The sequence below is a fragment of the Levilactobacillus suantsaiihabitans genome (assembly GCF_004745505.1).
Lineage (GTDB): Bacteria > Bacillota > Bacilli > Lactobacillales > Lactobacillaceae > Levilactobacillus > Levilactobacillus suantsaiihabitans.
This window is the reverse complement of record NZ_RKLX01000010.1, coordinates 1-57,671: the sequence shown is the minus strand read 5'-3', so window position 1 is coordinate 57,671 and position 57,671 is coordinate 1. Positions and strand designations below refer to the sequence as shown.

Sequence of the window (57,671 nt, the reverse complement as noted above, 5' to 3'; positions counted from 1 at the left end):
TCGGTTGAAGGGTACCGGTATTACGTTGACCATTTGGTAAAACCCGATCCGCTACGACCCAATGATATTGACGTGATTCAATCCTCGTTAGGCGGCGATTTCCACAAGATTGACGAAATTATTTCGCAATCGGCCACGATTTTGTCTAACCTGACGAGTTACACCGCGTTTACGTTGAAGCCGGAATTAAAGGATAGTCGGCTCAGTGGGTTCCGGTTGGTCCCACTCGGTAAGCGGCAAGTGATGGCCATCCTCGTCACCGATAGTGGTGATGTGGAGAACCAGACCTTTGACGTGAGTGAGTCCGTTACCGGCGATCAATTAGAGGCCGTCGTTCGGCTGATCAATGATCAGTTGGTCGGGTTGACGCTACCAGAAGTGGTTCAAAAGCTGCAGGCGGACATTCCGATGAAGATTGCCAACTACCTGCAGAGTCCGGAAGGTTTTCTGGATATTTTCGGCGACGTTTTGACGCGAGCCGCCCAAGAGCGGTTTTACGTTGGTGGTCGCTTGAATCTATTGAACTTCTCGCAGGATAGCGATGTTGATTCACTGAAGTCGCTGTATTCATTGATCGACAAGACCGATGATATCGCCAACGTCTTGGGGCAACCGCGGGACAACATTTCCGTGCAAATCGGTAATGAAATGACCAACGATGCCTTGAGAAACTTCAGCCTGATCACCGCCACCTACGACGTGAACCAGCATGGTAAGGGTATGATCGCCATTTTAGGGCCGACCCGCATGCCGTATTCACGGATGTTGGGAATTGTCGGTGCGTTTCGTGAAGAGCTCGCGAAGAAACTGTTAGATTACTATCGGTTCTACGACGAGTAAAGAAAGGGAGGTTTTTTATCGTGGCTGACAAGCAACAACCATCCACTGATGATGAAACTGCGGCAAAGGCCGCCACTACAAAGCAAGACCCAGACAAGACTGAGCAAGCCACACCGGCGGACGCAAAGCCCGCTGACAAGCCCAAGCCAACGGTCACGGCAGAGGCTTTAGCTGCCGTTCAAAAGAAGGCTGACGACTTTGAGGACAAGTACCTGCGTGCCGAAGCGGAAGTGCAAAACATGCAGACCCGTTACCAAAAAGAACAGGCCGCGCTCATCAAGTACGATGGTCAGCAACTCGCTAAGGATGTGCTCCCCGTGATCGATAACCTGGAGCGGGCCTTAGCGGTCGATGCGACTGACGAGACCAGTAAGCAGATCAAAAAGGGTGTGCAGATGACCTACGATCACATGGAAGACGCGTTGAAGCGTAATCACGTGACGGAGATTGCTGCGCTGGGTCAGAAGTTTGACCCAACCTTGCACCAAGCGGTTCAGTCGGTTCCCGTTTCTGACGGCCAAACGGCTGAAACGGTGGTCAACGTGCTCCAAAAGGGCTACCAACTCAAGGACCGGGTTCTCCGGCCTGCCATGGTTGTCGTGGCGCAATAAATTTATAAATAAAAAACTAAAAAAAGAGGGAATTTTTGATGGCAAGTAACAAGATTATCGGGATTGACTTAGGGACGACCAACTCAGCCGTTGCCGTTCTTGAAGGCAGTACGCCAAAGATTATTGCGAACAAGGAAGGTGCCCGGACGACACCATCCGTTGTTGCGTTTAAAGACGGTGAAACCCAGGTCGGTGAAGTGGCCAAGCGCCAAGCAATCACCAACCCAAACACGATTTCATCCATCAAGAGTCACATGGGTGAAGCTGGCTTCAAGGAAACCATCGATGGCAAGGATTACACGCCAGAACAAGTTTCCGCAATGATCTTGCAACACTTGAAGTCGTTTGCTGAAGACTACATTGGTGACACGGTCGACAAAGCCGTCATCACGGTGCCAGCTTACTTCAACGATGCCCAACGGCAAGCTACTAAGGATGCTGGGAAGATTGCCGGCTTGAACGTTGAACGGATCATCAACGAACCAACGGCCGCAGCCTTGGCTTATGGCTTGGACAAGCAAGACAAAGATGAAAAAGTCATGGTCTATGACCTGGGTGGTGGGACTTTTGATGTCTCCATCCTGGACTTAGGTGACGGGGTCTTCGACGTGCTGTCAACTAACGGGGATACCCATTTAGGTGGGGATGACTTTGACCAAAAGATCATGGACTGGCTGATTGCCGGATTCAAGGATGAAAACGGCGTTGACTTGTCCAAGGACAAGATGGCCGTTCAACGGTTAAAGGACGCTGCTGAAAAGGCTAAGAAGGACCTCTCTGGGGTTACCGAAGCACAAATCAGCTTGCCATTTATTTCTGCCGGCGACAATGGCCCACTGCACTTGGAAAAGAGCTTGACGCGGGCGAAGTTCAACGAATTGACGGCTGACCTGGTTGAAAAGACCCGGATCCCCGTTGAAAATGCGTTGAAGGATGCTGACTTACAAGCTAGCGACGTTGACGTTGTTATCTTAAACGGTGGGTCAACGCGGATTCCAGCCGTGCAAGAAGCCGTTCAAAAGTGGACTGGTAAGGAACCTAACCACTCCATCAACCCTGATGAAGCCGTTGCCTTAGGTGCCGCCGTTCAAGGTGGGGTCATCACCGGTGACGTCAAGGACGTTGTCTTACTGGATGTGACGCCATTGTCCTTAGGGATCGAAACCATGGGTGGGGTCTTCACCAAGCTGATCGACCGCAACACCACGATTCCTACCAGCAAGTCGCAAGTCTTCTCAACCGCTGCGGATAACCAACCAGCCGTTGATATCCACGTCTTACAAGGTGAACGGCCAATGGCTGCTGACAACAAGACGTTGGGTAACTTCCAACTCGCTGATATTCCAGCCGCACCTCGTGGGGTTCCTCAAATCCAAGTAACGTTTGATATCGATAAGAACGGTATCGTTAACGTTTCTGCTAAGGACATGGGCACCAACAAGGAACAAAAGATCACCATCAAGAGTTCCGACGGCCTGTCCGATGAAGAAGTCGACAAGATGATGAAGGAAGCTAAGGAAAACGAAGCTGCCGACAAGAAGCGTAAGGAAGAAGTCGACACCAAGAACGAAGTCGACCAATTACTCTTCCAGACCGACAAGACGTTGAAAGACGTTAAGGGGAAGGTCTCTGACGACGAAATCAAGAAGGCCGAAGATGCACGTGACGCCCTGAAGAAGGCCCAAGAAGCCAACAACCTGGACGACATGAAGAGCAAGAAGGATGACTTGAACAAGATCATCCAAGACCTCTCTGTCAAGTTGTATCAACAAGCCCAACAAGCGCAACAAGCTCAGGGCGGTGCTGATGGTGCTGCTGGCCAAGCTAGCGGCGACGCTAAGAGCGATGGCAAAGACGGCGACACCGTTGATGGGGACTTCCACGAAGTTCACGACGACGATAACAAGTAATTGCCCCGTTTCACTTTAAGAGAGTGTAGACAAGAAGTCAGAGTCCCTGGGGCTTTGGCTTTTTGTTTCGAGTATGCTATTCTTACTAGTAGCGAAAAATATCGGGTTTGATTGGGAGGAAAAAGATGGCGGAAACGGACTTATATGGCGTACTAGGCGTCGCAAAAGATGCCAGTCAAGCAGAAATCAAAAAGGCCTATCGGAAATTATCAAAGAAGTATCACCCAGACTTAAACAAGGCACCGGACGCGGCGGAGAAATTCAAGGCCGTGCAGGACGCCTACGATGTGTTGGGCGATGAACAGAAACGGGCCAACTATGACCAGTATGGTTCCGCAGACGGTGCTCAAGGCGGCTTCGGTGGCTTTGGCGGCGGTCAACAGGGCGGTTTCGGCGGCTTTGGTGGCGGCGGTGGCTTCGACGACATCTTCAACCAATTCTTTGGTGGCGGTGGCGGTCAACGCAACCCCAACGCTCCTCGGCCAGGTCGGGATCTTCAGTACCAGATGGACTTGAAGTTTGAAGAGGCCATCTTTGGGAAGAAGACCAAGATCAAGTACAACCGCGAGGCCCAATGCCACACCTGTGGCGGTAATGGCGCCAAGCCAGGGACGTCACCAGTTACCTGTCACCAGTGTGGCGGGTCAGGTTACGTGACGACTGAAACCAACACGCCTTTGGGCCGGATGCGCAGCCAACAACCGTGCCCGGTTTGCCACGGTACGGGTCAAGAGATCAAGGAAAAGTGCCCAACTTGTGGCGGTTCTGGTCACGAAGAAGAACGGCATGAAGTGGAAGTCACTATCCCAGCTGGGGTCGATGACGGCCAACAAATGCGGTTGCAGGGTCAAGGTGAAGCTGGCCAAAATGGCGGTGGCTACGGCGATCTGTTCATTATCTTCCAAGTAGAACCGAGTCGTGACTTCCGCCGCGATGGCACCGAGATCTACTTTGATCAAGACCTGTCCTTCATTCAGGCTACTTTGGGTGACGACGTGACGGTCAAGACGGTCCACGGGGATGTCAAGTTGAAGATCCCTGCCGGCACGCAGAGTGGGACGACCTTCCGCTTAAAGGGCAAGGGGGCGCCACGCTTACGTGGGAATGGCAACGGTGACGAACATGTCACGGTCAAGGTCTTGACGCCCAAGAACCTGAACAAGGGTCAACGTGATGCCTTACGAGACTTTGCGAAAGCCAGTGGTGAAACGGTTACTGGCAGTGGCAAAGGAAACTTATTTAACAAAATGCGCGATAAATTCAACGAAAATTAATCGTGTGATAAAAACGTGTATATAGTTGATATATCAGGGTTGCTGAAGGTTTTCAGCAACCCTTTTTTGGACCCAAAAGGACCATTTTGCCAGGTAAATGAAAAGAAAGAATTAAGGTTGAGTGAGGTTGTTTGCAATCCGGATTTGGCAATGATATTCTCAAAACATAAGGAGCGTGGTTGGGACCACGAACTCCGCTCTTAGCTGAGTCGATTCGTCGGGGAAGTTGCTGGCTTAGTTAAGGGGATGTACGGACGTCGACTTTGGGGGCGAATCGGTCGACAAACTTTGGGGGTGAATTTCATGAGAGCAAAGTGGCTGGCGATTTGGCATCAGCCAGTGGTCGCGTTTATTGGCTGGACCTTATTCTACTTTGTAATTTTGATGGCATTAGTTTATTTATATGGATATAGTGGCTTGAATAGTTCGACATTTATTTACAACGAGTTCTAGTTGCGGGGGCAACGAACTTATGAATCAGTCGGAGAGACAATCTTTGGGGGGACAGAGTATGATTAGAGACATGATTACGGCCATGGATCACTGGGCGCTCCAAGACCCGGAACGGTTAGCTTACGATGATCTGGGGCACACGAACACTTACGGGGATTTAAAGCAGCGTTCAGACGCGTTAGCAGCGCATTTGGATAAAATGAATTTACCCGCTCACGCACCGATCATGGTGTATGGCGGCCAAACCTTTAACATGATGGCGACGTTCTTAGGGATCGTGAAGAGTGGCCACGCGTACGTGCCCATCGACACGCATTCACCGGTGGAACGGCTCACCACGATCAATGACATTGCTCAGCCGGCCGCCGCAATTGCAGTGAACGACCTGCCGACGACGCTAGGCGCCACGCCGGTCATTGACGCCGAGACACTGAACACGATTTTTGACCAACACGTCGATTATCAGGTAACGCATCCGGTAAGCGGCGACGACACGTATTACATCATCTTCACGTCCGGTACGACCGGAAAGCCCAAGGGGGTCCAGATTTCGCACACCAACCTCCTGAGCTACGTCAACTGGATGTTGAGCGATGATTTCAAATTACCACAGACACCCCGGACGCTCTCTCAGGCGCCATACTCGTTTGACCTCTCCGTGATGGACTGGGGACCGACGTTGGCCAGTGGGGGCACGCTGGTGGCCTTGCCGAAGCAGGTCACGGATAACTTCAAGGATCTGTTTGCAACGTTACCGACCTTACAGCTGAACGTCTGGGTTTCCACGCCGTCCTTCGTGGACATTTGCCTGATGGAACCGACCTTTGACGCGAGTCATTATCCGAACCTGAGTCGTTTCCTCTTCTGTGGGGAAGAATTGACCCACGCGACGGCGGCGACCCTGCATCAACGGTTCCCACAAGCGCGCATTTTTAACACCTACGGGCCCACGGAGACCACGGTGGCGGTCACGCAAGTCGAGATTACCGAACGGGTGCTGGCAGATTATCCGCGCTTGCCGATCGGCTATGTCAAGGATGACACGCACATCACAGTGGTGGACGAGCACCTACATCCGCTACCGGCGGGGACGGAAGGCGAACTGCTGATCAGTGGGCCGTCGATGTCCAAGGGCTACCTGAACAATCCGGACAAGACGAAAAAAGCCTTCATCAAGATGGCGGGCCAGACCGTTTACCGTTCCGGAGACTTAGGGGTGCAACTGGATAACGGCCTGATCATGTATCGGGGCCGAACGGATTTTCAGATCAAATTGCACGGGTATCGCATCGAGCTGGAAGAAGTCAATCATTACCTGTCACAAGAAGATCACATTCAGGTCGGGGTCGCGGTGCCACGCTATGACCGCAATCACAAGGTGAGTCAGTTAATCGCCTGGATTGTGCCGGCAACACATGACTTCGCCAGTGAATTAGACTTGACCAAGGCGATCAAGGAGAATTTACAGGGTGGCGACATGATGTCCTACATGATTCCACAGCGATTCGTTTACAAGGAAAGCCTACCGATGACCCCCAACGGCAAGGTTGATATCAAGTCTATCATTGCCGAGGTCAATCACTAATGTTGTCATTTGAACCGTACGGCAACCCAACGTATTTCGCCTTGTTGGGCGTGGCGTTACTGCCACTGATGATTGGTCTTCTGTACGGCAAACGGTCACGCCTGTACGAAACGTTGATCTCAATCTTCTTTCTGGTCTTAACCTTTGGTGGTCCGAAATGGGCCCAAGGGGTGGCCTTGATCATCTACATTTTGTACGAAGTGGCGTTGACCTGGGGGTATGCCGTTTATCGGAAGCACCAAAATTCGGGACCAATCTTTTATCTAATGGTGATCTTGGCCATCGCCCCGTTAGCCATCGTCAAGGTGACTCCGGCCGTGGAAAATGGCCAGGCGTCGCTGATTGGGTTTCTGGGGATCAGTTACCTGACGTTCCGGGCCGTTCAGACCATGATGGAAACGCGGGATGGCACGCTGAAGGATTATCAAGTCATGACCTTCCTGCAGTTCATGCTGTTCTTCCCGACCATCTCGTCCGGGCCTATCGACCGCTATCGGCGTTTTGAAGCTGATTACCGTTCGGTGCCGGACCGTGAGACCTATCTGGGGATGGTGCAAAAGGGGATCCGCTACATCTTTGTAGGGTTCTTGTACAAGTTTATCTTAGCGTACTACTTTGGCACGATGCTGATGCCCAAGCTACAGCTCATGGCGATGCATGCCCGCGGCGGGTTCTTGGATCTGTCCTGGCCGGTACTGGGCTACATGTACGCGTACAGCGCCGATTTGTTCTTTGACTTTGCTGGGTACTCGTTGTTCGCCGTGGGGACGTCTTATATCATGGGCATCGCCACGCCAATGAACTTCAAGCAACCGTGGCGCTCACCGAACATCAAGGACTTCTGGAATCGTTGGCACATTACTTTGTCCTTTTGGTTCCGGGACTTCATCTACATGCGGTTGGTCTTTTGGTTCATGAAACACCGCATCTTCAAGAAGCCGACCACTACGGCTAACGTCACTTATATCATCAACATGTTAGTCATGGGGTTCTGGCACGGGGTCACGTGGTACTACATCACGTACGGCTTGTTCCACGGGTGCGCCTTGGTCATCAATGACACTTGGCTGCGCTACAAGAAAAAGCACCGTGCCAGCGTACCACACAACGGCTTTACGCAAGTGTTTGCCATCTTCTTGACGGCAAACATGGTCTGCTTCAGCTTCCTGATCTTCTCAGGACTGCTGGATAAATTATGGTTTCACTAATTAAGAATAGGGTTTTCAATTTCATTTAGGGGGAAATTATCATGGATATCAAACAAACTGTATTGGACATTTTAAACGACTTAACGGGGAGCGACGTTAGCGGCGCTATGGACGACAATCTGTTCGACAGCGGCCTGATGGATTCAATGGGGTCTGTCCAACTGTTATTACAACTGCAAAGCCAGTTAGGGGTCAACGTGCCTGTTTCCGAATTTGAGCGGTCAGAGTGGGACACGCCCAACAAGATCGTTGCGAAAGTCGAAAGCCTGGCCTAGCCAATGGCAAAGCGTTTACTACGGATCTTTGGTCCGTTAATACTCGCGGCAATTCTGGTTTTTGCGGTGCTGGCCATGCCGGTGACCCTGGGCTTTAGCCACGTGAGCGCGGCTCGAGAACGGAAAGCTGCCGTCTCCTTATCACCCAACGTCTTACGGGGCAAGCACATGAAAGAAGAAGCGCTCAAGGACGGGTACGTCCCGTTCTTTGGGTCTTCCGAATGGTCGCGAATCGATCCCATGCATCCGTCTGTGCTGGCGCAAAAGTACCGGCGTTCGTATCGGCCATTTCTCTTGGGGGCCCGGGGATCGCAATCATTGACGCAGTACTTTGTGATGCAAAACATTCAAAGTGAGCTGCGCAATAAAAAAGCGGTCTTCGTCATTTCACCCCAATGGTTCGTGAAGGACGGGACGCGCAAGGATGCGTTTGGCTTTTACTACTCGCAATTGCAAACGGCAGAGTGGTTGACTCACTTCCGTCACGACGCAATCGACCAGTATGCGGCCAAACGGCTGTTACAGATGCCAGTCGCCAAGTCCGATCACTTCATTTACGCCGCCTTACAACGGGTGGCCAAGGGTGAAAAATTGACGGACTTCCAGCGCTTCTATCTGCAGACGCGCAAGAACATGTTGACGCAAGAAGACCAGTTCTTCTCCGGCATCGACTTACCATCGCAAAACCTGAACCGAGTGAACCAGCAAGCCAAGCAGTTACCCACTCATTATTCCTACTCGGCACTGGATGCACTGGGCGGTCGGTTAGGTAAGGCCGCCACGAGTGATAACCGATTCCACATTAGCGATAAGTTCTATCATCAAGGATTGCAAAAGGAACTGAAGACCGGTAAGCTCAAGAACTTCCAAAAGGACTTGTCCTACACGAAATCTCCAGAGTTCGCCGACTTTCAGTTGTGCCTGGACCAATTTGCCCGGCTGAATACCAATGTACTGTTCATCATTCCGCCAATCAATGGCAAATGGCAGAAGTACACGGGCTTATCAGCCACGATGCTCAAACAGTTTGACCGCAAGATCCATTACCAATTACAGTCACAAGGGTTCAACAACATTGTGGACCTCAGCAACAAGGGCAACGTGCCGTACTTCATGACCGACACGATCCACTTGGGCTGGCGCGGCTGGTTGGCCGTCGATCAACGGGTCAATCCGTTCTTAAGCAAGCACCAAAAGCAGCCACATTACACCATCAGTGATAAATTCTATTCCACCAAGTGGCAGAACCTATCACCGACTGATTTGACGCAATACGAAGCAGAAACGAAATAGCGTCACGAAGCAGGCATTCTCATAGGAGGGGCCTGCTTTTAGTTTGTGCTTCACCCAGATGGTTGGTATAATTGTCAAGAATGGCGTTTAAGAAAGTAGGAAATCAACATGGATCTTGAGAAATTAAAAAACCATCAAAAATACATTCGGAACTTTTCCATCGTGGCCCACATCGACCACGGAAAGTCCACGATTGCGGACCGTATCTTAGAACTGACCGATACGATCTCCAAACGCGACATGCAAGATCAAGTGTTGGATAACATGGACCTTGAGCGTGAACGCGGCATTACCATTAAATTAAACGCGGTTGAATTGACGTATCACGCCAAGGACGGCCACGACTATGAATTTCACCTGATCGATACGCCCGGGCACGTCGACTTCTCCTATGAGGTCTCACGGAGCCTGGCTGCCTGTGAGGGGGCCATCTTGGTCGTCGATGCGGCACAAGGGGTCGAAGCGCAAACGCTGGCCAACGTTTATTTGGCGTTGGATGATGACCTAGAGATTGTGCCGGTCGTCAATAAGATTGACTTGCCCGCCGCGGACCCGGATAAGGTTAAAAAAGAAATTGAAGACGTGATCGGCCTAGATGCGTCCGATGCCGTCTTAGCCAGTGCCAAGCAGGGCATTGGGATTCCCGAACTGCTGGAACAGATCGTCCACAAGGTGCCCGCCCCAACCGGTCAATTGGATGCGCCGTTGAAGGCCTTGGTCTTTGACTCCGTTTACGATGATTACCGTGGGGTCGTACTGAGCGTGCGGCTGTTTGAAGGTACCGTTCAACCGGGCGATAAGATTCGTCTGATGAACAGCGGGAGTGAATACGAAGTCACCGAGGTTGGGGTCAACTCACCCAAGCCAATTTCGCGAGACTACCTGATTGCCGGTGACGTGGGTTACATCACGGCCAGCATCAAGGACATCACGGACACCCGGGTCGGGGATACCGTGACCAATGCGGAAGACCCCGCCGAAAAGGCCTTGCCGGGTTACCGGGAAATGAGTCCCATGGTCTACGCCGGGCTGTATCCCACGGACAATGCCAAGCTGAACGATTTGCGCGAAGCCTTGGAAAAGTTGAAGTTAAACGATGCGGCGTTGGAATTTGAACCCGAAGCCTCGCAGGCCTTGGGATTTGGGTTCCGCTGTGGCTTCTTGGGGATGTTGCACATGGATGTCATCCAGGAACGGTTGGAACGGGAATTTAACCTGGATCTAATCACTACGGCGCCATCGGTTACGTACCACGCGTACTTGACCGATGGGGGGATGACAGAGGTCGAAAACCCTGCAGAAATGCCAGAAGCCTCAGCCATCAAACGGATCGAAGAACCCATCGTGAAGGCGACCATCATGGCGCCTAACGAGTACGTGGGCGCGGTCATGGAACTGTGCCAACACCGCCGGGGACAATTCCTGACGATGGAATATCTGGATGATTACCGGGTCAACATCATCTATAACATGCCGCTGTCAGAAATCATCTTTGACTTCTTTGACAAATTAAAATCCAGCACGCGCGGTTACGCATCACTGGATTACGAACGCAGTGGCTACCAAGAAGCCGACCTGGTCAAGATCGATATTCTCTTGAACGGTGACAAGGTCGATGCTCTGAGCTTTATCGCGCACCGCATCTTCGCCGCTCAACGGGGTCGTGAGATTGCCTCACGGCTGAAGGGCATCATCCCCCGGCAAAACTTCGAAATCCCTGTCCAAGCTGCGATCGGCGCCAAGATCATTGCCAGAACCACGATCAAGGCCTACCGCAAGGACGTGACCGCCAAACTCTACGGGGGTGACCGTACCCGGCGGATGAAGCTGTTAGAGAAGCAAAAAGTCGGCAAGAAACGGATGAAGGCTGTTGGGAAGGTGGATATCCCGCAAGAGGCGTTCATGGCCGTTTTGAAGACTGACGAGGATGAAACCAAGTAATAAACACTGATATAGCATCATTTGCACCATTCGTTAGGTTGTCATTCGATGCCTAGTGGGTGGTGCTTTTTGGGTATTGCCCCATTTAGAGGACAAGCGGGACCATGGCCGCCGCTACTATGACGATTCCCCGAAGGCGTGATTGAGATAACTTGAGATTTTGTTGATACGCTTCTTACCGTAATCACTGAGCGGAAAATGAAGTGACTTAACAGCGGAGCCAATTTCTTGTGCAATGCGTATTTAATGTGTATAATATCGGCAATAGGTAAAGAGGTGGGGCGTATGCCCATGAAGCCGCGACAGATGATTAAGCTACTAAAAGAAATGGGTTCGTTGAAAAATCGCAAAACGGTTCATCACATTTGAAGCTCTACAATCCTCAAAGCAACGTGACGGTGATGGTGCCAATTCATGCGAAAGAATTGGGCAAAGGGCTGGAACGGGCGATTCTACGGGAAGCCAACGTTGAGAGACCATCGTGAAAAGGAGACCGATGATATGAAAAAAGACAGGGTCATTTATCCAGCGATTTTTAGTCAAGATGGGGATTATATTTTTGTGCGGGTTCCTGATCTTCCGGGGGGATTTACCCAGGGCAATGATGCGCTGGACGCTGTAACCATGGCGGAGGATTTGATTGGTAACTTGCTGGAAGACCAAACGGCATATCCCAAGCCGTCTAATCCCAAAGATATTGCCCTAAAAGACGGTGAATCCCTGGTCTACATTTCCGTGGATTTAGCAGAATTTCGCCTCAAGTACTCCCGGACGGTGCGCAAGAATGTGACAATTCCTGAATACCTGAACGTGATGGCTAAGGAACGGAAGATCAACGTCTCTCAGGTTTTGACGGAAGCGTTACGTGCAAAATTGGAAGTGTAGTTTCAGGTGATGGTTCATGAATTGGCTGTACGACAAAGGATACTGAACAAAATGGCAAGCGAGATGACCATCAGCTCCTGCTGTCGGTGAGTGCCACGTGTATTTGGCGGGGCTCCCGTTTGTTTAGAAACCGACCTATCCAGCCAAGTCCCAGCGCGTGCGCTCAGCGCTGCCAGATGGTACGCTACTAGTATCTTTATAACTGCTGGCACGTGCTGTTGAAGGGGGCGGACCCAATGACGAAAGGATTGGCGTTTCAGTTTCATAACGGACCGATTGGTTTCTTGGATCACCTATCGCAAGTAATTGATGACCTGGACGATACGGATATTGAATTATTGGAGCATATTTGCAACTGGTCGTGGACCAACGACTGCGTGATTCCAGCCGGGGAGCTGGCGATGTCACCGCAAGAAGTGGCACTGCGACTGAATAAATTAGAGGACTTGGAATTGATTGATTTGGGTGTCCGGGTACAGGCCTAATGAAAAGGACCAGGGTGGCGTTGTTATCGTCATCCTGGTCCTTTATGTCAATAAGCCAGCGTTACCGCTGACCGTGAGATGCTTAATTAATTATCCGCCAACCTATTCGCGTTCTGCATCTTCTGCGAGCTCCAACCAGATGGTCAACGGTGAGGGGATGTAGTCCGGCCACTTTTCCATCTTGGTGGCGCAACGGTCGAGCAGGTGGCTCTTGCCATCCGTGGCGAGGTCTTCGAAAACTGTGAGCGCCTGGACGTTGTCTTCCAAGTCGACCTTGAGTGTCGAAGCGCTGTGCCGCCATTCCTCCACCAAGTCCTGATAAATGACGATGCGGCGGGCCTGCAGAATCGTGTAGTCGACACCCTCCACGTGTAGTTGCTTCGTGAATAAATCGTATTCATCAAAGACTGCTGTTTGCGCCCGTTGCCAATCCGTTTCCGTAAATTCCTGTTGTTCTTTCATCTTCGTCGACCTCTAGATTCACTAAAAATAAGTTACGTTTAAAACTTTTAGAATTCCCGTGCTATCTTAAGAAAATCGTATCTCTAAATAGTATAGCATTTTCAGCCCAAATGGGTAGCCTCATTTTACGACGTGACGGGGCATTAGCTATGAAAAACCGCCTGTGGCCTCAGGGCCGCAGGCGGTTTTTCATGATTAGTGACCGGCTATTTTTCCCAGCCGCACAACGTGTAATGATGGTGCTTGGCCCATTTCTTGGTCACGTGCTTGAGCTTGCCGGCGTGGTTCAGTCCGCGGCAGGTCTTACTGTAGTGGTAGCGGTGACCGTGGTTCGGGGCAATCCAAACCTTCGTGGCCTTGGCTTGGGCAGTGGGAATGGGGGTGGTCAGTGGTTCAACGACGCCGCCCAACGTAAAGGTGACGGCAATGATGGCAACTGCTTGGCGCAGGTGTTTCATGGTGAAAGGCCTCCTCAAAGGGTGTCCTCAGCTTTTAGCGTCTTCAGGATTGGACCAAGTCTAGCTGGCGTGACTGTAGCCGGTGGCGTAGTCAATGGTGTAACCGGGTTCGACGTTAAAAATATAAACGTTGAAATGCACCGCGTTCGACCCCAACGACTGTGCCCGCATGTGCACGCCGCGGGCGACGAGTTCGTTGCCGCGAAAGACTGGCGTGACGGTGTAGCGGACGTAATGGGACTTGCTGGCGTGCAGGTAGGTGGCGATGTCCATTTCGTTATGTAACATCAGTGGATTGTTCAAGGTGCGCGTCCCGGTCATCAAATTTTTCGGATTGTTATTTTGGCCGGTAAATTGGTAACCGATGAGATGGCTGCGGTTGTAGAGCCACCCGTGATGTGTCCGCTTATTGTGCCAACCGGTGGGGTCGACGGTAAGAGCTTCCCGCTGGGCGGTCGGCATTAAGGACTGGTTCAACAGTGCCGCGGCGCCCGTGACGCGATTTAAACGGTCCAGGGCGTGATAGGTCTGCCAAGCCCCGTGGGCCTTAGACAATTGTTTAGCTGAGAAGCCGGGGTCGTTGTGATTCAGGGTGATTTCTTGTTGGCCCGCGTAAGTCCGGTTAGCCAACTTAGGCTGAGACGGGGTCTGTTTTGCGGTAGGCGTCTTGGCCCGTTGCTTAAGCTTGGCTCGTTTATGCGCTAGGCTCTGCTGGTCACTGGCCAATTTGGCAGCCGTCGCGGAATTTTGGCGTTCTAATCGGCGGGCCTTTTGCTGGGGTCGGTGGTCGTAAACGACCTTGGTGCTGGTCTGTTTGGCGGTCGCACTGGTGTCATTGCGTGCGCAACCACTTAAGCCAACGACCCCGAGACTGAGTAAGGTAAGGGTACTGATCAGTAATTTTTTCATCTTAACGGAGCGCCTTTCTGTAGCCGGCGGCCTTGGCCTGAGCTTCCGTCTGGAAGTAAACGGCATTGCTACTGTTCATGTGGTAGCCGGCCTGACCGGAAACGTGATAGATTTTAGAGTTCTTATTGCCAATGATTTTGCCGGCGCGTCCGGTCGTGACGTCCCCCTTAGCCGTGGTGTGGCTGCTGGCCGTGTGCTGGGTGCGACTGACCTGCGTGGCACTGCTGGTCTGGGCGTGACTGGCCTGGCGTTGACTGGCCGCCGCTGCCTTAGCGGCTTGCTTGGCAGCGGACTGACTGCTAGCGTGTTGGCTGCTGGCCAGTCGACTGCTGCTAGCTGCTAGTGAGCTGGATTGGGCGGCGAGCTGGTCGCTACTGGCGGCCTGCTGGCTGACCAGGACTGCCAAGCGACGCGATTCGGCGCGGGCCTTGGCCAGTCGCTGGGTGCCGACGCGCACCGTTTTGGTCTTAACCGTGTTGGTAGGTTGGCTGGCGGCCAATCCGCCGACGCTCCCCAGTAACGCTAAGCCTACCAACACGCTGCCCAAGAGGCGGCGACGTCGGGGCCCCTTGAAGGCCCAGTAGGCGGCACCGCCCCATAAGGCGAGCCATAGAATTGCAAAAAGCATGAGTTGATCTTCCTCCCCGTGATTTGCCACTTTAGTCATCATGATTGTTTCCTTAAATGGTGTGGGTCCATCACTAATTCTATGAGAAGGTCCGCGGTGTCGCAACCCTTAAAGTTAAAATTTTTGAAAGATTCAGTCAGTTCACGAAAAAATGGCAGTTTAAGCCGTACGCCCACTGGGACAAAAAACGCTGGCTTACCCACAATCGTGGGGAAACCAGCGTTAACGTCGTTTTTATCTGAGGGTTGACAGACGAGAATCAGCTAGAATTGTGGCCTCATGGCCGAAACGTGCGCCAACAGGCAGCTGGTTCCGCTTAACGGTGCTAGACAAATCATCCAGGTCCGGGATTATCCGCCTAGCACCGTTAATGCTCGCCAGTTAACCGCCTGTTTAGGCGGCTGAACCCATAATTAGCGAACTCTCAGCTACGGTAGTGCGTGTTAGTAACAGTTGCCTTAACCCCAGGTGGTAACTATAGTGACGACTGGCCTATCATTAACACAGTATTGCTGATAGCCGTCAACCTTGCCGGAGGCAGCCAGGGTGGAGCCAGCGAACCGGAAGCCCGCTTCTCAGGCTGGAGGTGTTCCCCAGAGCAGGCGGAACCCTGGCTGACGCAGGCGCCTGGTTTCACCAATTTTAGGTGTCAGAATACCGTTATTACGGCAATTAACCTTTCAACCTTCAAATTTTTACTTGTCCTGTTTCTTCAATAATTCAACGATTTCTTGCAAATACTTTTCTTCTTGCGTAGGCGTCGGTTCGCTGGGTTCCTCGGCCGGCTTGGCCAAGACCTTGTTGATCAGCTTGATCAACAAGAAGACCACGAAGGCGATGATTAAGAAATTAATCACGGAATTGATGAACGCGCCGTAGCGGAAATGTGCGCTGCCGACCGTCAAGACCAGGTTGGAAAAGTCGATGCTACCCACGAAGATGCCCAGCAAGGGGTTGATCAGGTTGGTGACCAACGAATTAACAATGGCGGTGAAAGCAGCCCCGACGATGACCCCAACGGCCAGGTCCATGACGTTGCCGCGGGCGATAAATTCTTTAAATTCTTTTAACACGAATGAAGTGCCTCCTCGAATGAGATTTAAGTCTATTCTTAACGATTTTGTTATAAATTGCAACCAAAACGCGGAGTGGCGTTTCAGGTGAAAGCTGCTCCCATTTGTATTAAACTAGAGGTAAGTTAATGGGGTGAACGCTCACGTCATGACGAAGTTATGGTGGCAATGAGAAAGGGGTACAAGATGGCAGCGATTAAATTAAGCGACGTCTTGGTGGCACACTTGAAACAGCGCCAGCTGGCGGATAAGGAACTCGTGTTGATTACGGATGATGGTGGCGGCAAATACTCCCTGCAGGGCGGGGCGTGCACGATTGGGACCAACTTCACGCTGATCGTTTTGGACCAGCCAGATTCAGACTATGCGGTGCCACTGGAAAATGCGGCGGGATTGCATCTGTGGACCTCGCCGTACGACCTGGTCTTTCTCGAGACCGGGGTGGCCATGGATTACGGGCAAGGCCAAATTTCCTTGAAAGACGACGCCCACGTGCTGGACAACGCGGTCCAAATTGCGGACGGCGCCACGGTCCTGGCAGCCTTCGACCGGGGGCTGACGGCCAAGGGCACGTCTTGTTAGACTGAAAAACTGGCCAATCACGAATTTCTCCTGATGAGATGGTTTCATAAATGGCCAAAGTACGGTACAATATGTAAGTGGTTTCATAATGGTTATTTTCCGCAGACCAGTGCTTTCATGAATTGTGAAAGCGCGGCAACGTAAACGTTTTGCTTGCATTCTCTGGGGAAATCAACTATTATCAATTATTGATACATTTTAATGGGTACGGCAACCGAAACGGCCTAGCGTCGTTGCGTCAGCCTAGTAGATTGTCATGATATAGGAGGTGATTACCATGCTGAGTCGAACGAAAGAGTTTTTACGACAACACAATTATCGTTATGAAAAGTCGTATATTCGGCCATTGATGGCGCCAGAGAGCGTCTACGTCTTTAAATTCGGTCAAGAAAATTCGCTCAATAATCGGGTAATCATTCGTTATGGTCACACGTGGACCGGCCGTCAGCGAATTAACGAGATTGATTTGCGGCTGCACAAGCAAAAGCATCCCCGTGTGTTTCAAAATGAAGCGGATATGTTAGATTACTTGGAAACGCACCTAGCCCAGCGCGAGCAACGTCGTGCGGACCACAAGGACGATGCCGAGAAGGTCTAAGGCCGTTTAAAATTTAGGTTATCTTTAGTGGTGAGCTCAGAACAGCGATTGTTTTGGGCTCTTTTCTTATACAAGAGTGGGCCAAAAGGCGATTAGCCGGCGAGCATTAAGGCTGATAACCGAATAATCCTGGTCTTGGATTGTTTGGTTATCAGGTTTAAGCGGAACCGGCTGCCTGTTGGCGCACGTTTCAGCTATGTAAAAGTGAAAGTCCAGTTGCCTGTTGGCGCACGTTTCGGCTATGTAAAGGTGAAAGCGGAACAAGCCTGAGAGGTCCCAGGCCCACGTTTCAATTCAAAGCGAGGCGTCGAGACGACCCGTCCGCCCCAGCGTCACAAGTTGTATATTGATAATGAATCCAGCCGATTGCCACCGTTCAACCTTCAGTTGGCAATAAGTTGACCGTGAGTTTGGCTTTTCCGGGGCATTTCCTCTATAATTAATAGTAGACGTTTCTATCGTGGCATTTGCCGATAAAAACTGACTGTCAAGGACGAAACGGGTTGCCTGGGGGTACACGTTTCGCCCGTCAGTACACCAACAGTACCATCTTAAAAACTACCTGCAAACCCTTATGAGGAGGACCAATACCTATGCAATGGACCGAAGTCAGTGTCATTACTACCAACGAAGCCGTTGAGGCCGTTAGTAACATCTTACAGGAGGCTGGGGCCAGTGGTGTGAAGATCGAAGACGCCGCCGACTACGCCAACCTCAAGCCGGGTAAATATGGTGAGGTCGTGGATCTGGCCACGATTCCGCACCGGACCAGTGGCGCGGAGATCAGCGCCTACTATCCCGAGACCATTTTTGTCCCCGAAATCTTACCGACCATCAAGCAACGGGTCAGCGACTTGACCAAGTTTGGCTTGGACCCGACACCAGGGACCGTTACGACCAAGGCCGTTGACGATGAGAGTTGGGCCACGGCTTGGCAGAAGTACTATCATCCCGTGCGGGTCACGCGGTATTTGACCGTCAGTCCCAGTTGGGAGAACTACCAACCGGCTCAACCCGACGAACACGTGATTCGTCTGGACCCAGGGATGGCCTTTGGGACCGGGACACACCCGACCACGCGGTTATCTCTGACAGCGTTAGAAATGGTGGTTCGCGGTGGCGAGACCATGTATGACGTAGGGACCGGTTCTGGGGTCTTGAGCATCGCTGCCAAGTACCTGGGTGTCAAGCAGATCACGGCCTTTGACCTAGACGAGGTGGCGGTTCGTTCCGCTAAGACTAACCTGGACTTGAACCCGGTGGCTAAAGACATCGTGGCCAAACCCAATGACCTGTTGAAGGGGATTCACCAACCGGTCGACTTGGTCGTGGCCAACATCTTGGCCGAGATCATCTTGCCGTTGATCCCTCAGGCTTGGGAGAACCTCCACGATGGGGGCTACTTCCTGACATCTGGCATCATTGCCGACAAGCTGGCTGAGGTCGTGGCTGCTCAGGAAAAGCAGGGCTTCATCATTGATAACATTTTACAAATGAAAGATTGGCGCGGGGTGATCGCGCACAAGCCCACGGAGGATGAATAAGGTATGCAACGGTATTTCTTAGACACAACGGTCCACGACGGTGAGCGGATCAGCCTTACGCCGGCCATTTATCATCACTGGGTCACGGTGTTGCGCGCCGAGGTCGGGGCACAAGCCGAGTTCGTGGATGACACGGCCCACCTGTTTCACGGCAAATTACTGACGCTAGACGACCCGGCCACCGTGGCCTTAACTGCGGTGCCGACGCCGTCAGTGGAACTGCCGGTTGACGTGACGATTGCCTGTGGGTTGCCCAAGCAAGAAAAGGCGGAGTGGATCACACAAAAGGCCACCGAACTCGGGGTCACCCACATCATTTTCTACGGGGCAGACTGGTCGGTCGCCAAGTGGCAGGGCAACAAGGTCGCTAAGAAGGTGACGCGCTTGACCAAGATCGCTCACGGGGCCGCAGAACAGGCCCACCGGTTGAAACGCCCCACGGTGAGCTACGCCAAGAACCTGGCGGCAGTGCTAAACGCGCCCCATGACGTGGCTGTGATGGCCTACGAGGAATCGGCCAAGCAGGGGGAACAAAGCGCCTTGAACCAACAGCTCCAGGCCGTGAAAGCCGGTCAACAGCTCCTGGCCATCTTTGGCCCCGAGGGCGGCATCAGCCCGGCCGAGGTCACGCAAGCGCAGGCCGCTAACGCCACGCTGGTCGGCTTGGGACCGCGAATCTTGCGGACGGAAACGGCCCCGCTGTACTTCTTGGCGGCGGTCTCCATGGTTCTAGAGCTCCAACAACCCAGATAAGTGGGTGAAATCTAGGCGGAAACATGCTAAAATAGTTGCAATTATTAAGAGAAATGGGTGACAGGGATGGCATTTTTAGAAAAAATTGGCTGGCGCTACTGGCTCATCGCCGTCGTCATGGGCGTGGGGTTGCCCGCGTTAGCAACGTTAATCGGTCTGGATCCGGTCATACGCTTTGGCCTGTGGCTCGTCTTGATCAATGGGTGTTTGGCCATTGCGGTTGGTCGGGTGATTGCCCACAAGCGCCAACCGGGCTGGTGGCTGTTGATTTGGCCCGTGATTTATTTACTCGGGGCGCTGTGGTTCTTGCCGCGGTACACCCGGTATTTTGCCATTGTTTATGTGTGCCTGTCTTACCTGGCTTACGGGTTGACGCAAGCGAAGATTGAATCGAAATCATAATTTAAAACTAAGGGTGGTGGCGTCCATATGACCAAAGAACGTGTCTGGACGGCTGAAGAAGTAATTGCCAGAGTCGGTAAATATATGAATGCGGAGCACGTGGAGATGGTGGTCAAAGCCTGTCATTTTGCGACGATTGCCCACCAGGACCAAATCCGGCAGTCTGGTGAACCCTACATCATGCACCCGATTCAGGTGGCGGGAATCTTGGCTGACCTGAACATGGATCCCGAAACGGTGTCCGCCGGATTTCTCCACGATATCGTCGAGGACACGGGCGTCACGTTGAGCGATGTTCGCGAACTGTTCGGCGATGACGTCGCGTTGATCGTCGATGGCGTGACGAAGCTGGGGAAGATCAAATACAAATCAAACAAAGAACAGTTGGCGGAAAATCACCGCAAACTGTTGCTGGCGATGTCCAAGGATATTCGGGTCATGATCGTTAAGTTGGCCGACCGCCTGCACAACATGCGGACGTTGGAACACCTGCGACCGGACAAGCAACGCCGCATCGCCAACGAAACGCTGGAAATTTATGCGCCGCTGGCCGACCGGTTGGGGATCAGTACCATCAAGTGGGAACTGGAAGACATTTCACTGCGCTACCTGAACCCGCAACAGTACTACCGCATCGTCCACCTGATGAATTCACGGCGGGACCAGCGGGAACAATACATCGCTGGCGCCATTCAGGATATTAAGGAATCAATCAAGGATTTGAAATTGGATCCGGAAATTTACGGCCGGCCGAAGCACATTTATTCCGTTTACCGTAAGATGAAGGACCAACACAAGCAATTCAGTCAGATCTATGACTTGCTGGCGATTCGGGTCATCGTTGATACCATTAAGGACTGTTACGCGGTGCTCGGGGCCATTCACTCACAATGGAAGCCAATGCCCGGGCGGTTTAAGGACTACATCGCAATGCCCAAGGCCAACATGTACCAATCCCTGCACACCACGGTGATCGGTCCAGAAGGCAAACCGCTAGAAGTTCAGATTCGGACCAAGGAAATGCACGCCGTGGCTGAATACGGGGTTGCGGCTCACTGGGCTTACAAGGAAGGCGTTACGGACAAGGTCCAAGAGACCAATTCCGGGGACAAGTTGAACCTGTTTAAGCACATCATTGAGCTGCAAGAAGACACTGATGACGCGTCTGATTTCATGGACAGTGTCAAGGGTGAACTCTTTGGTGACCACGTCTACGCCTTCACGCCCAAGGGCGACGTGCTCGAATTGCCGAAGGGAGCTGGCCCGTTAGATATGGCCTACGCCATCCACACCGAGGTCGGACACCACACCACCGGCGCCACCATCAACGGCAAGATCGTGCCGCTGAACTACGAGATCAAGAACGGGGACATCGTGGATATTCGGACCTCCAGCAGTTCGGCCGGTCCCAGTCGTGATTGGCTCAAGCTGGTCTCGACGCGGCGCGCCCGCAACAAGATCAAGCAGTTCTTTAGAGCCGCCGATCGGGAACAAAATATCGTTTCTGGCCAAGAAGCCGTGGAGCACACAATTCGAGACCTCGGGTATGATCCCAAGGGTTTGATGACCAAGGACAACCTGGACAAGGTTACGGCCAAGATGCACTATCAACACGCAGACGACCTGTTGGCAGCCATTGGCTTTGGCGACTTGCAGCCACGAGGCGTGGCCAACCGGTTAACGGAAGGCGTCCGCAAAGCCGAAGAAGACGAACGGCGCCGCCAAGAAGAACGTGAGCTGCTGGAAGAACACCAGACCATCAAGAACGATGCCGAAAGTGAAAAGAAGGACCGTAAGCAGGGCAAGGACTCCGATGGCGTGGTCATCGAAGGGGTCGACAACCTGTTGATTCGGTTGAGTCACTGCTGTTCACCAGTACCAGGTGACGACATTGTGGGGTACATCACCAAGGGTCGCGGGGTCTCCGTCCATCGCAAGGATTGCCCGAACGTGCGCAATGCCGAGAAAAATGGCGAGCGGCTAGTTGATGTGCGCTGGGGCAACAAGGCCGGCGACAAGACCAACTACAACGCCGATATCGAGGTCCAAGGTTACAACCGCAACGGCTTATTGAACGACGTCTTACGGACCATTAACAACAACACCAAGTACCTGACGTCGATCAACGGCAAGGTCGATCACAACAAGATGGCGACCATCTCCATTAGTCTGGGGACCCGTGGTCAAATTGAACTGCAACGCATTTTAGATAACATCAAAAATATTCCGGACGTCTACGTCGTCAAGCGGGCGTTCCATTAAGGACGGGAACAACCATGCGAGTTTTGTTACAACGAGTTAGACAGTCAAGCGTATTAGTCGATGGTGCTGTGAAGGGCGCCATTGCCCAAGGCTACCTGTTGCTGGTGGGTGCCGAGGATAGCGATACCAGCGAACAGGTCGACTACTTGGTACACAAGATCACCAAGTTGCGGGTCTTTGAAGACGAAGCGGGCAAGATGAACCAAAGCATCGAAGACGTCGATGGCAGTATCTTATCCGTTTCACAGTTTACGCTGTACGCCAACACTAAGAAGGGCAACCGGCCCAGCTTTGTGGCGGCCGGTGATCCGGCACACGCCGAAAAGATTTACAACGAATTTAATGAAAAATTGGCCGCAACGGGCCGGCACGTGGAGACGGGCGTCTTTGGCGCCGACATGCGCGTGGCCTTGATCAACGCCGGTCCCGTGACGATTTGGTTCGACACGGACGACAAATAAGGCACACGAAAACGAGAGTGGGTCAAAAGGCGATTAGCCAGCGAGCCTGAAGGCCGATAACCGCATAATCCTGATTTTGGATGGTTTGGTTATCAGGTTTAAGCGGAACCGGTTGCTTTTTGGCCCACGTTTCGGCTAGGTAAAGGTGACGCGTGAACGAGCCTGGGAGGTTTTGTCTCAGGCTCGTTTTTTTAAGGAGGACACCCATGCGATATCAACAGTTATTTTGGGATTTTGACGGTACGCTGGTCAACACCTATCCGGGGATGGTCACGGCGTTTGGCGAGGCCTTGGAAGCGTGCGGCGTCAATAACTTTGAACTGGATGAAGAAGAAATTTATAAAGCCATGCGCCAACACAGTCTGGGCAGTGCGCTCCAACGCTTTACGGCGGAGTATCGCTTGAACCGCGACCGTTTGGCCAAGGTTTACCAAAAACAAGCGGCCCCACGGCTAAAGGATGCGGCGGCCTTTCCGGGCGTGGCAGACTTACTGGCGGCGGTCGTTGCGGCCGGTGGGCGGAACTTCTTGTTGACGCACCGGGACCATCACGCCATGGACCGGTTGTCGCAGCTGAACCTGGCGCAGTATTTCACGGGAGCGGTCACGGCCGATGACGACTTTCCGCGCAAGCCCGATCCCACCAGTTTACAAGCCTTGATGCACCGCTATGACGTGGACCGGCAGACGGGTCTGATGATTGGCGACCGGAACCTAGACGTGCAGGCGGGACACCGCGCGGGGATGGCTGGGGCCTTGTTTGACCCCGAGCACCTGATCGTGGATGAAAGCCAGCCGGAGATTCGCGTGATTCGCTTTGCGGAGTTGCAGGCGTGGCTGTTTGCGGAATAGAGATTGAATAGATGTTAGCTGACCCCAATCTGGATTTGCTAATAACCTGTTTTTAGAGGCAAGCGGAAATTTATTGACTTTGTGAAGAGAAACGGATACTCGATTTGGTGAGTAGCCGTTTTTTTATTTTTAGCAAGGGACAATTTTGAAAAGCTGCTGGTGATAGGTGGTTGACAGTTAATTCATAGCCCGTTATTATGAGGGCAAATAGTGATTGTGAACTAATTAACAATAGTAATTTACTTAGCTACACTTCAAATTTCACAATCTATTTTATGTTGTAGAAGTGGCTTTTGGAAGGAGCGAGTTACAATGACAAACCGTTTGGCAAATAAAGTTGCAATTGTAACGGGTGGTGCAGCCGGAATTGGTTTGGCAACAGTGAAAGATTTTCTTGATGAAGGTGCACAAGTTATTTTCACGGATATCGATGCTGAGAAGGGACAACAGGTTCAAAGGGATTTAGCGGACAAAGCGATTTTTGTTCAGCAAGATGTTTCGCAAGAAGATGATTGGCTTAAGCTCATTGCGCGGGTACAAAAGGATTTTGGGACGCTGGATATCTTGGTTAATAATGCAGGTGTCATGCCGTCAGTTAAACCAATCACGGAAATTACAACTGCTGAATTTCAAAAACGTTTGGATGTTAATTTAACTGGCACCTTCTTTGGTACAAAATATGGAATGAACATAATGAAGGACCATGGCGGCGGTTCGATTGTGAATATCTCCTCACTGGGGGGCTTGCGTGGTATTGCGACTGCCGCAGATTACTGCGCTACAAAGGGGGGCGTACGTCTGATGTCTAAAGCAGCGGCGTTGGATGCTGCTGATAATCACTTTAATGTGCGTGTTAATACCGTTCATCCAGGGTACATCAAGACCGCAATGACACCGGAAGCTGGTAGAGAAATGATGGCAACAGCGACACCGATTGGACGGATGGGGTCACCTAAAGAAATAGCTGATACCATTTTGTTCTTGGCTTCCGACGAGGCTTCATTTATCACTGGGACAGAATTAGCTGTTGATGGTGGACTAACTGCTAGATAAAAATTATAGAAAAAAGCCGTGCGACCAATATCCATTGGAATATTAGTTGCATGGCTTTATCATTTTTATCATAATGCAATTACCCCCGGCTCAGCACCTCATCCACCGCACCGCCATAGGTCTCCCCGAATAAATTCAGGTGGGCCAGCAGGTAGTACAGCTGGTAGTGAGCCAAGCGGTCCGTATAGCCCGGATCAAACGGGTAGGCGTCTTGATAACCGCGGTAGAAGTCGGCCGTGAAGCCACCAAAGATGGTGGTCATGGCGATGTCAAATTCGCGGTCGCCGTACAAGACGTCGGGGTCGATCAGCGTCGGTGTCCCGTCGGCGGTGAACAGGTAGTTGCCGGACCACAAGTCACCGTGAAGCAGGGACGGCACGATTTTTCGGCCGGTGTTTTCGGTCACGATGTGTTGGCGGACCCGGTCGTAGGCGGCCTGACGATTGGCGTTCCACAGGTGGTGTTCCTGGGCGCGTTTGACCAGCGGATCCAGGCGCTGGTTCAAGTAGAAGGTGGTCCAGTCGTCTTGCCAGGTGTTGTGCTTGGGCAGCTTGCCGACCAGGTTATCCTGGTCAAAGCCAAACTGGGGTGCGGTGATGCGGTGGACCCGAGCAACGGCCTGGCCCAGTTCATACTGACTGCCATGGCCCGTTTCCAGAAATTCCAAGACCAGGTAGGCATCCCCGTCAATATTGCCGGTTGCCAGCACGTCGGGAACGTTAACGGCCTGACCCAACGCCTTGAGGCCGGCTACCTCGTGACTGTAGAAGCTAGCGGGGGTGTGCGGTTGAACCAACAAGAAGGCGGGCCCCTCGGCCGTGGTCAGACGGTAGGCCAAATTAATGTCCCCACCAGAGACGGGGGTGGCAGCAGTCACTTGTGGTAAGGGTAACTGCGCCAACCAATCTGCTGAAAGTGTCATGTGAAGATCTTCTTTCTTAAAAGCTTAGTTTGCACTGTTGAAATACTTGCTTAACCCAGCGACAACGCGGGTCGCCACCTGCTTTTGGTAAGTGGTGCTGCGGATGTAGCTGAAGTCTTTTTTGGTATTGATGTAACCCATCTCCAACAACAGGGCGGGACGGTTGTTATCGCGGATGACCTCGAAGTTGCCGTACTTCACGCCCCGATTGGTCAACCCCAGGTCGTTCATCTGGCCGTTGACGTCTTCAGCCAGTTCGTAAGAGGTGTCGCGATGGTAATAGTAAGTCGTGGTGCCGGACCCCAAGTTGTCGGTGGGCGACGAGTCGAAATGAAAACTAATAAAGGCGCTGGCCTGATTGGTGTTGGCTAGAGCCGGGCGGTCGGCGAGACTCACGGTCTTGTCGCTATCGCGGGTCATGATCACGTGCGCGCCCCGTGCCCGCAGGCGTTTGGCGACCTGTTGGGCCATTGTCAGTGTGTAGGTCTTTTCGTCGTGCTTTTGGTCGATGGACAACGCCCCGGAATCACTGCCGCCGTGGCCGGGATCCAAGACGATGGTGGCCTCTGACAGGTTCGTTGCCCGTTTCAAATTACCCGGGTGCTTGACCAGCCAACTGGCCACCCAGCCAAAATGGTTCTGGCTGTCACGAACGTGGTACCAGTTATCTTTTTCACCTAAAATGGTTAAACGACTGTTCTTTTTGACCTTGTGGGTGACGGTGTACGTCAACCCGGGGCCGTTGCGTAGGTTGAGGTTACTGACGGTGGCGGTGACGGCGTTGTGCTGGGTGAAGGTGTATAGTAACCCGCCAGCGATTAAGAGGATGATCAGGCCCGTCACCAGGCCAGGCCAATTGCGTGGTTTGAAATGCATGGGTGTGCTCCTTTAGTAAATTAGCTTTTATTATACCACGGGTAAATTAAGCTGGGCTAAATCCCAGCCCCGGTTCGAGGGGAGCGCGTGAAAATCGGGCGGAGTGCAACAATTACCTGGTAGCCAGCCTTGACTTTTCAGTCGATTTTCAGTATTCTTAGGAAGAATAAAATAGATTGCCAATGAGAGAGAATAGTAAGAGTCAACCCGTTTACAGAGAAGTCGCGTTGCTGGAAGCGACTAACGAGGTCACTTGGAAGACACTCTTGAGGCTAATGGCGCTCGTCGTCATTCGTTTGCAACGTTATCCTGCAGAGAATTTTAAAAAGGTGGTACCGTGCATACCTGCGCCCTTGTCAATTGACAGGGGCGTTTTTTATTTTCTACAGAAGTCGGAAGGGAGAATGCTCATGCGTTATCAACGACCAAAGGGTACGGCGGATATTTTACCAGGCGATTCACAGACTTGGCAGTTCGTCGAAGCCACCGCGCGCCAGTTGTTTGCTAATTACCGCTTCGAAGAGATTCGGACACCCATGTTTGAAAACTTTGAAGTCTTTTCACGCACGTCCGGGGATACCTCAGATATCGTGACCAAGGAAATGTATGATTTTAAGGATAAGGGGGATCGCCACTTATCCTTGCGGCCAGAAGGAACGGCCGGTGTGGTGCGGGCCTTTGTGGAAAACAAGCTTTATGGTCCAGAGACCCAAAAGCCGTACAAGGTCTACTACATGGGCCCGATGTTCCGCTACGAACGGCCGCAATCCGGTCGGCAACGGCAATTCCATCAGATCGGGGTGGAAGCCTTCGGTAGTGACGCGCCCGAGTTGGACGTTGAAGTCATTGCCTTGGGGATGAACCTGCTAGGAAAACTCGGCTTGACGCATTTACGGCTGGCCTTAAACACCTTGGGCGACAAGGAGACTCGGGACAATTACCGCCAAGCGCTGATCGACTTCTTGGAACCCCACTTTGATGAACTGAGTGACGATTCCAAGGTCCGGTTGCACAAGAACCCACTGCGGGTCTTGGACAGTAAGGACAAGCACGACCAAGAGATCGTGGCCGATGCGCCATCCATCCTGGACTTCTTGACGCCGGCTGCTACGGCGCACTTTGACCGGGTCAAGGCCAGTTTAGACGCCCTGGGCATTGCTTACGACGTCGATGCCACCATGGTCCGGGGGCTGGATTACTACAACCACACCATCTTTGAAATCATGGCCGATTCACCTGCCTTAGGTGAAGGGTACACGACCGTCTTAGCCGGTGGCCGGTACAACGGCTTGGTTGAAGAACTGGGCGGCCCCGACATGCCTGGCGTTGGCTTTGGCCTGGGTGTCGAACGCCTGGTCTTACTGATGCAAGCGGAAAAGGTGGCCATCCCTAACGACCACCCGTTAGACGTTTACGTCGTGGGTATCGGGGATGACACCTCGCTAGAGACATTGAAGTTGGTTCAAGCCATTCGCCAAGCGGGCTTGACGGCCGACCGGGATTACCTGAGCCGCAAACCGAAGGCCCAATTCAAGACGGCTAACCGCTTAAATGCGGCCTACACCTTGACGATTGGCGACCAAGAGCTGGCCAACCAAACGGCCAACCTGAAGTCCATGGCCACGGGTGAAGAGGTCAGCGTGCCCCTAGCGGACATTTACCAAGATTTTCAAAATGTTGTCGCAACACAGTTTACGGCAAAATAAGAGGAGAAAGATATGGAAAAGAATTTAAAACGAACCACGTATGCGGGTTTAGTTGACGAGCAATATCTTGACCAAACCGTTGTCTTAAAGGGTTGGGTGCAAAAGCGCCGGGACCTGGGAAGCTTGATCTTCATCGACTTGCGGGACCGCGAAGGCATCGTTCAGTTGGTCTTCAGTGAAGAATACGGCCAAGATGCCTTAGCCGTTGCCGACCAATTGCGTAGTGAATACGTCATTGAGGTCCAAGGACAAGTCGTTGCCCGGGCACCGAAGGAAGTCAATCCCGACATGCGCACCGGGAAGGTCGAAGTCCGCGTTAGTGGCATCAACCTGTTGAACAAGGCCAAGGAATTGCCATTTGAAATCAAAGACAACGTCAACGCTTCTGACGACCTGCGGCTACAATACCGTTACTTGGACTTACGGCGCCCTGAAATGCAAAAAGCCTTGATGCTGCGGAACCGGATCGTCCAATCCGTTCACAGCTACTTCGACAAAAATGGCTTTATCGACATTGAAACGCCAGATCTGACCAAGTCCACGCCAGAAGGGGCCCGTGATTACCTGGTACCTTCTCGGATCTACCCAGGTCACTTCTACGCCTTACCACAATCCCCGCAATTATTTAAGCAATTGTTGATGGGCTCTGGGTTCGATCGTTACTACCAAATCGCCCGTTGCTTCCGGGATGAAGATTTGCGGGGCGACCGCCAACCGGAATTTACCCAGATCGACTTGGAAACGTCCTTCTTAACGGCCGAAGAAATTCAGGACCTGACGGAAGGCCTGATTGCCAAGGTCATGAAGGATACGTTGAACGTTGACGTCAAGCTGCCATTCGAACGGATGGACTGGGACGACTCCATGGCCCGCTTTGGGACCGACCAACCCGACGTGCGTTTCGGCATGGAATTAAAGGACCTGTCGACCATCATGGCCAACACCGACTTCAAGGTCTTCTCTGGGGCCGTTGCTAACGGCGGCCAAGTCAAAGCCATTGCCGTTCCTGGTGGGGCTGACTTGTACAGCCGCAAAGACATCGACAAGTACGGCCAATACGTTGAACGCTTCGGTGCCAAGGGCTTGGCCTGGATGAAGGTCACCGACGACGGCTTTAGCGGGCCAATCGCCAAGTTCTTCAAGGACGGCGACTGGTTCGACCAGATCACGACCGCAACCGGCGCTAAGAGTGGTGACTTATTGCTGTTCGCCGCTGACTCCAAGCGTGTCGTGGCCCAAACGTTGGGTTACTTACGGGTCGCCATCGCCAAGGAACAAGACATGATCGACGAAAACAAGTGGGCGTTCTTATGGATCGTCAACTGGCCACTGTTCGATTACGATGTTGACTTGAAGCGTTGGGTCCCAGCCCACCACCCATTCACGATGCCAGCCGAAGGGGATGCCCATTACTTGAACGACGGCGAAGACCCACACAAGGCCTACGCCCAAAGCTATGACATCATCTTGAACGGTCTGGAATTAGGTGGCGGTTCTATCCGGATCCACACTCGCGAGTTACAAATGAAGATGCTCAAGGCCTTAGGCTTCACGCCAGAACGGGCCGAAAAGCAATTTGGCTTCTTACTGAAAGCCTTGGATTACGGGTTCCCGCCTCATGGTGGTCTGGCCATCGGGTTGGATCGGTTTGCCCGCTTATTAGCTAAGCGCGACAACATCCGTGACGTCATTGCCTTCCCGAAGAACTCGAAGGCCACGGAACCGATGACCGAAGCCCCAACTACGGTTGCGGACAAGCAATTGTTGGACTTGGACTTACTGGTGGCTAAGAAAGACGACGATTCAGAAGACTAGCGTCGTTGCTTAAAATGCGTTTATATGAAGGGGCCTGGGACAAAACCTCCCAGGCTCCTTTCGTTTTACCTTCACATAGCTGAAACGTTCGCCAAAAGGCAGCCGATGCCGCTTAAACCTGATAACCAAACAATCCAAGACCAGGATTATTCGGTTATCAGCCTTAATGCTCACCGGCTAATCGCCTTTTGGCCCACTCTCCTTTTTTAGCCCAGCTTCACGGATTTTCCAGCAAAATGGTTGACCTGACCGGCAAAAAGTCGTGTAATAGAAATATTAGAAATTGGAGTGATTATGATGAGTGAAACAGAAACGGCAACATTTGCTGGCGGCTGCTTTTGGTGCATGGTCCAGCCGTTTGAGACGTTCCCCGGCATCAAGAAGGTGCTCTCCGGGTATACCGGTGGGACGGTGGCCAATCCCACCTATGAACAAGTCAAGAGCCAAACGACCGGGCACACGGAGGCTGTGAAGATCTGGTTTGATCCGCAAGTGGTCAGTTACCAGCAATTGGTCGAACTGTATTGGCAACAGACGGACCCCACGGACGCTGGTGGTCAATTCCAGGACCGGGGCAGTAATTACCGGCCAGTTATCTTCGTCAACAGCGAAGCCCAAGCGAAGATTGCGCGGGCTTCTCGCCAAGCCTTACAGGACCGCGAACAATTTACGAAACCGATCGTGACCAAGATTGAGGTGGCCCAGCCGTTTTATCCGGCCGAAGAGCGCCATCAACAGTTTTATCGCAAGAATCCGGCACGGATGGCCCAACAGGAAGCGGGCGGCCGCGAAGCCTTTATCCAGCAACACTGGACGCAAAAGTAGTGTTGCGTGAAGATTGTTACGGAAGTGAACTGTCAATTTGGCATAAAAAGATTAGAAACCGCTAAAACCTGGCGTTTGGCGTGGCCGAAACCGTAATTAAATGCTATACTAAGCCGAGCATAGTGTGAAGTATGACAAACGAATAAGCGAGGTCGGTATTTAAATCATGGATGATGTGCAGCAGTTGTTAAAACGGCATACCTATACGGCGAAGTTCTCCGTGGCGTTTTTCTACGGGGTTCTGGTGTCGATTGCGGTGAATTTTTTCTGGACGCCGGGACATATTTATTCTTCCGGGGTCACCGGGTTAGCGCAGTTGGTCAACAGTTTGACGGCCGGTCTGGGAACCTTTCACATCACGACGGCGCTTGGGCTGTTTCTGATCAACATCCCCATGTTCGTTCTGGCTTGGAAACAAATTGGGAAGTCATTTACGGTCTTTACGTTTATTTGCGTGCTGTTCGCCTCGATCATGATTCGGGTGATCCAACCCGTGCACCTGACCAGCGACCCGATCATCTGTGCGATCTTCGGGGGCGCGGTCAACGGGTTCGGGACCGGATTTGCTTTGAAAAACGGTATCTCGACCGGGGGCTTGGATATTATCGGCATCGTGTTGCGGCGGAAGACGGGCCGGAGCATGGGGACAATCAATATTGCCTTCAACAGTCTGATCGTCCTCAGCGCTGGGTTTGTGTACGGCTGGCCCTATGCCCTGTACTCCGCGTTGGGGTTGTTCGTTAACGCCAAGGTCATTGACATGACGTTTACCCGGCAACAGCGGATGCAGGTCATGGTCATCACGGATCGGCCGAAGACGGTGATCGACAGTATTCAAAACCACATGCGCCGCGGGATCACCATTGTCCACGGGGCAGAAGGGGCGTACCGCCACGACGAGAAGACCATCTTGTTTACGGTGATTACCCGTTACGAAATGGATGCGCTGGAAACGGCGATGGAAGAGGCGGATCCGAAGGCTTTCGTCAGCATTTCGGATACGGTCAAGGTCTTGGGTCATTTCTATGAACCTAAGTGGTAAGCCAAAGAGTGGGCCAACAGGCGATTAGCCGGCGAGCATTAAGGCTGCTAACCGAATAATCCTAGGTTGGGATTGTTGGGTTAAGTTTTAAGCGAAACCGGCTGCCTGTTGGCGCACGTTTCAGCTACGTAAACGTCACGCGAACGAGCCTGGGAGGTTTTGTCCCAGGCTTTTTGACGCCATCAGTCGCCAAGGGGTTCATAAAGAACCAACGAAACCCGTCACCATTTTGTGACCAGTTGGGCAGGGAACTTAACAAATTCTTAGAACTTAGCGATAGTTTGGCCCCAAACTGTTAAAGGTTGCGAAAAACTGCTAGGTTCCCCCAAGAGATGTGGTATAATTCTCGGTGTTATGGGCAGCGAAATTTAGTGATATTGGTGATTAACATGAAAGAGATTTATTTGTGGTTAGTACGACTGATGTCGCTACTGTGGGCGGGGCGCCGCCAAAAGGACGTGATTTACCTCTTAAGTTTTGCTGATAATCTGCCATTTATCCAGGCACTAGCGGCCAAGTTACCCGCTGGTCACCGGTTGGTGGTGTTTTATCGGCCCAAGTGTCAAGCCGCTGCGGCGAACTTAGCCGCGGCGGGCATTACTGTGCGGCCATTTGAGGATAACCTGGCCTTCGTTTTAACGGGGATCCCGCAGATCATGCGGGCCCGGCTCTTGTTTTGTGACAACTACTACGCTTTTTTGGGGGGACTTTACCACCCGCGGCGCATGCGCATCGTCCAATTGTGGCATGCGGCCGGTGCCATTAAGCGGTTTGGCTGGGATGACCCCACCACGGCGCAGCGTTCGGCGAGTGATCAACGACGGTTTCAAGCCGTTTACGACCAGTTCGACGAGTACGTCGTGGGTGCCCCGGCCATGGGACAGGTCTTTGCGACCAGTTACCGGGTACCGTTGTCACGGATGCAGGTCCTGGGTTATCCGCGGTCGGATCGTCTGCAAGATGCCAGTTGGGTGAACGCTACTCAGCAGCGGATTTGGCAACAAGTGCCAGCCTTAAAGGGGCACCGCGTCATCTTGTATGCACCGACCTATCGCGATGGGGTGACCTTCACGCCACCGGCGGGCTTGGCAGCGGCGTTACGCCAAGATCCTACGGCGCGCGTGGTGGTCAAACTCCATCCGGCCTTGGCGACTACGGCTGATGAGCTTCAGCGGCAATTAGGGCCGCAGGGGGTCGCTGCGCCGGAGTTGAGCACCACGGAATTATTGACGGTCGCTGAAACCTTGGTCACGGATTATTCCTCGGTGGCCTTTGATTACAGCCTGTTGCCCAATGCGCACAGCTTATTGTTTTACCTCTTTGATTTACCAGCCTACCGACAGGATCCGGGCGTTCAAGCCGACTTGTTGGACTGGTTGCCAGGTCCGGTCATGACGACCAACGACCAACTGGCTGCGGCTATTCAAGCAGATGCCGTAACCGAACTTACGCAATTCAATCAACATTGGAATCGCGCCAACGACGGCCACGCGACTGAACGCGTGGTGGCCCGTTACGTTGCGCAATTATCCGATTAAACTTAAAGGAGTGCAGTGCCTTGAAAGAGGTCATGACCTTATTTAAAGAACAGTTCTCAAGTGTCGGGATCATCTTCCGGATCTCCCGTTATGAGGACCAAGCAAGTTATCAGAGTCACTACTTAGGGTTGGCGTGGGAGTATTTATACCCCTTGATTCAAATTGCCATCTACTGGTTAGTCTTCGGTGTCGGGTTAAAACACGGCCAACCGTTAAACGGTGTGGGCTACCTGCCCTGGATGGTGATTGGGATCACGCCATGGTTTTTCATGAACCGGGCCACGTTGGATGCCTCGAAGAGTATTTATCAACGGGTCAACATGGTGGCCAAGATGAAGTTCCCGGTTTCTGCGTTGCCAACGATCAAGATCGTCAGTAATCTGAGTTCCTTTTGGACAATGATGGTCTTCTCGATTTTCATCGGCTTACTGAACGGGGTCTACCCGAAGGTGTCGTGGTTCCAGTGGATCTACTACTTCTTTGCTATGATTTGCCTGTTAGTCGCCTTGGGGATCTTGAATTCCTGCATCAGTTTATTGGTGCGTGACTACCACATCCTGTTACAATCCGTGATGCGGATGTTGTTCTACGTGTCTGGCGTGCTGTTTAACTTCGTCACCACGTCTTTCCCAGCCCCATTCGTTCACTTGTTGGAACTCAACCCGTACTATTACGTGGTCAATGGCTTCCGGGAATCCTTTATCGGGAGCGGCTGGTTCTGGCAACACCCGTTACTCACGTTAGAATTCTGGTTATTTGTCATCTTTGTTCTGTTGATCGGGTCACACTTGCACTACAAGTTCCGGTCACGGTTCGTTGATTTAATTTAAGTTGAAAGGAGCACGCTAAAATGACGCGATCACACAGTCTCATCCAGTCATTGAAGCTCGTTGCTCGCTATGGGCTCATCGTGTTGAACGATGGGCTTATTTGTTTACCCATTAAGCGGCGACAAGTCATGTTTGAAAGTTTTAACGGGAAGGACGTCAACGACAACCCGGCGGCCATTTACCGTGAATTGATTCGAGAAGATCCGGCCTATCAAAAGACGGCCTACTTTAGCGTGAAGCCGCGCGAATACGCCGCTCTCAAGGCCAAATACCCCGAGATTCAGTTGGTCAAACGCTTCACGCCACGCTGGGTCTATCTGATGGCCCGCGCGGAATTTTGGGTCTTAAATTCGCGCCTGCCGAATTGGTGGAAAGCCAACCGAAAGACGACCACGATTCAGACCTGGCACGGCACGCCGCTGAAAAAATTGGGCGCCGACATCACCCACGTGGCGATTCCGGGCACCAGCACGGCCGACTATCATCAGCAGTTCAAGACGGCTGCCAGTCGGTGGACGTATTTAATTGCGCCAAACCGGTATTCGCGCGACATTTTTAAATCGGCCTTCGGGTTTAAAAATCAATTCCTGTCGATCGGCTATCCACGAAACGATGTGCTCTACACGACCGATGCGGCGGAACAACGGGCCCTGCGGCAGCGTTTATTGGGGCCAGTGAGTGGGCCGGTCGTGACCTATGCGCCGACCTGGCGTGACGACATGGCCGTGCGTCCCGGCGTCTATCGCTTCGATTTACCGTTTGACCTGGCGACGTTTTTTGACCACGTGCCGGCGGGGACCCACCTGATTATTCGGCCACACTACCTGGTCAAGGACGCCATTGATATTCGCGGCTTTGAGGACCGGGTGACGGTTTTGGCGGAAACGGACATCGCTCAGCTGTATTTGGTTTCCGATCTCTTGATCACGGATTACTCGTCAGTGATGTTTGATTTCGCCAATTTAAAGCGGCCGGAGCTGTTCTTTGCCTATGATTTGGCCCACTACCGCGACCAGCTACGGGGCTTTTACTTTGACTACGAACGCGAGATCCCGGGGCCGCTGGTCACCACGGCGACGGCCTTTTACCAGCAACTCGATCATTGGCGGCGCGATGGTGAGTTTGTCGGGTACCAGGAGCGACAAGCGGCCTTTTATCACAAATTTTGTGACTGGGAGGACGGCACCGCCAGTCAACGGGTGGTCCAGGTGGTACGACACGGAAAGGATGAGACAAAATGACGGAATTTCTGATTGGGTCCCACGTCAGCATGAAGGGCAAGGAAATGTTACTGGGGTCCGCGAAAGAGGCGGCCAGTTACGATGAAAATGTCTTTATGATCTACACGGGGGCACCGCAAAACACGCGTCGCAAGCCAATTGACGAGCTAAATATCGCTGCGGGCCAAGCCTACATGGCCGACCACGATCAACGGGCCGTGGTGGTCCACGCGCCGTACGTGGTCAACCTGGGGAACACGACCAAGCCGCAGAACTACGCCTTTGCGGTCGAATTCTTGACGGCCGAGGTCAAACGCGCCGCGGCGTTAGGGGCGACGCAGATCGTCTTGCATCCGGGTGCACACGTGGGGGTCGGACCGGCTGCCGCCATTGCGCAAATCGCGCAGGGTTTGGACGAGATCCTAGCCGCGGCCGACGAACCCGTACAGATTGCCTTAGAGACCATGGCTGGTAAGGGAACGGAGATTGGTCGCAATTTTGAGGAGTTGGCCGCCATCATGGCCGCCACGGCCCACAACGACCGGCTATCAGTCTGCTTTGATACCTGTCACACCAGCGATGCCGGCTATGACATTGCGACGGATTTCGACGGTGTGTTGGCCGAATTCGATCACGTAATCGGCTTAGACAAGCTTAAGGTTGTTCACCTCAACGATTCCAAGAATCCGCAGGGCAGCCACAAGGACCGTCACACCAATATTGGCTACGGGACGCTGGGCTTTGACGTCTTGAACGCTGTGGCTCACCACCCACAATTGGCGACGGTCCCCAAGATTATGGAAACGCCGCTGATCGGGCCAGATCGCAAGCATGGGGTCAACCCCCACGGTTATGAGGTGGCTATGCTCAAGCACCAACAGTTCAATCCAGACCTAGAAGCCGATGCGTTGGCGGGCAAGCAGTTCACGGCATTTCTGACGCGTTAGGTAAAACAAGCAGTGGCAATGCAGTGAAGCCTGTAGTGGCGGTGCCTTGACCATCCCGATTAGCGAAGCCAAAAGCCTGCGTCTATCAGTGACACGGTGTTGGTCAAAAGTTAGCTGGCAAGCTAGTGACTGCCGACTATCAGGGGTTAAACTGGCTGTTGGTGCACGTTTTGTCCATACAGCGGATATGAGATGTGTTTTTCCATTTAAAGCGTCGACCGCTTTTGGGCGCGACCCGTTGCCTCAGCGTTGCTAACCTGTATCTGACGAGCGGGTAGGCGACTAGTCCCTGTTATGAAGCACGGGTCAGCGGCTGGATGATGATAATCGTGCTAACTGATTTCTTTTAATAAAGTCAATTAAAAAGGTGATTTTCTACCGGCTGCTGGGGCCAGTCAGAAAATCACCTTTCGTTATTCGGGTTGTCAGTCGGCCAGGGGATGCGGGATCAAATCATAATCCACGCTCTCCATGATCAGCGTGGCCGTTTCTTCAATCGACTTGTTTGACACGTCGATGACCAGACAGCCAATCTTTTTGTAAAGTTTTTGCGCGTAGTCCAGTTCCTCCGTGATCTTTTGCGTATCGGAGTAGGCACTGTCGGCGGGCAAGCCGTAAGAGATCATCCGCTCTTGGCGAATTTTGCGGAGAATATCTGGCTTGTTAGTCAAGCCAAAGATCCGCTTGGGATCGACCTGCCACAGCTCGTCGGGCAACTGAGTCTTGGGCGACAGCGGCAGGTTGGCAACGCGTAAGTTGCGGTTAGCGAGGAACAAGGACAACGGGGTCTTAGACGTCCGTGAGACGCCCAAAATCACGATGTCGGCCTTCAACAGGCCAGCCGGGTCTTTGCCATCATCGTAGGTCACGGCGAACTCCATGGCGGCAATACGGTCGAAATAGGTGTCGTTGAGGTTGTGGACCAGACCAGGTACGCCTTCAGGGTCCAACCCAGTCGCCTGATGCATGACGTTCATAGCCGGTTGAATACAATCAAACTGATATAATAAATTTTTTGCGGCAAACTCACGCACGCGTTGACTTAATTTGGGACTGACCAGCGTGTGAAAAATCATGGCGCGTTGCTTCTTGGCCAGGTTTAAAATGCCGTCTAAAATCGAGTCGGTTTGAATGAACGGAAATCGCTGATAACTGGCTTGAATCGCGGGATACTGGGAAACCGCCGTCTGCGCAACGGTGAGGGCGGTTTCACCAGATGAATCGGAGATCACGAAAATTGTCATTTGCTGCATGGGCGAGCAACTCCTCTGATGTTTTCTTCTAGTGTACCCCGAGTGCTAAAACGGTTCAAATTTATTTGCTTGTGTTATTGACGCGGTTTGGGTGATTATGTATAATAGTTAAGAACCGTTACGCCGGTGGAGAGATTCCAACCGACGTTATTACTTGTGCTCGGAGGGAGGGAATTTTATATGGCAAAGACAGTCGTTCGCAAAAACGAGTCTTTTGACGACGCTCTTCGGCGCTTCAAACGTACGGTTTCCCGTAGCGGTACTTTACAAGAATACCGTAAGCGTGAATTTTACGAAAAACCAAGTGTGAAGAAAAAGTTAAAATCAGAAGCTGCGCGTAAGCGTAAAGCCAAGAAGAAGCGTTACTAAACCTCTTTTTGCATTTAACTCAAAGACCTCAGGACAAGTTATTGTTCTGGGGTCTTTGTTTGTGCAAAAAAGCGTGGGCCAAAGGATGATCAGCCTTAATGCTCGCCGGCTGCCCTTTGGTCCACGTTTCGGCTATTTAAAGGTGACGCGCAAGGGACTGGAATTGCTATGTCCCAGGTTCTTGTACACCGGCTTCAAATACCGGTCAATCGGTTTTGACGTCATTATTTTAAGATTCAAGTTCGTTAGTTAAAACGACTTTCCCAATCATTCGGTTGGCTTCGACCAGCTCATGGGCGGCGCGCAGATTGGCGGCGTTGATGGGCGTGAAGGTTTTGGTCAAAGTGGTGACCAGCTTACCGGCATCGACCAGCTGAGCGACCTGCGTCAAGATGTCGTGTTGGCTGATCATGTCCGGTGTGCCGAAGTAAGACTTGGTGTACATCCATTCCCAGGAAAAGGTGGCCCGTTTTTGTTTCAACGCGCGCAGGTCGATGGGAGTCTCGCTACCGGTGATGGAAACGATATGGCCGCTGGGTTTGATCAGTGAGACGATTTCCGGCCAATGCTGGTTGAGATTGCTCAATTCCAAGATGTAGTCCACCGTGGGGTAGCCCAATGCGTGGACCTGGGGCACTAAGTCTTGTCGGTGGTTCACGACCATGTCGGCACCGTGGGCTTGCGTCCAGGCAACCGTTTCGGGACGAGAGGCCGTGGCGATGACCGTCAGTCCCGCCAGGTGCGCCAGCTGTGTGGCCATGGAGCCCACCCCGCCGGCTCCGTTGATGATCAAGACGGACTTGCCGGCGTTGGCCTTGGATGTCGTGAGACTCAAAGGTAATTGTTCAAAGAGTGCTTCCCAGGCGGTTAGTGAAGTTAGTGGCATGGCCGCAGCCCGGGCCGGATTCAAGGATTTGGGTGCCGGGCCCACAATACGTTCGTCGACCAGGTGGTATTCACTGTCCGTACCCGGTCGTTTGAAGGACCCGGCATACCAGACGCGATCCCCGGGGTGAAACAGACTGACCGCATCACCCACGGCGTCCACGATACCATAGGCGTCAAAGCCGATCACCTTGGGTCTGGGCAACTTGATCGTGGTGCCACGCCGCACCGCCGTGTCGACGGGATTCACCGAGGTCGCCACGACCTTGACCAAAATATCGTGGCCCGTGGGGGTTGGTTTGGGTTCGAAAAATTCCAAAAAACTGTGTTCATCTGTAATCGGTAGGTTTTGGGTAAATCCAATCGCCCGCATGTCTTTCATAAGCAACGTCCTTTCTGTGCTAAGCCCAGATTACCGCAAATCACGGCAGAAACCAATTCAGACGCCTCTGGAGAAGTCGTCTGATAATGGCACACGAGTGCATCCGCCTTACCGTTGCGTTGGCGGAAACCAGTGCCTGCGGCTGCCAGGGATTCTGCCTGCTATGGGGACCGCCTGCAGCCCAGAAGCGGGCTTCCGGCTCGCTTTGAAGCCTGGCATAACCCGCCAGTCTCCAAAGTCGTCCCACGCACTAACCTGGCAAACAACGCCAGGTAACTGCGTCGACACAGCTGGCGCCATCCCTGGCCTCCTCCGGCAGATTGTCCGTTGCATCAACTAAGGTGACCGGACCGCCAACAGTTCGCACAGTTAGGTGGTAAACCCCGCTACTGTAGCCGAGAGTGGAGCGAAAGTTGTACTCAGCCGTGGGAGTTCCCTTAGTGGCGTTCTGGGCCGCTTAGGGAACTGGCGTCTTTGAGACGCGAACTGTCGGCTCAAAGCGAGGGCGAGACCGCACTTTGGCTCGACCGGTCCGCCCACCGCGTTCCAGCACAACTTTCGCGCAACGGTAAGGCGGACTGGCATGAAAGCGTCGCATACCACCAGTGATTTTTTCGGCCGGAATACCTGACGCTGGCGGCAATCAGGTGTAAACTGGATAGTAACCATATTTTTAGGAGGAAATGATATGAGTTTAGAAACCCAACTCAACACTGATTTAAAGACGGCCATGAAGGCCCACGACAAACTTTCCTTGAACGTGATTCGGATGATGAAGGCAGCTTTGACCAACGAAAAGGTTAAGCAGGGCCATGATTTAACGGCTGATGAAGAGCTGACGGTCGTTTCCCGTGAGTTAAAGCAACGCAAGGAATCTTTGGCAGAATTTGCCAAGGGCAACCGCGATGATTTGGTCGAAGGCGTCAAGGCCGAAATCGCCATCGTGGAAAAATATGCACCGAAGCAATTGAGCGAAGACGAGATTGCTAAGATCGTAGCCGACAGTATCGCCAAGGTGTCCGCTAGTGGCATGAGCGACTTCGGTAAGGTCATGGGTGTGGTCATGCCGCAAGTGAAGGGCAAGGCCGACGGGGCTATCGTCAATCAGACGGTCAAGGCCCAATTAAATAAGTAACGCTTTAAAGAGCCCGCCATTGTGTCCGGGCTCTTTGTGTCTGGCCAGCTGAGTCAAAAACTTAGCCAATTCTCATCCACCAGACTTTTCACGCTGAATCCTTTTACAATCCCCGGCGGTATGCTAAAATTTGAGTATTAGAGGTCTAAGCGGCGTCGGCGGTCGGTTAACGGATTAACTGGCCCTCGACTGGCGTTTCACGGGGCTCGCCACAGTAACGCAGCTCGTGTGACCTAAAAATTTAAAATAAAGGAGCCACCGTATTTGACTGAGAACGCAACGATTGAAAAAGAATATATCTTGGAACGCCCCGAGGACGAAGTGGGTCTGTTGGGGACCCAGGATCAATTTGTCACGATCCTGGAAGAGGGGCAAAACGTTGTGATCAAGCCCTTCGGCAATTCAATCAAAGTCTCCGGTGCGGCTGAAGCCGTGAACCAAACGCTGGCTATTTTACGCAACATGAGTGACCTGTTGGCAAAGGGCATCAAGTTAAACAGCGCTGACGTCATCAGTGCGATGAAGATGGCCAACCGCGGCACGCTCACGTACTTCAAGGATTTCTACACCGAAAAATTAATCAACGACGCCAAGGGCCGTCCGGTGCGGGTCAAGAACTTTGGCCAACGCCAATACGTTGACGCCGTCAAGCACAACGACATTACCTTTGGGATTGGCCCAGCTGGGACGGGGAAGACTTACTTGGCCGTCGTCATGGCCGTGGCCGCCCTCAAGCACGGCGACGTCGAAAAGCTGATCATCACGCGGCCCGCCGTGGAAGCCGGCGAAAGTCTGGGGTTCTTGCCCGGGGACTTGAAAGAAAAGGTCGACCCATACTTGCGGCCCATCTATGATGCCTTGTACGCCATTTTAGGGGCGGAACATACCACCCGGTTAATGGACCGCGGGGTCATTGAAATCGCGCCGTTGGCCTACATGCGGGGGCGGACGTTGGAGTCAGCCTTCGTCATCTTGGATGAAGCGCAAAACACGACCAACATGCAGATGAAGATGTTTTTGACGCGGCTGGGCTTTGGCTCAAAGATGATCGTCAACGGGGATATTTCCCAAATCGACCTGCCCAACAACGCCAAGTCGGGGTTGATTCAGGCCCAACACATCTTGCAAAACGTGCCGCACATCAGCTTTGTCACCTTTAGCGCGGAAGACGTGGTCCGGCATCCCGTTGTCGCCCGCATCATTAACGCTTACGAAGCCAACGATACTAAACCAAATGGAGCTAAGAAATAATGGACTTAGAGATTTACGATAAAACCAAAGATGGCGTTCCCGCCAAGCACGTTGACATGATCAAGGACGTCTTGGAATACGCCGGTAAATACCTGAAGCTAGCCGAGAACACGGAAATGTCCGTGACCCTAATGAACAACGAAGATATCCACCGCATTAACAAGCAATACCGCGGTGTGGATCGGGCCACCGACGTCATCAGCTTTGCCATCGAAGACGACGAAGATGCCGATGAGGATTTCCCACTGGTGATGGATGAAGAAATGGCCGCCGAGATTCCCGAAAATATCGGGGACATCTTTGTGTCCATGGATAAGGTCGCCGAACAAGCTGAATACCTGGGCCATTCCTACGAACGGGAGCTGGGCTTCCTCGTGGTCCACGGTTTCTTACACCTGAACGGCTACGACCACATGGAGCCGGCAGATGAAAAGGTCATGTTCAAGCTCCAGGCCGACATTTTAGATGCCTATGGCCTCAAACGGTAAGCAACCGCAACAGACCGGTAAAAATCGGGCCTTTAGTCAGTCGCTGGGCCACGCGTGGGATGGCCTGCGAGCGCTCTTTCACTACGAGCGCAACTTTCGTAAGCACTTGGCCGTCGGGAGCCTGGCGGTCATTGCCGGCCTGATTCTACGGCTGACGCTCAACGAATGGTTGTGGCTGGTCTTAGCCATCTTTTTGGTGTTGATCGCCGAGACCTTAAATACCATCGTCGAAGCCGTGGTTGATTTAGTCGTGGGCCAGCACTACCATGACCTGGCCAAGCGTGCCAAAGATGTGGCCGCTGGTGGGGTCTTGATGGCCGCGATTTTTGCCGTCATTGTTGGCGCGTTAGTGATGTTACCGGCGCTTATGCGTTGGTTCTAGGAGAGTGGGCCAAAAGGCGATTAGCTGGCGAGCATTAAGGCTGCTAACCAAATGATCCGGGGCTTGGATTGTTTGGTTAGCAGTTTTAAGCGGAACCGGCTGCCTTTGGGCGCACGTTTCAGCTATGTAAAGGTGACGCGAACGAACCTGGGAGGTTTTGCCCCAGGCTCTCTAGGAGGAAAAAATGGATAATCCAAATTATAAATCAGGGTTCGTGGCCATCGTCGGCCGCCCCAACGTGGGGAAATCGACCTTTTTAAATCGCGTGATTGGCCAAAAAATCGCCATCATGTCCAACACGGCCCAAACGACTCGTAACAAGATTCAGGGGATCTACACCACCGATGAAGCACAGATTGTCTTCATTGATACGCCGGGGGTCCACAAACCCAAGAGCAAGTTGGGCGACTACATGGTCCAGTCGGCCATGTCGGCACTAAATGAAGTCGATGCCGTGTTGTTCATGGTCAACGCCGCTGAAAAGCGCGGGGCCGGCGATAACTTTATCATCGACCGCTTGAAGGGCATCAAGGCGCCGGTCTACCTGTTGATCAACAAGATCGACCAGGTCAAGCCCGACGACCTCTTGCCCGTGATGGAGCAGTACCAAACGGCCTTGCCGTGGAAAGCCGTCTACCCGATTTCTGCGCTCGAAGGGAACAATGTCGATGAGCTGTTGACGGGGTTGGTTGACGAGATGCCGCATGGGCCGCAGTACTATCCCGAAGACCAGGTCACCGATCACCCTGAACGCTTCGTGGTCAGTGAATTGATCCGCGAAAAGATCTTCATGTTGACGCGCGAAGAGGTGCCGCATTCTGTGGCCGTAGAAATCGAAAGCATGAAGCAAAAGAACGAAGACCACGTCCACATCGAGGCCACCATTATCGTGGAACGGCCGACGCAAAAGGGTATCATGATCGGCAAGGGCGGTAGCATGCTCAAGAAGATTGGGACCCTGGCACGCCAAGATATTGAACACCTGCTCGGCAGTAAGGTCTATCTGCAGCTGTGGGTCAAGGTGCAACCGAACTGGCGCGACAAGGCCAGCCTATTGAAGTCCTACGGTTACCGCAAGGACGATTTATAAAAAATGAAAGTGGGGGATGAGTCGTGGCACGAAACGTAACGGATTTTCACGGCATCCTCCTTTTTCGGCGGGATTACGCAGAACGCGATTTTCTGATCAAGTTTTTGACCGCTGAGTTTGGCAAGAAAATGTTTCTGGTCCGCGGCGCCAAGAAAAAGGGCTTCAAGATGGTGGCGGACATCTTACCGTTCACAGTCGGCAGTTACGTCGGTGATATTGCTGACGACGGTTTGTCGTACATCCGCACGGCCAGGGAGACCAGTCAGTTTCAAAGCATCAGTGAAGACATCTTCAAGAACGCCTACGCGACCTACATCATGAGTCTAGTCGACCAAGCCTTTCCGGATAGTCAGCCGTTGCCCGAATGGTATCACCGCGTCAAGCGCGCATTGACGCTGATCGACGAGGGCGTCAACGCGGCCATCGTGACCAACATCATGGAGATCCAGCTGATGCCGGCCTTTGGGGTCGCGCCACAGCTGCAGGGCTGTGCCATTTGTGGGCGCACCGACTTGCCCTTTGACTACTCGGAAAGCTACGGGGGCTTGTTGTGTCAGCAGCACTGGCAAATGGACCCGCGGCGCTTACACCTGGCGCAACGCACGATCTACTACCTGCGCCAGTTCTCGGTGTTAGATCTCGACCCCCTGCATTCGATCAACGTCAAGCCTCAAACGGAGCACGCCTTGCGTCAGCTGATGGATGAAATCTACGATAGCCAAATCGGGGTCCACCCCAAGGCCAAGCGCTTCTTGGACCAGATGCAGTCCTGGTCGGCTCGGATGACGATGCCGCCGGGGGATGGCACGACGGATAAATGAAATTTTAAAATAGTCAGGATGATGTTTAATACGTTGTCCTGGCTATTTTTCTGATGAACACACGAAAGTAAAGTTTTTGAAAGCATTGCGTACAGTTATTGTAAATCCCCTTGTAACATTAAAATAGTTTTGTTAGGTTGAAGTCACTTAATATTTGGGGGAGGACCTGTAAAATGTCAGGCTTAGATTTTTCGGGTATCATGGGCAAGGCACAACGGTCGTTAACGGTTAAACAACCAGGATGCCTGGTAACAGTTGCTGCGCCAACGGGAAGTGGTAAGACATATGGCGTTATCCGATATGTGAGCAAGAGAATTGTGGGAACAACCGATATGCGATTTTTCTTCGTGACGGTCAACAAGGCTAATTTAAAGATTGATAAGTTTTATCAAAAGCTTGAGGAAGAATATATTGAGAAAAACGGGCCGTTTAGTTCAGAGGATGAGAAAAAATGGTATTTACACCGACAAGTGGCTATTCTGTATCCTTTAGAAGAGACAGTTGAGCGTTTGATAGAGGTGCCGATGCCAGTTGAAGTGCCGACACAGGAGGCTCAAGAAGTTGTGGAACAACTGAAGGTTTATTACGGTCGCTACCACAGCCAACCTAAAAAACAGTCGGTAGCTGGTCGCAATGACTTTCAAAATCTTAAAAATGCTTATCAGGATACTAAGAATCTTCTGTTAAAGGCCCTTGCCAAAGAGTTGCAGTTAGATTTTCCTTTGACCCAAAGAGAGAAAAGAGAAATTGTAGCATACGTCAATGAAGATGAGACATCGTTAGCACATTATTTGAATCAGTACTTTCCAGAGATTAATTTGGCGCAACGTCGACTAGTTCTTTTATCTTGGGCAAAATTTATTCGCACCTATCTTGACTTTTACAATAATAAGTCAATTGAGATTAGCAGTCCGGAATGCTTGGGACAAGCAATTGTGATTTTGGATGAAATTGATGATATGAAAAAACAATATTTGGATAAGATCATTGATGACGCCATAAAAGTCCCTATTGATTTTTTATCTTTCTTCAGAGAAATCAAGACGGGGCTGAATAACTTACAGAAAAATCGGCCAGAAGATGTCATGAGGCTGATGCGTCAAAATCAAAAATTTGCGAAACTGAAAAATAGCGCTAATCGATTAGCCAAAAAATATAAGTTGACGGAGGACTATAAAACAGTTGGAGAGAAAACCACGACTAACTTTATTTTTAATTTGGCCGGGATGACGTTGACTAGTAGTCGTCCTTGGTGGAGCCACCAAGATGACTTAGAAAAGCGCGTTGTTTTATCACATCAAAAGGCACCAACAGATTTGAAATTCTATCAGATGATTCAAACAGTTAGTCAGTTTTTCAATCATTTTGTACACCAATCAGTTGAATGGGCAATGACTTATCAGCAGCAAGTTAACAAAAATCGTTCTAAAAATGCTGACCAACTGAGCCTTGAAGATGCGCTCTCAACAATTTGTGATTGTTTATGGCTATCTCAGGGAGCTAAGCAACTAGTCATCGATTTATATCAGCGGTTGAACTTAGGGTATTCTAAAAAAGTGCAGCCAATTAGCATCAAGCGGTCTAGTGAATCAGGCTATTATCTTCAGCGCCAGGGATTACAGCTGATTTCTTTAGCGGATAGTGATGCACATTTGAATCGAACAAAGATTAGTGCGGCATTCGTTCAGGAAACACCAGAAAAGTTTCTGATTCGTTTAGCGCGACGCGGCATTGTCTTGGGGATGTCCGCAACTGTTGACGTGCCAACGGTTATTAGTAACTTTGATTTTCGATTCATTCGCGAACAACTTGGTGATCATCTAATAGATGGATTAGCAAACTTGCCGACTGAAAGTCAAAAACAGTTTGATGTTAGTCAGCGTTGCCGGGAGCGTGGCGTTAAGATTAACGTGATTGAAGTATCGAAAAATAAAGTTTCCTCAGAAAATGGATACATGCTGAGCTTAATCCATAAATATAGACCTGACTTTAATCCTGATGAACAGCAGATACCAGTTATGCAGAAACTAGAAGAATTAGTTGAGAAAAAAATGTCTTTAGTTTCTTCGTATTCTCAACAAGATAAATCTAAGAGTGTTGACTATATTCAAAAGCGCTATTTTGATTTATTCGAAAGTATTATTTATTTTCTAGTAACACCAGAAATGACCAGTTTTTTGGGGCTACAAAGTATTTTACCTAAGGCAAAGCAAGAAATTGATGAAATTGATATGTCACAAACTTTCATTGATCAGGTATTTCACTTACTGTCTCAATTGTTCTGTACTGCGGAGAAGCATTTACCGCAGTTGAAAATGATTGCGAAGAAATTATCAAGTGAACACCTTTCTATTAAAGAACAAATTCGAGAAGCCTTGGAGTTACCTGAAAAATCGCAAACACGCGTCTATCTATTAAGTGCGTATGCCACGTTAGGAGTGGGTCAAAATTTACAGCATGACATCGGGCAATTGGAGGCAAGTCGTGTGGTTGATATCGCACCATCTGATGCAGATCCTAACGATTCGCGAAGAAAAAAAGTAGATATCGCTGGTATTTACTTGGGGCGAATTACCCATGTATTGACGCAAATTCCAGATTTAGCGACTGATGATAATAAAAAAGTGTGGATTCGAGCCTATTATGAGATGCTTAGTCTGGCGGATAGTGGTGAGATAAGTTTGATGGAAATTAAAAAACATATGATTAATAAGAGCTTAGGGAGACCAAATAAGCAGTTTAGTCAGACAAGTAGTTACACGGGAGCGTGTACGCGATCTATTTTACAAGCGCTGGGTCGATTGGATAGATCGTTTAATAAGATGCCTCAGATAACAGTTATTTTAGGAGATCGTATTCGCGATGTCTTTGATCCGGTTCGAATGAAAGATTATCAACTGGGACCGTTAGCGCAAGCAATTATGGTCAATCAGAAAGACGCCGAAGATGAGCAATCAGTGATGGAAAATGTTCGGTTGGAACGTTGGTGTAATCGTACTCTGGAAACACAGCAGTGTGTTGCGTCGATGCTCGGTCACTTGCAAGATGATGCTCGAATAGCAGACCACTTTCGCCAGTATCGGAGGACACTACTCGAAATGCCAACGCCAACGTTAGAACAGTATCGTGTCCATGAATTAGATCCCGAGTTTGCTTATTTAGCTTGTCGAGAAAGTGCTTATCATATTCATCGATTAGGTGAAACGTTTGAATTTGGTATCGAAAAACAAGGGAATGAAGAAATTTCAGCATTGTCTTCTGGCTTGCTAACGATTCTCAAGTATCCAGGTATGCGTGATTATTTTATGGCAAATGGTTGGGCAATTGCATGGGTGAATCATGGTTTCATGATGAATCCGGTACAGTTTGATAGTTACAAAGGTATTTTGGGTGAAGTGGCAGGCCGATTTATTGTTGAACGGCGCTGGCACGTAAACTTACAACCATTGTCCGAAGAAAACAATGAGCTTTTCGATTACCAGACCTCTGGGCAGATCTATATTGATTTTAAGAACTGGCGGCAACCACATGATCAAAATGTTCAGGCGGCGAGAAATCACGTTCAAGGAAAACTGGATAAGGTAAGGAGTCCTCAGCCATTAAAGAAGAGACGGGTGTTGGTTATTAATTTGATTAGACCTGCAATGAGACAAGACTTGGCTGTGCGAATGACTGAAGATGGCCGGATCATGGAGATTCCCCAGTTAATTGATCAAGACGGAAGCTTTGCTTTGACAGCAGAACAAGAAAGAATGGTAGGTGTGTTTTTAAATGGCAGATGAACCGTTATTAGTATACACGAATGTCTTGGATTACGAGTTTGATCCAGTTAAGTTTGACCACCGTTTCCGATTAGTATTGGCAGAGACTCAAAAGCCAGAAGAATTGCCGGCATGGTTTGCGGCATGCCCTGTCCTTGCGATTCACAAATTACATCGGACGCATGATGATCAATCAGGTAAATTGACTGGTCCTTACCGCTATTTAGTGTTATTGGACCAACTAGATGGACGGGTGCCAAATAATCAGTTTATTCAGTCAAAAACACTGACTTTTAAGCAAGCCCGTAGTCAGAAAATAGACACGGACACGATTGTTATGTTGATGCTCAAAGCTAAAAAGCAATCTGTGCTGGATTCTCAGTATATTTTGCGAAATCCTGATGCAACAGATAAATTGTTTTTGGTTCATTCAAAATCAAAATCAAGCTATTCTTTAGCTGTAATGGAGATACAATTAAAGAACCATGTGTTGCAGCTGATAACGCGAACATTTAAGAGGTCTCAAAAAAGCTATGGCTATGTAGAAAGGGAAGGATGTCTAAAGTGGTGTGGGCATTCTCAACGTGAAGATAAAGTTTGGACACAAGATCATTTGAATGGTGAAAAAAATGTCATTGACTTTTTCTCGTTAGAAACCCAGAACGACTTTGAGTGGACTAGACTGGGTATCCTGTTAGGTTTGTTGACCGCTCTACAAGGTGAAATGGTATGTTTTCGTCGGCAACCACGACTACATGTGAGTGAGGTAACAAACTACTTGACTAAACGTAAGGTTACTGCACTTAAACAAGTATTGAAGCAGGCTGGCTCACAGACAATTTGTCTAGTTGTTAAGAATCGACAGCCCCACCTCCAGGCTTTAGCGGAGTATTTGCTAATGCGAATGAGTAAAAGCGTTTTGCTAAGGCGAGCCGGTGTGGTGACTAAAATGAGTGAAGCGGCGATGCCCGGACTTAATATTCAGCTAGTTATGAATCGCCAGGATTCGAGCTATCAAGTAAGTTGTGCCAATCGAGTTATTCAGCATTTAACTTTTGAAAATTTTGGGAGCTTTGATATAAATACCAAGCAATACCAATGGCAACTAACCACTGATGACGATATCATGAATGATAGTCGATTCTTAATGACGCTATCGCAACTATTAACTAAGAGAGATATTATTCAAGGACGACTTCAGTTATCACCGTCGGAACTGTCCGCCGTAGCGATGAGATTTAGCTACTATTTATTTGAAAAGAGGAATAGGAAGTCTGAACCACTCTGTGTACATGTCACTAGACTGACGATTGCAGCCACAGGCCAGTTGGATTTTGAAGAGGCTGATTTTGGTGAAGTTATTGCGCCAAATGAATCAAATGAGTTGTTACAAGTGGCGTACCAAGTATGGAACGCTGATAATGAGAAGAATGCCTGGTTGCTAGGAGCCATTCAAAATAGTCAAGGTGTCTTTGCTATTTATCAGTCTGATCTTTTGACGATTCCCAAAGTGGAAGAAATTTCTCGGAATTTGGAATTAGCTAATCCTAGTCATACTGTTTGCCGGGAGGACTTAGTTGATGTGGTCCAAAAGTTGCACTATCAAGAGCCAAAATATATCCAGCAACGAAAGAAAGTATTGGCAGAGTTAAAGAGTCTTAATGAGGCTGAGTTGGCTATCAGTCAGGTTGGAAGTGCCTTGGAATTGAGCTGGCGTAATCGGGTAATGCAAGACTTTAATAAGCAGTTTCATAAAGAGCACGGATTTTGGCTAAATCTACCAATTCGACAAACGACTTATGATAACTACTGGGGTGGGACATATGGCATGGGGTTAGTGGAATTCCTAGGTGAATTTTATTATTTTGTCGGCCACAGTACGCTGATTCAAAAACGTCAGAAGAGGGCTGTCCCTTTGAAAAAGATTGTGGCGATGGATAGCGAGCGTCCACGAGCAGATATTGTTAAAATATTTGGTGACCTAGAGTCGTTGATGCAGGTAGGATTTGTACGGTTGAACCAATATACTGTTTTGCCATTTCCGTTTAAATATGTACATGAATATCAGGAGTTAGTGGCACATCACTATCATCCAAATGAAAATAATTAAAATGGCTAGAAGTGCGAAACTAGCGAGCACTATTCTTTTTGGCAAGTCCTCAGGTTGGGCCTTATCGCTAGACGAGGGTTGATTCGGTCAACGGGTTCGGCGTCTCGATTAGTCAGTTCGCCGATTTGCTTGGAAATTTTGTTCTGGTTTGTGAGCAGCCAGTTGACAACCCCGCTCCAGACAGCTATCATAAAACACAGTTAAATAAGTCGATTATGATGAATGAGAGTCACGGCGTCATTGGTTAAGCGAATTCGGGAGAGTGCAAGCCGAATCCAAGCCGCCGTGAGTTGGCACATTCGGAGTCGTTTCCAAGTAAGCTGCTAGTCATTGACTAGAAGTAGGGTGGAACCGCGAAAATAAAACTTCGTCCCTACGTGAATTTGCCTCGGTGAATTCTCGTAGGGCTTTTTTGCGCGCTTATTTGTTTAATCGGTCGATCAGTTCGTCTCTTGACCACTGGCAACCATACAAGGAGGAAACAGCACCCATGACAGAAAAACTGTCCATGCAAGCAATCATTTTGAAGTTACAACAGTACTGGTCCGCACAGGGCTGCATGCTGATGCAAGCTTACGATACGGAAAAAGGGGCCGGGACCATGAGTCCTTACACCTTCTTACGGGCGATCGGGCCAGAACCTTGGAACGCCGCTTACGTTGAACCTTCCCGCCGACCAGCCGATGGTCGTTACGGGGAAAACCCGAACCGGTTGTACCAACACCACCAGTTCCAAGTGATTATGAAGCCGTCTCCCGATAACATTCAGGAACTTTACCTGAACAGTTTGAAGGAACTGGGCATCAACCCCTTAGAACATGATATTCGGTTCGTGGAAGACAACTGGGAAAACCCATCCATGGGTTGTGCCGGTGTTGGTTGGGAAGTTTGGTTGGACGGGATGGAAATCACCCAGTTCACGTACTTCCAAGTCGTGGGGGGGATGGAAGTTGATCCCGTCACCTCTGAAGTGACCTATGGGTTGGAACGGTTGGCCTCTTACGTGCAAGACGTCAACTCCGTCTTTGATTTGGAATGGGCCGATGGCGTCAAGTACGGCGACATTTTCAAGGAACCCGAATATGAACATTCCAAGTACAGCTTTGAAGAAAGCGACCAGGACATGTTACTGCGGCACTTTGACGAATACGAAGCCGAAGCCAAGAAGCAAATCGCTAACGGGCTGGTCCACCCGGCTTACGATTACATCTTGAAGTGCAGCCACACCTTTAACCTGTTGGATGCACGCGGGGCTGTGTCCGTTACGGAACGGGCCGGTTACCTGTCACGAATCCGGAACATGGCACGCGCCGTGGCTCGGGCATTCGTTGCTGAACGGAAGAAGCGTGGATTCCCGTTGGTTAAAGACGAAGCCTTACGGGCAAAATTATTAGCAGACGACGAGGAGGCCAACAACTAATGGCACACACATTTTTACTGGAAATTGGACTAGAAGAAATGCCAGCCCACGTGGTAACGCCAGCCATCAAACAACTGGTCAAGCGGACGGCTGACTATTTGAAGGAACAACGCATCGCTTACGACGACATCAAGCCGTTTTCGACGCCGCGGCGGTTGGCCATCCAAATCGATGGGTTAGCCGACAAGCAAGAAGACATCAGCGAATCCGTCAAGGGTCCCGCCAAAAAGATCGCGCAAGACGCCGATGGTAACTGGACCAAGGCCGCAATCGGGTTTACCCGCGGTCAAGGCCTGACGCCAGATGACATTACCTTTAAGGAAATCAAGGGTACGGAATACGTCTACGTCGACAAGTTTATTGCCGGCGAACCCGTGGCCGAAGTCCTGGCTGGCTTGAAGGATATCATCACCGCCATGACTTTCCCAACCATGATGAAGTGGAGCACCCATCATTTCGAATACATCCGGCCCATCCGTTGGTTAGTGGCCCTGTTGGATGCCGACGTGATTCCCTTTAGCATCTTGGACGTCACGACCGGTCGCAACACGCGCGGTCACCGGTTCTTAGGCACGGACATCGACATTGCGACGGCCGCCGACTACGAAGCCGACCTGACCACCCAATTTGTCATCGCCGACGCCGACAAGCGCAAGGCTTTGATCAAGAAGCAAATCGAAAAGATCGCTAGCGACCATGACTGGACGGTCACCGTCGATGCCGGCTTGTTGGAAGAGGTCAACAACTTGGTTGAATGGCCAACCGCCTTTGAGGGGAGCTTTGACAAGAAGTACCTGACCATCCCCGAAGAAGTTCTGATCACCTCGATGCGTGACCACCAACGCTTCTTCTACGCCCGTGATGCAAAAGGCAAGCTGTTGCCTAACTTCATCTCCGTGCGTAACGGGACCGACCACGACTTACAAAACGTGGTTGCCGGTAACGAGAAGGTCTTGACGGCGCGGCTAGAAGACGCCATGTTCTTCTACACGGAAGATCAAAAGAAGACCATTGCCGATTACGTCGACCGGCTCAAGTCCGTTAGCTTCCACGACAAAATCAGTACCATGGCCGAAAAGATGGCCCGGGTCACGGCTATTGTCGGTGTCTTGGCTAAGCACTTCAATTTAAACGATGCGCAAACCAAGGCGGCCGTTCGTGCCAGTGAGATCTACAAGTTTGACCTGGTCACCGGCATGGTCGGCGAATTCGCTGAATTACAAGGGGTCATGGGTGAGAAATACGCCTTACTGCAAGGCGAAGATCCAGCCGTTGCCCAAGCCATTCGCGAACACTACGAACCGATCTCGGCCGATGGCGCGCTGCCAACGTCCGTGCCCGGTGCCGTCTTGGCTCTGGCCGATAAGTTTGACAGCATCATGACCTTCTTTGCTGCGGGGATGATCCCTAGCGGTTCCAACGACCCTTACGCTTTGCGGCGTCAGGCCACTGGGATCGTGCGTATCGCCCAAGACCAACAGTGGTCCTTACCGGTCGCTGAACTGGCTAGTGATTTCATCACGGCTGAAGACACGGCGCACGTGGCCCCACAACTGGACCAAGCTAGCCAAATCGACGCCATGGTGTCCTTCATCAAGGATCGGATTCGCAAGATCTTGCGTTCAGCCAAGCAACGCCATGACATCATCGATGCCGTGACGGCTGGCTCCAGCAGCGACGTCTTGCAGATCTTCACGGCCGCTCAGCTCTTGGCTGACCACGCCGATGACGCCAACTTCAAAGATGTGATCGAATCCTTGACGCGGGTGATTCGCTTAGCCCAAAAGGCACCGGCCGAATTAGCCACCGCCACGGTCAACCCTGATCTGTTTGAAAATGACAGTGAAGGTGCCTTGCACCAAGGCGTTGCCGAAGTGGCAGCGGCCGCTGAGAAGGGCTTGGCTGACCTGTACGCCAGCCTGGTAGCCATCCAACCTACGATTGCGGCTTACTTTGAAGCCACGATGGTCATGGCCAAGGATGATGCCATCCGCAACAACCGCTTGACGGAACTCAGTCATTTGGCCACCTTAGCGTTGACCTTAGGCGACTTGGATCAATTGATCGTGAAATAGAGAGCTGAACCGGCTGCCTTTGGGCACACGTTTCAGCTAGGTAAAGGTGAAAGAAACGCGCCTGAAAGGTTTTGCCTCAGGCACGATTAGATTAGAAGGGTCCCGTGGTTTTGGCCGCGGGGCCCTTCATACATATGTGTATTTAGCCGCCTACCATTCGCCGAATAGGGGTTGGCCCACCGGGACGGACGGGTCGCCAAAGGGCGGTCTCGACACCTTGCTTTGAGCCGCAACCCACGTCTCAAAGTGGCCTCATGGCCGAAACGTGCGCCAACAGGCAACTGGTTCCGCTTAACAGGGCTAGGCAAATAATCCAAGACCGGGATTAACTGCCTAGCCCTGTTATTGCTCGCCAGTTAACCGCCTGTGGTCACACTCTTTTTCAGCGAGCCGAAAAGATTGACAAAAATTGCCCTTATGCTATCATATAACTTGTAGTTTTACGCGCGAATTCCAATTAAAGAGTCGCACTTTTCGGGTTTCCGGGGTGCGACTTTTCAAGGCTATGGCGCATGGATCCACGGTAAGGGAGTGATGGTGTGGCAAAGATACCCGAGGACGTGATTGAAACCGTTCGGACGGCAACGAACATCGCCGACGTGGTTGGGCAGTACGTCCAACTTAAGAAGTCCGGTAAGAATTTGTTTGGTCTATGCCCCTTTCATGAGGAACGGACACCGTCATTTTCGGTTTCAGAAGATAAGCAGATTTTTCATTGCTTCAGCTGCGGTCGCGGGGGCAACGTCTTCAAGTTCTTGATGGAACTGGAACACGTCAGTTTCCCAGAGGCAGTGGTCAAGGTCGCGGACTTTAGTCACGTGGACCTTGACAGCGAGTACCGGCAAGATGCCAGCGGGCCCAAGATGGACTCGAAGACCAGTCAGCTCATTGATCTGCAGGAACAGGCGGCCAAACTTTACCACCACGTGTTAGTCAACACGCAGGTCGGTCAACCAGCGCTGGATTACCTGCACGATCGGGGGCTCACGGACGAGACCATCGAGACGTACCAGCTGGGATTTGCGCCCGGCCAGCGGCTCTTAAAGCCGTTCTTTGAACAACGCAACAGCGACTACCAGCTCTTACGGCAGTCAGGATTGTTCATTGAAAATGCGCAAGGGGAGTTACGGGATCGGTTCACCGAACGGGTCATGTTCCCCCTGCGCAATGCCAGCGGTCACGTCGCGGCGTTTTCCGGGCGGCTGATCAAGAAGGCCGACGACCAACCCAAGTATTTAAACAGTCCAGAAACGGCCTTGTTCAACAAGAGCCGCCTGCTGTTTAACTTTGATCTGGCCCGACCGGCGATTCGCCAGGCTGGGGAAGTCACCTTGTTTGAAGGATACATGGATGTCATCTCGGCGACCCAAGCGGGTGTGCACAACGGGATCGCGTCCATGGGGACCAGCCTGACCACGGAACAGATCTACGCCATCGAACGGACGACAGATAAGCTCAATGTCTGTTATGATGGAGATGAACCTGGGCAACGGGCCATTTCGCGAGCGTTGACGTTATTGGGGCAGCACAGCCACCTGACGCTTAGTGTGATTCAGTTGCCGGAGGGCCAAGACCCCGATGAATATCGGCGCGCCCACGGTGACGAAGCCTTTCGCCAAATGTTAACCACCGCCAAGGAGCCGCCGTTACAGTTCAATCTGCGGTTCTTGCGGCGCAACAAGGCGTTGGACACCGACAGTGAACAACTGGCGTACGTCAATCAGGTCATGCCACTGCTGGCCCAGGTGCAAGAGCCCGTGGAACTGGACATGTATTTGAACCAGTTGGCTAACGAGTTTCACATCGACAAGGCGGCCTTGCAGGCACAGTTGAAACAAACGCAACGCGATACCGCCGCGCAGCAGGAACGCGCTCGGCCCCGGCAGGCAGTGAACCAAACGCCACCGCCGCCAGAAACGGCCGTCACGGTCCATCAACAAAAGCGGCCACTGACACGCTTAGAGCGGGCGGAACGCGGTTTGTTGATCCGTTTACTGCACGACCGCAACGTGTGGGCTAAAGTCACCAGTATTGAAGGGTTCAGCTTTGTCCACGACGATTATCAAGTGATCTATACCTTGGCCCAAGGTTATTTCCAAACGCATCAAACCTACCGTACTGCTCAGTTTACGGACTTCATTAAAGAAGACCGGCTGCAGCAGATCGTCATCGATTTAGAGACGGCAACTTACGCGGCGGTCACCCCGCGTGAGATCGATGACTATTTAGCAATCATTATGGACGAGGCGCCGATCGACGAACAACTTCGTCAGAAGAAAAATCAACTGGCGGAGGCGTCGCGCCTCGGTAATGCCGAGCAACAACGGCAATTAGTCATTGAGATTGTTCAGCTGGAGCAACAACGCCAGGCGAACAAGCAACTTTAGTCTAGGGGGTATTTTAATGGCAAAAAAGACCACGGATCAACCAATGTTTGACCAAAAGGCATACAACAAGACGGTGCGGGCTTTGATCAAGAACACCAAGAAGGCCGGTCACATCACGTACGATGAACTGACTGATAAGGTGGCCACGCCTTACACGCTGGATGCTAAGCAAATGGATAAGTTACTTGAAACGATTTCCGATGCCGGAATCAGCGTGGTTGATGCTAAGGGTGAGCCAGATGCACGGGCCGTTAAAGCACAAAAGGCCGTTTCCAAGAAGGAATTGAAGGAAGCCTCCACGACCACTGGGGTCAAGATCAACGACCCCGTACGGATGTATTTGAAAGAAATTGGCCGGGTCAACCTGTTAACGGCGGACGAAGAAGTCGCCTTAGCCTTGCGGATTGAAAACGGCGAAGAAGAAGCCAAGCAGGAATTGGCCGAAGCCAACTTGCGGTTGGTGGTATCCATCGCCAAGCGTTACGTGGGCCGGGGCATGCAGTTCTTGGATCTGATCCAAGAAGGGAACATGGGCTTGATGAAGGCCGTCGAAAAGTTCGACTACCGTAAAGGGTTCAAGTTCTCCACGTACGCCACTTGGTGGATTCGTCAGGCCATTACGCGGGCCATCGCCGACCAAGCACGGACGATTCGGATTCCTGTCCACATGGTCGAAACCATCAACAAGTTGATTCGAATTCAACGGCAATTACTCCAAGACTTAGGGCGGGAACCAACGCCTGAAGAAATTGGGGCCGAAATGGACATGCCAACGGAAAAGGTACGCGAGATCTTAAAGATCGCTCAAGAACCAGTTTCTTTGGAAACGCCTATCGGTGAAGAGGACGATTCGCACTTGGGTGACTTCATTGAAGACCAAGATGCCACGAGTCCTGCCGACCACGCCGCTTACGAACTCTTAAAGGAACAGTTGGAAAGTGTCTTGGACACGCTGACTGACCGGGAAGAAAACGTGTTGCGGTTACGGTTCGGGTTGGACGACGGCCGGACGCGGACTTTGGAAGAAGTCGGCAAGGTCTTCGGGGTTACCCGGGAACGGATTCGGCAAATCGAAGCCAAGGCGCTGCGGAAGTTACGCCACCCATCACGGAGCAAGCAACTGAAAGACTTTTTAGAATAATCCTGAATTAGGGATCCCCGCCATGACTGGCAGTTGTCAGTCGTGGCGGGGATTTTTTTGTGTCAGGCCAAAATCTTCATTTTTAAGGCTCTTTGTCAACCGGTGTTGATGGGGAGAATTTGAGAGGTTCAATTCACTTACGAATTGGGCCTCTTTTTTGGACCCGAATATTGAATTCAATCTGTATTCTGTAGTGGAAGTTAG

The 57,671-nt window shown here is 51.4% G+C and carries 52 protein-coding genes (1 of these 52 running past the window's edge); 43 read left to right on the top strand and 9 right to left on the bottom strand.

Annotated features, from left to right (window positions below; genetic code table 11):
* The 13 genes from hrcA to EGT51_RS07230 all read left to right on the top strand — a co-directional run.
* A protein-coding gene (hrcA, locus tag EGT51_RS07290) for a heat-inducible transcriptional repressor HrcA (protein ID WP_125575893.1) crosses the window boundary here: on the top strand, positions 1-840 show its 3' portion. The gene continues 198 nt to the left of window position 1, outside the view; the window shows 840 of its 1,038 coding nt (coding positions 199-1,038); its start codon lies beyond the left edge, outside the window; the stop codon is at positions 838-840.
* Positions 841-860: 20 nt separating this feature from the next.
* Positions 861-1,451 (top strand): nucleotide exchange factor GrpE, encoded by a 591-nt coding sequence (gene grpE, locus EGT51_RS07285; RefSeq protein ID WP_135368068.1) that lies wholly within the window; start codon positions 861-863, stop codon positions 1,449-1,451.
* 38 nt (positions 1,452-1,489) lie between these two features.
* Positions 1,490-3,361 carry a molecular chaperone DnaK gene (gene dnaK / locus EGT51_RS07280; RefSeq protein WP_135368067.1) on the top strand — a complete coding sequence of 624 codons (1,872 nt, stop codon included), beginning with the start codon at positions 1,490-1,492 and terminating at the stop codon, positions 3,359-3,361.
* Positions 3,362-3,486: 125 nt separating this feature from the next.
* A complete protein-coding gene (gene dnaJ / locus EGT51_RS07275; RefSeq protein ID WP_135368066.1) occupies positions 3,487-4,635 on the top strand; it encodes a molecular chaperone DnaJ in 1,149 nt (382 codons plus the stop codon).
* A gap of 303 nt (positions 4,636-4,938) precedes the next feature.
* Complete coding sequence (locus tag EGT51_RS07270; RefSeq protein ID WP_125575889.1) at positions 4,939-5,088, top strand: teichoic acid D-Ala incorporation-associated protein DltX; 150 nt, start codon at positions 4,939-4,941, stop codon at positions 5,086-5,088.
* A 58-nt stretch (positions 5,089-5,146) separates the two neighbouring features.
* Complete coding sequence (dltA, locus tag EGT51_RS07265) at positions 5,147-6,673, top strand: D-alanine--poly(phosphoribitol) ligase subunit DltA (protein WP_135368065.1); 1,527 nt, start codon at positions 5,147-5,149, stop codon at positions 6,671-6,673.
* Positions 6,673-7,881 carry a D-alanyl-lipoteichoic acid biosynthesis protein DltB gene (gene dltB / locus EGT51_RS07260; RefSeq protein ID WP_135368064.1) on the top strand — a complete coding sequence of 403 codons (1,209 nt, stop codon included), beginning with the start codon at positions 6,673-6,675 and terminating at the stop codon, positions 7,879-7,881. The genes dltA and dltB overlap by 1 nt, the downstream gene beginning before the upstream one ends.
* 41 nt (positions 7,882-7,922) lie before the next feature.
* Positions 7,923-8,156, top strand: coding sequence for a D-alanine--poly(phosphoribitol) ligase subunit DltC (dltC, locus tag EGT51_RS07255; protein WP_135368063.1), 234 nt, complete (start codon positions 7,923-7,925; stop codon positions 8,154-8,156).
* Between the two features lie 3 nt (positions 8,157-8,159).
* Positions 8,160-9,449 carry a D-alanyl-lipoteichoic acid biosynthesis protein DltD gene (gene dltD, locus EGT51_RS07250; RefSeq protein ID WP_135368062.1) on the top strand — a complete coding sequence of 430 codons (1,290 nt, stop codon included), beginning with the start codon at positions 8,160-8,162 and terminating at the stop codon, positions 9,447-9,449.
* Between the two features lie 108 nt (positions 9,450-9,557).
* On the top strand, positions 9,558-11,390 hold the full coding sequence (gene lepA, locus EGT51_RS07245; protein WP_135368061.1) for a translation elongation factor 4: 1,833 nt from the start codon (positions 9,558-9,560) through the stop codon (positions 11,388-11,390).
* Between the two features lie 365 nt (positions 11,391-11,755).
* On the top strand, positions 11,756-11,875 hold the full coding sequence (locus EGT51_RS13065) for a type II toxin-antitoxin system HicA family toxin (protein WP_225428697.1): 120 nt from the start codon (positions 11,756-11,758) through the stop codon (positions 11,873-11,875).
* A gap of 16 nt (positions 11,876-11,891) precedes the next feature.
* A complete protein-coding gene (locus tag EGT51_RS07235) occupies positions 11,892-12,275 on the top strand; it encodes a type II toxin-antitoxin system HicB family antitoxin (RefSeq protein ID WP_135368060.1) in 384 nt (127 codons plus the stop codon).
* A 236-nt stretch (positions 12,276-12,511) separates the two neighbouring features.
* Entirely contained in the window at positions 12,512-12,760 is a 249-nt protein-coding gene (locus EGT51_RS07230; protein ID WP_135368059.1) for an AsnC family protein, read from the top strand.
* A 102-nt stretch (positions 12,761-12,862) separates the two neighbouring features.
* Here the strand turns inward: EGT51_RS07230 and EGT51_RS07225 are convergent, their stop codons facing one another.
* From EGT51_RS07225 to mscL, 5 genes are all read right to left on the bottom strand, one after another.
* The gene (locus EGT51_RS07225; protein ID WP_135368058.1) at positions 12,863-13,222 is read right to left on the bottom strand and encodes a hypothetical protein; all 360 of its coding nucleotides are present in this window, start codon (positions 13,220-13,222) and stop codon (positions 12,863-12,865) included.
* A gap of 206 nt (positions 13,223-13,428) precedes the next feature.
* The gene (locus tag EGT51_RS07220) at positions 13,429-13,680 is read right to left on the bottom strand and encodes a hypothetical protein (protein ID WP_135368057.1); all 252 of its coding nucleotides are present in this window, start codon (positions 13,678-13,680) and stop codon (positions 13,429-13,431) included.
* A gap of 60 nt (positions 13,681-13,740) precedes the next feature.
* Positions 13,741-14,589, bottom strand: coding sequence for a DNA/RNA non-specific endonuclease (locus EGT51_RS07215; protein ID WP_135368056.1), 849 nt, complete (start codon positions 14,587-14,589; stop codon positions 13,741-13,743).
* Position 14,590: 1 nt separating this feature from the next.
* The gene (locus tag EGT51_RS07210; RefSeq protein WP_135368055.1) at positions 14,591-15,217 is read right to left on the bottom strand and encodes a sunset domain-containing protein; all 627 of its coding nucleotides are present in this window, start codon (positions 15,215-15,217) and stop codon (positions 14,591-14,593) included.
* A 695-nt stretch (positions 15,218-15,912) separates the two neighbouring features.
* Positions 15,913-16,290 carry a large-conductance mechanosensitive channel protein MscL gene (mscL, locus tag EGT51_RS07205; RefSeq protein ID WP_135368054.1) on the bottom strand — a complete coding sequence of 126 codons (378 nt, stop codon included), beginning with the start codon at positions 16,288-16,290 and terminating at the stop codon, positions 15,913-15,915.
* A gap of 186 nt (positions 16,291-16,476) precedes the next feature.
* Between mscL and EGT51_RS07200 the strand changes: the two genes are divergently transcribed.
* From EGT51_RS07200 to EGT51_RS07160, 9 genes are all read left to right on the top strand, one after another.
* Positions 16,477-16,872 (top strand): iron-sulfur cluster biosynthesis family protein, encoded by a 396-nt coding sequence (locus EGT51_RS07200; protein WP_135368053.1) that lies wholly within the window; start codon positions 16,477-16,479, stop codon positions 16,870-16,872.
* Between the two features lie 277 nt (positions 16,873-17,149).
* Positions 17,150-17,470: a hypothetical protein gene (locus EGT51_RS07195; RefSeq protein WP_125575875.1), complete on the top strand. Its 321-nt coding sequence runs from the start codon at positions 17,150-17,152 to the stop codon at positions 17,468-17,470.
* Between the two features lie 593 nt (positions 17,471-18,063).
* Positions 18,064-19,014: a 50S ribosomal protein L11 methyltransferase gene (prmA, locus tag EGT51_RS07190; protein WP_135368052.1), complete on the top strand. Its 951-nt coding sequence runs from the start codon at positions 18,064-18,066 to the stop codon at positions 19,012-19,014.
* 3 nt (positions 19,015-19,017) lie between these two features.
* On the top strand, positions 19,018-19,767 hold the full coding sequence (locus EGT51_RS07185) for a 16S rRNA (uracil(1498)-N(3))-methyltransferase (protein WP_135368051.1): 750 nt from the start codon (positions 19,018-19,020) through the stop codon (positions 19,765-19,767).
* A gap of 66 nt (positions 19,768-19,833) precedes the next feature.
* The gene (locus EGT51_RS07180; RefSeq protein ID WP_135368050.1) at positions 19,834-20,169 is read left to right on the top strand and encodes a hypothetical protein; all 336 of its coding nucleotides are present in this window, start codon (positions 19,834-19,836) and stop codon (positions 20,167-20,169) included.
* A 27-nt stretch (positions 20,170-20,196) separates the two neighbouring features.
* Positions 20,197-22,431 (top strand): RelA/SpoT family protein, encoded by a 2,235-nt coding sequence (locus EGT51_RS07175; protein WP_135368049.1) that lies wholly within the window; start codon positions 20,197-20,199, stop codon positions 22,429-22,431.
* A gap of 14 nt (positions 22,432-22,445) precedes the next feature.
* The gene (dtd, locus tag EGT51_RS07170; RefSeq protein ID WP_135368048.1) at positions 22,446-22,892 is read left to right on the top strand and encodes a D-aminoacyl-tRNA deacylase; all 447 of its coding nucleotides are present in this window, start codon (positions 22,446-22,448) and stop codon (positions 22,890-22,892) included.
* A gap of 206 nt (positions 22,893-23,098) precedes the next feature.
* On the top strand, positions 23,099-23,743 hold the full coding sequence (locus EGT51_RS07165; RefSeq protein ID WP_135368047.1) for an HAD-IA family hydrolase: 645 nt from the start codon (positions 23,099-23,101) through the stop codon (positions 23,741-23,743).
* A gap of 312 nt (positions 23,744-24,055) precedes the next feature.
* Positions 24,056-24,796 (top strand): glucose 1-dehydrogenase, encoded by a 741-nt coding sequence (locus EGT51_RS07160; RefSeq protein WP_135368046.1) that lies wholly within the window; start codon positions 24,056-24,058, stop codon positions 24,794-24,796.
* A 79-nt stretch (positions 24,797-24,875) separates the two neighbouring features.
* Here the strand turns inward: EGT51_RS07160 and EGT51_RS07155 are convergent, their stop codons facing one another.
* Entirely contained in the window at positions 24,876-25,718 is an 843-nt protein-coding gene (locus EGT51_RS07155) for a fructosamine kinase family protein (protein ID WP_135368045.1), read from the bottom strand.
* Between the two features lie 24 nt (positions 25,719-25,742).
* Complete coding sequence (locus EGT51_RS07150) at positions 25,743-26,594, bottom strand: N-acetylmuramoyl-L-alanine amidase (RefSeq protein ID WP_135368044.1); 852 nt, start codon at positions 26,592-26,594, stop codon at positions 25,743-25,745.
* Between the two features lie 410 nt (positions 26,595-27,004).
* Between EGT51_RS07150 and hisS the strand changes: the two genes are divergently transcribed.
* The 8 genes from hisS (at position 27,005) to EGT51_RS07110 (ending at position 36,517) form a co-directional block, all read left to right on the top strand.
* Positions 27,005-28,300 carry a histidine--tRNA ligase gene (gene hisS / locus EGT51_RS07145; RefSeq protein WP_135368043.1) on the top strand — a complete coding sequence of 432 codons (1,296 nt, stop codon included), beginning with the start codon at positions 27,005-27,007 and terminating at the stop codon, positions 28,298-28,300.
* Between the two features lie 12 nt (positions 28,301-28,312).
* Complete coding sequence (aspS, locus tag EGT51_RS07140; RefSeq protein WP_135368042.1) at positions 28,313-30,115, top strand: aspartate--tRNA ligase; 1,803 nt, start codon at positions 28,313-28,315, stop codon at positions 30,113-30,115.
* Between the two features lie 297 nt (positions 30,116-30,412).
* The gene (msrA, locus tag EGT51_RS07135; RefSeq protein WP_135368041.1) at positions 30,413-30,940 is read left to right on the top strand and encodes a peptide-methionine (S)-S-oxide reductase MsrA; all 528 of its coding nucleotides are present in this window, start codon (positions 30,413-30,415) and stop codon (positions 30,938-30,940) included.
* A 166-nt stretch (positions 30,941-31,106) separates the two neighbouring features.
* Positions 31,107-31,982 carry a YitT family protein gene (locus EGT51_RS07130; RefSeq protein ID WP_135368040.1) on the top strand — a complete coding sequence of 292 codons (876 nt, stop codon included), beginning with the start codon at positions 31,107-31,109 and terminating at the stop codon, positions 31,980-31,982.
* A 389-nt stretch (positions 31,983-32,371) separates the two neighbouring features.
* On the top strand, positions 32,372-33,520 hold the full coding sequence (locus EGT51_RS07125; protein WP_135368039.1) for a CDP-glycerol glycerophosphotransferase family protein: 1,149 nt from the start codon (positions 32,372-32,374) through the stop codon (positions 33,518-33,520).
* A gap of 20 nt (positions 33,521-33,540) precedes the next feature.
* A complete protein-coding gene (locus tag EGT51_RS07120) occupies positions 33,541-34,350 on the top strand; it encodes an ABC transporter permease (RefSeq protein ID WP_135368038.1) in 810 nt (269 codons plus the stop codon).
* Positions 34,351-34,370: 20 nt separating this feature from the next.
* Positions 34,371-35,591, top strand: coding sequence for a CDP-glycerol glycerophosphotransferase family protein (locus EGT51_RS07115; protein ID WP_135368037.1), 1,221 nt, complete (start codon positions 34,371-34,373; stop codon positions 35,589-35,591).
* Positions 35,588-36,517: a deoxyribonuclease IV gene (locus tag EGT51_RS07110; protein WP_135368036.1), complete on the top strand. Its 930-nt coding sequence runs from the start codon at positions 35,588-35,590 to the stop codon at positions 36,515-36,517. Before EGT51_RS07115 ends, EGT51_RS07110 begins: the two co-directional genes overlap by 4 nt.
* A 425-nt stretch (positions 36,518-36,942) precedes the next feature.
* Here the strand turns inward: EGT51_RS07110 and EGT51_RS07105 are convergent, their stop codons facing one another.
* Entirely contained in the window at positions 36,943-37,770 is an 828-nt protein-coding gene (locus EGT51_RS07105) for a pyruvate, water dikinase regulatory protein (RefSeq protein ID WP_135368035.1), read from the bottom strand.
* Between the two features lie 180 nt (positions 37,771-37,950).
* Here EGT51_RS07105 and rpsU point away from each other — a divergent pair, with 180 nt between their 5' ends.
* Complete coding sequence (gene rpsU, locus EGT51_RS07100; protein WP_125575857.1) at positions 37,951-38,139, top strand: 30S ribosomal protein S21; 189 nt, start codon at positions 37,951-37,953, stop codon at positions 38,137-38,139.
* Positions 38,140-38,368: 229 nt separating this feature from the next.
* On the opposite strand, the gene EGT51_RS07095 is transcribed toward rpsU, so the two are convergent.
* The gene (locus EGT51_RS07095) at positions 38,369-39,397 is read right to left on the bottom strand and encodes a zinc-binding alcohol dehydrogenase family protein (protein WP_167850168.1); all 1,029 of its coding nucleotides are present in this window, start codon (positions 39,395-39,397) and stop codon (positions 38,369-38,371) included.
* Between the two features lie 697 nt (positions 39,398-40,094).
* Here EGT51_RS07095 and EGT51_RS07090 point away from each other — a divergent pair.
* The 12 genes from EGT51_RS07090 (at position 40,095) to rpoD (ending at position 57,467) form a co-directional block, all read left to right on the top strand.
* Positions 40,095-40,541 carry a GatB/YqeY domain-containing protein gene (locus EGT51_RS07090; RefSeq protein WP_135368033.1) on the top strand — a complete coding sequence of 149 codons (447 nt, stop codon included), beginning with the start codon at positions 40,095-40,097 and terminating at the stop codon, positions 40,539-40,541.
* Positions 40,542-40,805: 264 nt separating this feature from the next.
* Positions 40,806-41,792 (top strand): PhoH family protein, encoded by a 987-nt coding sequence (locus tag EGT51_RS07085; protein ID WP_135368032.1) that lies wholly within the window; start codon positions 40,806-40,808, stop codon positions 41,790-41,792.
* Complete coding sequence (gene ybeY / locus EGT51_RS07080; RefSeq protein WP_135368031.1) at positions 41,792-42,280, top strand: rRNA maturation RNase YbeY; 489 nt, start codon at positions 41,792-41,794, stop codon at positions 42,278-42,280. The genes EGT51_RS07085 and ybeY overlap by 1 nt, the downstream gene beginning before the upstream one ends.
* On the top strand, positions 42,258-42,662 hold the full coding sequence (locus EGT51_RS07075) for a diacylglycerol kinase family protein (protein ID WP_135368030.1): 405 nt from the start codon (positions 42,258-42,260) through the stop codon (positions 42,660-42,662). Before ybeY ends, EGT51_RS07075 begins: the two co-directional genes overlap by 23 nt.
* A gap of 184 nt (positions 42,663-42,846) precedes the next feature.
* On the top strand, positions 42,847-43,752 hold the full coding sequence (era, locus tag EGT51_RS07070) for a GTPase Era (protein ID WP_135368029.1): 906 nt from the start codon (positions 42,847-42,849) through the stop codon (positions 43,750-43,752).
* A gap of 23 nt (positions 43,753-43,775) precedes the next feature.
* Entirely contained in the window at positions 43,776-44,573 is a 798-nt protein-coding gene (recO, locus tag EGT51_RS07065) for a DNA repair protein RecO (RefSeq protein ID WP_135368028.1), read from the top strand.
* A gap of 173 nt (positions 44,574-44,746) precedes the next feature.
* Positions 44,747-48,355 carry a hypothetical protein gene (locus EGT51_RS07060; RefSeq protein WP_135368027.1) on the top strand — a complete coding sequence of 1,203 codons (3,609 nt, stop codon included), beginning with the start codon at positions 44,747-44,749 and terminating at the stop codon, positions 48,353-48,355.
* On the top strand, positions 48,345-50,444 hold the full coding sequence (locus EGT51_RS07055; protein WP_135368026.1) for a hypothetical protein: 2,100 nt from the start codon (positions 48,345-48,347) through the stop codon (positions 50,442-50,444). The genes EGT51_RS07060 and EGT51_RS07055 overlap by 11 nt, the downstream gene beginning before the upstream one ends.
* A gap of 490 nt (positions 50,445-50,934) precedes the next feature.
* On the top strand, positions 50,935-51,864 hold the full coding sequence (gene glyQ, locus EGT51_RS07050) for a glycine--tRNA ligase subunit alpha (protein WP_135368025.1): 930 nt from the start codon (positions 50,935-50,937) through the stop codon (positions 51,862-51,864).
* Positions 51,864-53,939, top strand: coding sequence for a glycine--tRNA ligase subunit beta (gene glyS, locus EGT51_RS07045; RefSeq protein WP_135368024.1), 2,076 nt, complete (start codon positions 51,864-51,866; stop codon positions 53,937-53,939). The genes glyQ and glyS overlap by 1 nt, the downstream gene beginning before the upstream one ends.
* Positions 53,940-54,478: 539 nt before the next feature.
* Positions 54,479-56,326: a DNA primase gene (gene dnaG / locus EGT51_RS07040; protein ID WP_135368023.1), complete on the top strand. Its 1,848-nt coding sequence runs from the start codon at positions 54,479-54,481 to the stop codon at positions 56,324-56,326.
* A gap of 10 nt (positions 56,327-56,336) precedes the next feature.
* Complete coding sequence (rpoD, locus tag EGT51_RS07035; protein WP_382337137.1) at positions 56,337-57,467, top strand: RNA polymerase sigma factor RpoD; 1,131 nt, start codon at positions 56,337-56,339, stop codon at positions 57,465-57,467.
* Positions 57,468-57,671: the final 204 nt, after the last annotated feature.

Coding starts and splice junctions, on each gene's coding strand:
- dnaK (WP_135368067.1), top strand. CDS start 1,490: ATGGCAAGTAACAAGATTATCGGGATTGACTTAGGGACGACCAACTCA.
- dnaJ (WP_135368066.1), top strand. CDS start 3,487: ATGGCGGAAACGGACTTATATGGCGTACTAGGCGTCGCAAAAGATGCC.
- EGT51_RS07270 (WP_125575889.1), top strand. CDS start 4,939: ATGAGAGCAAAGTGGCTGGCGATTTGGCATCAGCCAGTGGTCGCGTTT.
- dltA (WP_135368065.1), top strand. CDS start 5,147: ATGATTAGAGACATGATTACGGCCATGGATCACTGGGCGCTCCAAGAC.
- dltB (WP_135368064.1), top strand. CDS start 6,673: ATGTTGTCATTTGAACCGTACGGCAACCCAACGTATTTCGCCTTGTTG.
- dltC (WP_135368063.1), top strand. CDS start 7,923: ATGGATATCAAACAAACTGTATTGGACATTTTAAACGACTTAACGGGG.
- dltD (WP_135368062.1), top strand. CDS start 8,160: ATGGCAAAGCGTTTACTACGGATCTTTGGTCCGTTAATACTCGCGGCA.
- lepA (WP_135368061.1), top strand. CDS start 9,558: ATGGATCTTGAGAAATTAAAAAACCATCAAAAATACATTCGGAACTTT.
- EGT51_RS07235 (WP_135368060.1), top strand. CDS start 11,892: ATGAAAAAAGACAGGGTCATTTATCCAGCGATTTTTAGTCAAGATGGG.
- EGT51_RS07230 (WP_135368059.1), top strand. CDS start 12,512: ATGACGAAAGGATTGGCGTTTCAGTTTCATAACGGACCGATTGGTTTC.
- EGT51_RS07225 (WP_135368058.1), bottom strand. CDS start 13,222: ATGAAAGAACAACAGGAATTTACGGAAACGGATTGGCAACGGGCGCAA.
- EGT51_RS07220 (WP_135368057.1), bottom strand. CDS start 13,680: ATGAAACACCTGCGCCAAGCAGTTGCCATCATTGCCGTCACCTTTACG.
- EGT51_RS07215 (WP_135368056.1), bottom strand. CDS start 14,589: ATGAAAAAATTACTGATCAGTACCCTTACCTTACTCAGTCTCGGGGTC.
- EGT51_RS07210 (WP_135368055.1), bottom strand. CDS start 15,217: ATGCTTTTTGCAATTCTATGGCTCGCCTTATGGGGCGGTGCCGCCTAC.
- EGT51_RS07200 (WP_135368053.1), top strand. CDS start 16,477: ATGGCAGCGATTAAATTAAGCGACGTCTTGGTGGCACACTTGAAACAG.
- EGT51_RS07195 (WP_125575875.1), top strand. CDS start 17,150: ATGCTGAGTCGAACGAAAGAGTTTTTACGACAACACAATTATCGTTAT.
- prmA (WP_135368052.1), top strand. CDS start 18,064: ATGCAATGGACCGAAGTCAGTGTCATTACTACCAACGAAGCCGTTGAG.
- EGT51_RS07185 (WP_135368051.1), top strand. CDS start 19,018: ATGCAACGGTATTTCTTAGACACAACGGTCCACGACGGTGAGCGGATC.
- EGT51_RS07180 (WP_135368050.1), top strand. CDS start 19,834: ATGGCATTTTTAGAAAAAATTGGCTGGCGCTACTGGCTCATCGCCGTC.
- EGT51_RS07175 (WP_135368049.1), top strand. CDS start 20,197: ATGACCAAAGAACGTGTCTGGACGGCTGAAGAAGTAATTGCCAGAGTC.
- dtd (WP_135368048.1), top strand. CDS start 22,446: ATGCGAGTTTTGTTACAACGAGTTAGACAGTCAAGCGTATTAGTCGAT.
- EGT51_RS07165 (WP_135368047.1), top strand. CDS start 23,099: ATGCGATATCAACAGTTATTTTGGGATTTTGACGGTACGCTGGTCAAC.
- EGT51_RS07160 (WP_135368046.1), top strand. CDS start 24,056: ATGACAAACCGTTTGGCAAATAAAGTTGCAATTGTAACGGGTGGTGCA.
- EGT51_RS07155 (WP_135368045.1), bottom strand. CDS start 25,718: ATGACACTTTCAGCAGATTGGTTGGCGCAGTTACCCTTACCACAAGTG.
- EGT51_RS07150 (WP_135368044.1), bottom strand. CDS start 26,594: ATGCATTTCAAACCACGCAATTGGCCTGGCCTGGTGACGGGCCTGATC.
- hisS (WP_135368043.1), top strand. CDS start 27,005: ATGCGTTATCAACGACCAAAGGGTACGGCGGATATTTTACCAGGCGAT.
- aspS (WP_135368042.1), top strand. CDS start 28,313: ATGGAAAAGAATTTAAAACGAACCACGTATGCGGGTTTAGTTGACGAG.
- msrA (WP_135368041.1), top strand. CDS start 30,413: ATGAGTGAAACAGAAACGGCAACATTTGCTGGCGGCTGCTTTTGGTGC.
- EGT51_RS07130 (WP_135368040.1), top strand. CDS start 31,107: ATGGATGATGTGCAGCAGTTGTTAAAACGGCATACCTATACGGCGAAG.
- EGT51_RS07125 (WP_135368039.1), top strand. CDS start 32,372: ATGAAAGAGATTTATTTGTGGTTAGTACGACTGATGTCGCTACTGTGG.
- EGT51_RS07115 (WP_135368037.1), top strand. CDS start 34,371: ATGACGCGATCACACAGTCTCATCCAGTCATTGAAGCTCGTTGCTCGC.
- EGT51_RS07110 (WP_135368036.1), top strand. CDS start 35,588: ATGACGGAATTTCTGATTGGGTCCCACGTCAGCATGAAGGGCAAGGAA.
- EGT51_RS07105 (WP_135368035.1), bottom strand. CDS start 37,770: ATGCAGCAAATGACAATTTTCGTGATCTCCGATTCATCTGGTGAAACC.
- rpsU (WP_125575857.1), top strand. CDS start 37,951: ATGGCAAAGACAGTCGTTCGCAAAAACGAGTCTTTTGACGACGCTCTT.
- EGT51_RS07095 (WP_167850168.1), bottom strand. CDS start 39,397: ATGCGGGCGATTGGATTTACCCAAAACCTACCGATTACAGATGAACAC.
- EGT51_RS07090 (WP_135368033.1), top strand. CDS start 40,095: ATGAGTTTAGAAACCCAACTCAACACTGATTTAAAGACGGCCATGAAG.
- ybeY (WP_135368031.1), top strand. CDS start 41,792: ATGGACTTAGAGATTTACGATAAAACCAAAGATGGCGTTCCCGCCAAG.
- EGT51_RS07075 (WP_135368030.1), top strand. CDS start 42,258: ATGCCTATGGCCTCAAACGGTAAGCAACCGCAACAGACCGGTAAAAAT.
- era (WP_135368029.1), top strand. CDS start 42,847: ATGGATAATCCAAATTATAAATCAGGGTTCGTGGCCATCGTCGGCCGC.
- EGT51_RS07060 (WP_135368027.1), top strand. CDS start 44,747: ATGTCAGGCTTAGATTTTTCGGGTATCATGGGCAAGGCACAACGGTCG.
- EGT51_RS07055 (WP_135368026.1), top strand. CDS start 48,345: ATGGCAGATGAACCGTTATTAGTATACACGAATGTCTTGGATTACGAG.
- glyQ (WP_135368025.1), top strand. CDS start 50,935: ATGACAGAAAAACTGTCCATGCAAGCAATCATTTTGAAGTTACAACAG.
- glyS (WP_135368024.1), top strand. CDS start 51,864: ATGGCACACACATTTTTACTGGAAATTGGACTAGAAGAAATGCCAGCC.